The organism is Sphingomonas sp. MJ1 (PH-R8), from assembly GCF_048058635.1.
Classification (GTDB): domain Bacteria; phylum Pseudomonadota; class Alphaproteobacteria; order Sphingomonadales; family Sphingomonadaceae; genus Sphingomonas.
Window position 1 is genome coordinate 1 of record NZ_JBBEFX010000018.1, and the last position, 57,671, is coordinate 57,671.

General features: G+C 68.2%; 38 protein-coding genes (1 of these 38 running past the window's edge). 18 read left to right on the top strand and 20 right to left on the bottom strand.

What is annotated here, in order from left to right; translation table 11 throughout:
* Positions 1-250: 250 nt before the first annotated feature.
* The 12 genes from rpmE to rpsB all read right to left on the bottom strand — a co-directional run bounded on the left by rpmE (position 251) and on the right by rpsB (position 11,664).
* A complete protein-coding gene (rpmE, locus tag VPH46_RS13640) occupies positions 251-481 on the bottom strand; it encodes a 50S ribosomal protein L31 (RefSeq protein ID WP_125959682.1) in 231 nt (76 codons plus the stop codon).
* A gap of 129 nt (positions 482-610) precedes the next feature.
* Positions 611-1,063: a 3-hydroxyacyl-ACP dehydratase FabZ gene (gene fabZ / locus VPH46_RS13645; RefSeq protein ID WP_239435582.1), complete on the bottom strand. Its 453-nt coding sequence runs from the start codon at positions 1,061-1,063 to the stop codon at positions 611-613.
* Positions 1,064-1,083: 20 nt separating this feature from the next.
* Entirely contained in the window at positions 1,084-1,734 is a 651-nt protein-coding gene (locus VPH46_RS13650) for an OmpH family outer membrane protein (protein ID WP_416612030.1), read from the bottom strand.
* On the bottom strand, positions 1,734-4,451 hold the full coding sequence (gene bamA / locus VPH46_RS13655; protein ID WP_416612099.1) for an outer membrane protein assembly factor BamA: 2,718 nt from the start codon (positions 4,449-4,451) through the stop codon (positions 1,734-1,736). Before bamA ends, VPH46_RS13650 begins: the two co-directional genes overlap by 1 nt.
* Positions 4,452-4,563: 112 nt before the next feature.
* Positions 4,564-5,697, bottom strand: a complete 1,134-nt coding sequence (locus VPH46_RS13660; protein ID WP_416612032.1) for a M50 family metallopeptidase — start codon at positions 5,695-5,697, stop codon at positions 4,564-4,566.
* Positions 5,694-6,854, bottom strand: a complete 1,161-nt coding sequence (locus tag VPH46_RS13665) for a 1-deoxy-D-xylulose-5-phosphate reductoisomerase (protein WP_416612034.1) — start codon at positions 6,852-6,854, stop codon at positions 5,694-5,696. Before VPH46_RS13665 ends, VPH46_RS13660 begins: the two co-directional genes overlap by 4 nt.
* Positions 6,848-7,639 (bottom strand): phosphatidate cytidylyltransferase, encoded by a 792-nt coding sequence (locus VPH46_RS13670; protein WP_416612036.1) that lies wholly within the window; start codon positions 7,637-7,639, stop codon positions 6,848-6,850. Before VPH46_RS13670 ends, VPH46_RS13665 begins: the two co-directional genes overlap by 7 nt.
* Positions 7,636-8,379 carry an isoprenyl transferase gene (locus VPH46_RS13675; RefSeq protein ID WP_416612038.1) on the bottom strand — a complete coding sequence of 248 codons (744 nt, stop codon included), beginning with the start codon at positions 8,377-8,379 and terminating at the stop codon, positions 7,636-7,638. The genes VPH46_RS13670 and VPH46_RS13675 overlap by 4 nt, the downstream gene beginning before the upstream one ends.
* Positions 8,376-8,933, bottom strand: a complete 558-nt coding sequence (gene frr, locus VPH46_RS13680) for a ribosome recycling factor (protein ID WP_317891821.1) — start codon at positions 8,931-8,933, stop codon at positions 8,376-8,378. The genes VPH46_RS13675 and frr overlap by 4 nt, the downstream gene beginning before the upstream one ends.
* Positions 8,934-8,955: 22 nt before the next feature.
* Complete coding sequence (gene pyrH / locus VPH46_RS13685; RefSeq protein WP_132883764.1) at positions 8,956-9,684, bottom strand: UMP kinase; 729 nt, start codon at positions 9,682-9,684, stop codon at positions 8,956-8,958.
* 160 nt (positions 9,685-9,844) lie between these two features.
* Complete coding sequence (tsf, locus tag VPH46_RS13690; RefSeq protein WP_416612041.1) at positions 9,845-10,780, bottom strand: translation elongation factor Ts; 936 nt, start codon at positions 10,778-10,780, stop codon at positions 9,845-9,847.
* An 86-nt stretch (positions 10,781-10,866) separates the two neighbouring features.
* On the bottom strand, positions 10,867-11,664 hold the full coding sequence (gene rpsB / locus VPH46_RS13695) for a 30S ribosomal protein S2 (RefSeq protein ID WP_129341105.1): 798 nt from the start codon (positions 11,662-11,664) through the stop codon (positions 10,867-10,869).
* A 259-nt stretch (positions 11,665-11,923) separates the two neighbouring features.
* Between rpsB and VPH46_RS13700 the strand changes: the two genes are divergently transcribed.
* Positions 11,924-12,142 (top strand): hypothetical protein, encoded by a 219-nt coding sequence (locus VPH46_RS13700; RefSeq protein WP_125959692.1) that lies wholly within the window; start codon positions 11,924-11,926, stop codon positions 12,140-12,142.
* Here the strand turns inward: VPH46_RS13700 and VPH46_RS13705 are convergent.
* A complete protein-coding gene (locus VPH46_RS13705; RefSeq protein ID WP_132883760.1) occupies positions 12,096-12,872 on the bottom strand; it encodes a CDP-alcohol phosphatidyltransferase family protein in 777 nt (258 codons plus the stop codon). The genes VPH46_RS13700 and VPH46_RS13705 overlap by 47 nt on opposite strands.
* Positions 12,873-12,882: 10 nt before the next feature.
* On the bottom strand, positions 12,883-13,614 hold the full coding sequence (locus tag VPH46_RS13710) for a phosphatidylserine decarboxylase (protein WP_125959693.1): 732 nt from the start codon (positions 13,612-13,614) through the stop codon (positions 12,883-12,885).
* Positions 13,615-13,761: 147 nt separating this feature from the next.
* Here VPH46_RS13710 and VPH46_RS13715 point away from each other — a divergent pair, with 147 nt between their 5' ends.
* Positions 13,762-14,985, top strand: coding sequence for an NADP-dependent isocitrate dehydrogenase (locus VPH46_RS13715; protein ID WP_416612044.1), 1,224 nt, complete (start codon positions 13,762-13,764; stop codon positions 14,983-14,985).
* A gap of 135 nt (positions 14,986-15,120) precedes the next feature.
* A complete protein-coding gene (locus VPH46_RS13720) occupies positions 15,121-16,893 on the top strand; it encodes a cation:proton antiporter (protein WP_132883757.1) in 1,773 nt (590 codons plus the stop codon).
* Positions 16,894-17,098: 205 nt separating this feature from the next.
* Here VPH46_RS13720 and alaS read toward each other — a convergent pair whose 3' ends face one another.
* Entirely contained in the window at positions 17,099-19,753 is a 2,655-nt protein-coding gene (gene alaS, locus VPH46_RS13725; RefSeq protein WP_416612047.1) for an alanine--tRNA ligase, read from the bottom strand.
* A gap of 188 nt (positions 19,754-19,941) precedes the next feature.
* Between alaS and VPH46_RS13730 the strand changes: the two genes are divergently transcribed.
* Positions 19,942-21,267 (top strand): dicarboxylate/amino acid:cation symporter, encoded by a 1,326-nt coding sequence (locus VPH46_RS13730; RefSeq protein WP_416612049.1) that lies wholly within the window; start codon positions 19,942-19,944, stop codon positions 21,265-21,267.
* Positions 21,268-21,273: 6 nt separating this feature from the next.
* On the opposite strand, the gene VPH46_RS13735 is transcribed toward VPH46_RS13730, so the two are convergent.
* On the bottom strand, positions 21,274-21,915 hold the full coding sequence (locus VPH46_RS13735) for a glutathione S-transferase family protein (protein ID WP_416612051.1): 642 nt from the start codon (positions 21,913-21,915) through the stop codon (positions 21,274-21,276).
* Positions 21,916-22,055: 140 nt separating this feature from the next.
* On the opposite strand from VPH46_RS13735, the gene VPH46_RS13740 reads away from it, so the two are divergent.
* Positions 22,056-23,246, top strand: a complete 1,191-nt coding sequence (locus VPH46_RS13740) for an aromatic amino acid transaminase (RefSeq protein WP_416612053.1) — start codon at positions 22,056-22,058, stop codon at positions 23,244-23,246.
* 154 nt (positions 23,247-23,400) lie between these two features.
* Positions 23,401-24,543, top strand: coding sequence for an aminotransferase class I/II-fold pyridoxal phosphate-dependent enzyme (locus tag VPH46_RS13745; protein WP_416612055.1), 1,143 nt, complete (start codon positions 23,401-23,403; stop codon positions 24,541-24,543).
* A gap of 10 nt (positions 24,544-24,553) precedes the next feature.
* On the opposite strand, the gene VPH46_RS13750 is transcribed toward VPH46_RS13745, so the two are convergent.
* Both VPH46_RS13750 and VPH46_RS13755 read right to left on the bottom strand, forming a co-directional pair.
* Positions 24,554-25,828: a histidine-type phosphatase gene (locus tag VPH46_RS13750; protein WP_416612057.1), complete on the bottom strand. Its 1,275-nt coding sequence runs from the start codon at positions 25,826-25,828 to the stop codon at positions 24,554-24,556.
* 20 nt (positions 25,829-25,848) lie between these two features.
* A complete protein-coding gene (locus tag VPH46_RS13755; protein ID WP_416612059.1) occupies positions 25,849-28,626 on the bottom strand; it encodes a TonB-dependent receptor in 2,778 nt (925 codons plus the stop codon).
* 310 nt (positions 28,627-28,936) lie between these two features.
* Here VPH46_RS13755 and VPH46_RS13760 point away from each other — a divergent pair, with 310 nt between their 5' ends.
* The 9 genes from VPH46_RS13760 (at position 28,937) to nagE (ending at position 47,082) form a co-directional block, all read left to right on the top strand.
* The gene (locus VPH46_RS13760; RefSeq protein WP_416612061.1) at positions 28,937-31,873 is read left to right on the top strand and encodes a TonB-dependent receptor domain-containing protein; all 2,937 of its coding nucleotides are present in this window, start codon (positions 28,937-28,939) and stop codon (positions 31,871-31,873) included.
* 99 nt (positions 31,874-31,972) lie between these two features.
* Positions 31,973-35,125 carry a glycoside hydrolase family 2 TIM barrel-domain containing protein gene (locus tag VPH46_RS13765; protein WP_416612063.1) on the top strand — a complete coding sequence of 1,051 codons (3,153 nt, stop codon included), beginning with the start codon at positions 31,973-31,975 and terminating at the stop codon, positions 35,123-35,125.
* 1 nt (position 35,126) lies between these two features.
* On the top strand, positions 35,127-37,436 hold the full coding sequence (locus VPH46_RS13770) for a DPP IV N-terminal domain-containing protein (RefSeq protein ID WP_416612065.1): 2,310 nt from the start codon (positions 35,127-35,129) through the stop codon (positions 37,434-37,436).
* Positions 37,437-37,507: 71 nt separating this feature from the next.
* Positions 37,508-39,829 carry a GH92 family glycosyl hydrolase gene (locus VPH46_RS13775; protein WP_416612067.1) on the top strand — a complete coding sequence of 774 codons (2,322 nt, stop codon included), beginning with the start codon at positions 37,508-37,510 and terminating at the stop codon, positions 39,827-39,829.
* A complete protein-coding gene (locus VPH46_RS13780) occupies positions 39,829-40,572 on the top strand; it encodes a copper homeostasis protein CutC (protein WP_416612069.1) in 744 nt (247 codons plus the stop codon). Before VPH46_RS13775 ends, VPH46_RS13780 begins: the two co-directional genes overlap by 1 nt.
* A gap of 40 nt (positions 40,573-40,612) precedes the next feature.
* Positions 40,613-41,662, top strand: coding sequence for an SIS domain-containing protein (locus tag VPH46_RS13785; protein WP_416612071.1), 1,050 nt, complete (start codon positions 40,613-40,615; stop codon positions 41,660-41,662).
* Positions 41,659-42,795: an N-acetylglucosamine-6-phosphate deacetylase gene (gene nagA / locus VPH46_RS13790; RefSeq protein WP_416612073.1), complete on the top strand. Its 1,137-nt coding sequence runs from the start codon at positions 41,659-41,661 to the stop codon at positions 42,793-42,795. The genes VPH46_RS13785 and nagA overlap by 4 nt, the downstream gene beginning before the upstream one ends.
* A gap of 40 nt (positions 42,796-42,835) precedes the next feature.
* Positions 42,836-45,373 (top strand): phosphoenolpyruvate--protein phosphotransferase, encoded by a 2,538-nt coding sequence (ptsP, locus tag VPH46_RS13795; RefSeq protein ID WP_416612075.1) that lies wholly within the window; start codon positions 42,836-42,838, stop codon positions 45,371-45,373.
* The gene (gene nagE, locus VPH46_RS13800; RefSeq protein WP_416612077.1) at positions 45,370-47,082 is read left to right on the top strand and encodes an N-acetylglucosamine-specific PTS transporter subunit IIBC; all 1,713 of its coding nucleotides are present in this window, start codon (positions 45,370-45,372) and stop codon (positions 47,080-47,082) included. Before ptsP ends, nagE begins: the two co-directional genes overlap by 4 nt.
* A 234-nt stretch (positions 47,083-47,316) precedes the next feature.
* On the opposite strand, the gene galA is transcribed toward nagE, so the two are convergent.
* Positions 47,317-50,214 (bottom strand): beta-galactosidase GalA, encoded by a 2,898-nt coding sequence (gene galA, locus VPH46_RS13805; RefSeq protein WP_416612079.1) that lies wholly within the window; start codon positions 50,212-50,214, stop codon positions 47,317-47,319.
* A 60-nt stretch (positions 50,215-50,274) separates the two neighbouring features.
* Positions 50,275-51,012 carry a GntR family transcriptional regulator gene (locus VPH46_RS13810; RefSeq protein ID WP_416612081.1) on the bottom strand — a complete coding sequence of 246 codons (738 nt, stop codon included), beginning with the start codon at positions 51,010-51,012 and terminating at the stop codon, positions 50,275-50,277.
* Between the two features lie 229 nt (positions 51,013-51,241).
* On the opposite strand from VPH46_RS13810, the gene VPH46_RS13815 reads away from it, so the two are divergent.
* The 3 genes in view from VPH46_RS13815 to VPH46_RS13825 are tightly spaced (each overlapping or abutting the next) and all read left to right on the top strand, a layout consistent with a single transcriptional unit that may run on beyond the window.
* Positions 51,242-53,569, top strand: coding sequence for a beta-N-acetylhexosaminidase (locus tag VPH46_RS13815; RefSeq protein WP_416612083.1), 2,328 nt, complete (start codon positions 51,242-51,244; stop codon positions 53,567-53,569).
* On the top strand, positions 53,566-56,154 hold the full coding sequence (locus VPH46_RS13820; protein WP_416612085.1) for a beta-mannosidase: 2,589 nt from the start codon (positions 53,566-53,568) through the stop codon (positions 56,152-56,154). Before VPH46_RS13815 ends, VPH46_RS13820 begins: the two co-directional genes overlap by 4 nt.
* Positions 56,151-57,671: the 5' portion of a glycoside hydrolase family 3 C-terminal domain-containing protein gene (locus VPH46_RS13825; RefSeq protein ID WP_416612087.1), read on the top strand. It continues 1,047 nt past the right edge of the window; the window shows 1,521 of its 2,568 coding nt (coding positions 1-1,521); it begins with the start codon at positions 56,151-56,153; its stop codon lies beyond the right edge, outside the window. Before VPH46_RS13820 ends, VPH46_RS13825 begins: the two co-directional genes overlap by 4 nt.

Here is a 57,671-nt window from a genome sequence, read left to right on the forward strand (position 1 = left end):
CGATGACATCGATGAACGCTTCACCAGACGCGCCGTTGCCGCCATCGCCATCCGCCGCCATGCCGGGAAGCTCGCCTACGAGAAGAGCCGCCCGCAATAGCAAGGCGGCCTACCGGCCACGCTTACCTTCCGCTTCTAGGCGGGCAGCCAGTAGCCTCCCTCCCCCGGACACACGAACGCCCGCCGGCTCCGAGCCGACGGGCGTCGAATCTCGTGCGGCAAGCCGTCGCGGGGCGAGCCCCGCCCGGGCTTACTTCTTGCCGAGCGTAAGGCCGCCGAAGCGCTTGTTGAAGCGCGCGACCTGGCCGCCCGCGTCCAGCAGGCGCTGGTTGCCACCGGTCCATGCCGGGTGCGCCAGCGGATCGATGTCGAGCTGCATCGTGTCGCCTTCCTTGCCCCAGGTGGAGCGGGTCTCGAACACGGTCCCGTCGGTCATCTGCACCTTGATGGTGTGATAGTCGGGATGGATGTCTTTCTTCATGGTCAAGCTCCTGTGAATGGCTGGTTTCCGACCAGCCGGAACGAAGGGCGCGCCCTACACGCAAGGGCGACCCACCGCAAGCGGCAGGCCGCCCGAGAGGCGGAAAGTTAGTCGAAAGTTAGTCCAAGATCACGCCTTGGGCGGGTCGGCGATCATGGCGGTGAACTCGCATTCGGTCGCGACCTCGCCGTCCAGCAGCGCCTTGCCTGCGAACTTGCAGACGCGCGAGCGCTTCTGGACGAACTCGACTTCGAGCTTCAGCAGCACGCCCGGCTCCACCGGCTTGCGGAACTTCACGCCGTCGATCGACATGAAGTAGACGAGCTTGCCCGAGCCGGCGAGGCCGAGGCTCTCGACCGCCAGCACGCCGGCAGCCTGCGCGAGCGCCTCCACCTGGAGCACGCCCGGCATGATCGGCCGGCCGGGAAAGTGCCCCTGGAAGAATTCCTCGTTGATCGAGACGGCCTTGATCGCCGTGATGCGCTGGTCGAGCACGAGTTCTTCAACCCGGTCGACCAGCAGCATCGGATAGCGGTGCGGCAGCGCCGCCATGACCCGCTTGATATCATACGGCTGCGTCATGGCACCGTCTGCCGCCATTATCAGCGACCCCGCGGCCGGGTCGTGGTGGCGGGTGCCGCAGCCGCAGCTGCCGGTGCGGCCTGCTGCTGACCACCCGGCTGCCAACCGGCCGGCGGGGTGATCTGGACGCTGGGGACCGAGCGGTTCAGCTCGGCGATCACGTCGTTGGTGACCTGTGCCGCCGGCAGCGACTTCACGGTCGCGTCGGGAGGGAGGATCACGGACAGGCGGCGCGCCGCCATCACGCGATCGAGCGCCGGCTCGAGCTGGCGGACGATCTGCTCGTTGACGTAGGCCTGGGCGAGCTGGACCGGTTGAAGGATGCGGCCCAGTTCCTGCTGTGCGGTCTGCTCGCGCTGCTGGATGCCCTGGTACTGCGTCTGGAGCGCCTGCTGGTTCGCGTTGGGCGCACGACGAGCCGCCTCGAACGCATCGACCTGCGGCTTCAGCTCGTTCTGGATCGCGGTGCGGCGGGTGTTCGCCTGATCGATCTGCGCCTTGTAGGTCGTCTGGATCTGGGTCATCGCGGTCGTGAACGCGTTGGAGCGGCGCACCGCCTCCTGCAGGTCGACGACGCCGAGGCCCTGCACCTGTGCGAACGCAGGCGCCGCGACCGAAGTAGCGGAAACGGTGACGAGTGCGGCGAGCGCCGCCTTGGAGAAGCTACGCATCAGAATTGAGTCCCTACGTTGAAGGTAATGAGCTTGGTGTCGTCGCCCTTTTGCTTGAGCAACGCCTTGGCCACGTCAATCCGCAGCGGCCCGAACGGCGAGTTCCAGTTGACGCCGATACCAACCGACAGACGCGGCTTCCAGGTATCGCCGTAATATTCCTCAAGGAACGGCGCGACCGTGTTGACCGCCGCGACGTTCGTCTCACCGCCGACGCAGGTGCCGCCATAGGTGGCGGCATAGCCGGTCGTACAGGTGGTGAGGCGAGTCGAGGTGCTGCCGCTCGAGTTGGTGAAGCTGTTGAGGTACAGTGCCTGACCGGTATCGGTCCGGATCGGATCGACGCGGGGCAGCAGCGACGGCGAGCCGTCCTTGTTGAACATGGGGTTCCCGCTGGCGTCGGTCGCCTGCTCGAACTCGGCCGTCGGGCGCGGACGCGTCAGGCTGAACAGCGAGCCGATCTGAACGAAGACCGACGGGCGCAGGCCGAGTTCGGAAATGCCCGACCCGAGCGGCGGCTCGAGCTCGAGCTTGCCCAGGTAATAGGCCTTGCCGCCCAGCGGATCGTCGTAGCTGTTGTCGGTCGTGAGCGCCTGGGTACCCGAGGCAGCATCGCCCGTCATATAGGTACGGCGGATGCGCGGGCCCACGCCGCGGATGTCGAAGCCGCGGAACTGCGGCTCGCCGAGATAGAAGCGGTCGGTGATGCGAACCGGATCGATGCCCGGTCCCGGGCTGTCCTGCAGGGCGTGGATGTAGCCGCCCTCCAGCCCTGCCGACAGCACCCAGCCCCCGAGGTTCCAATATTTGTCACCGTCGAAGCGGCCGCGGATGTAGCGGACGTCGCCGCCCAGACCGGCGAAGTCGGCGCCGAGCACGACCCGCGAACCGCGGCTCGGACGCAGGCGGCTGTTGAGGCTGTCATAGATCAGCGAGAGGCCGATCGAGGAGGTCAGGCGGTTGCCGATCGCGTCGCAGAGATAGCGGCCCGCCTTGAGCGGATCGCACTCGCCGTTGGTGTAGTAGGTGTCCTCGTCGAGCGTGACCTTGTCCTGCTGCAGCGTGTAGCGGCCCGAGAGCTGCCAATATTCGGTGAGCGGGACACCAGCGACGAGCGTGCCGCCGGTCGAGAGCTGCGAGTAGAGGTCGTTGCGATCGCGACCGCTGCCGTAATAGTTGAACGAGTTGTAGTCGCGCCGGAACAGCGTACCACCGAGCGCAATGTTCTTGTCGAACAGATACGGCTCGGTGAAGCCAAGCTCCACCGACTTCGAGTAGCTCGAATAGCTGGCGCTGGCCGAGAGCGTCTGCCCCTTGCCGCGGAAGTTGTTCTGCCGGATCGACGCCTGCAGGATGAACTTTTCGAGGCTCGAGAAACCGGCCGAGAGCGAGAGCTCACCGGTCGAGCGCTCCTCGACGTTCGCCGCAAGGATGATGCGGTCAGGGGTCGAGCCCTGCTCCTGCTTGATCTCGAACTTGTCCTGGAAATAGCCCAGCGAGTTGATGCGGTCCTGCGAGCGCTTCACCATGAAGGCGTTGAAGGCATCGCCTTCGGCCACGCGCATCTCGCGGCGGATCACCTTGTCCTGGGTCTGCGTGTTGCCGGTGATCTCCACCCGCTCGACGTAGGTGCGGTTCGCCTCGGCGAGGAAGAAGTTGATCCCCATCGTCAGCGCTTCGCGATCGCGCTGGAATTCCGGGCGTACGTCGGTGAAGGCGTAGCCGTAGAGGCCGGCATACTGGCTGAGGCTGTCGATCGAGTCCTCGACCAGCTTGGCGTTGTACCAGTCGCCCTTCTTCATCGGCAGCGTCGCGGCGAGCTTCTCGCCGTCGAAGTCGCGGATCGCGCTGTCGACCTTCACGTCGCCGAACTTATACCGCGGCCCTTCCTCCACCACATAGGTGATGATGAAGTCGCGCTTGTCGGGCGTGAGCTCCGCCACGGCCGAGATCACGCGGAAATCGGCATAGCCCTCGGTCAGGTAGAACTGGCGCAGCTTCTGCTGGTCGGCGGCGAGCCGGTCCTGGTCATAGCTGGTGTTCGAGCTGAAGATCCGGAAGGTACGCGCCTGCTTCGTGTACATCTCCTTGCGGAGATCGGAATCCGAATATTGGTCGTTGCCGATGATGTTGATCTGGCGGACCTTGCTCTTCGGTCCCTCGTTGATCTCGAACACCACGTCGACGCGGTTCTGGTCGAGCATGACCATCTGCGGCTCGACCGAGGCGGCGAAGCGGCCCTGGCGGCGGTAGAGCTCGACGATGCGCGCCACGTCGGCACGGACGGCGGTGCGGGTGAAGATCTGCCGCGGGGCGAGCTTGATCTCTTTGACGATCTTGTCGTCCTTCAGCCGCTTGTTGCCCTCCAGCACCACGCGGTTGATGATCGGGTTCTCGCGCACGACGACCACGATGTCGCCGGTCTCGACGCCCTCGATCTGCGCGTCGGCGAGCAGATCGGACGCAAGCAGGTCGACGATCGCCTGGTCAAGGCTCTCGGTGGTGTAGGGCTGGCCTACGCGCAGCTTCGTATAGGACAGCACCGTATCCGGCTCGATGCGCTGCGAACCGCGCACGGTGAGCGACCGGATGTTGCGGACCGGAGCCGAGACGATCACCGGAGGGGTCGTCGCAGGAGCAGCCTGCTGCGCCTGCGCAGCGGGGGCGGTCGGCGTCGTCTGCGCCATCGCGACACCCGACAGCATCGTGCCTGCCATCAGCACGGTCGCGCGCACGCCGTAGTTGGAAACCTTCGTCACATCCCACCCCAGTCGGTAAGCCGTACAACACACACGGCATGCGGATCACGTCCGCCCTGCCCTAACCCGCTCACCCGATCAAGCCGGACAAACCCCGCCAAAGACCGAGCGACCCAAGATCGTTCGCCGTCACCAGAACCATCAATGCCAGGATCGCCATCACGCCGCCACGGAAAGCCCATTCCACGACCCGCGGATCGGTGGGCCGGCGGCGAACCGCCTCGATGGCGTAGAAGAGAAGATGGCCGCCATCCAGCATGGGAACTGGCAAGAGGTTGATGAACCCCAAGTTAATCGAGATCAGCGCCACCAGGAACACGAAGGCCTGGGGCCCGAGCACCAGCTGCTCGCCGGAAGCGCGCGCGATGCTGATGGGGCCGCCGAGCTCCGACACCGGCCGGCGCCCGCTGACGATCTGCCACAGCGTGTCGACCATCATGCCGACCATCTGGCCGGTCTGGCGGACGGCCACCACCGGCGCCTCCAGCACGCCTACGGGCTCGATCACGCGGCCGGCCGGGCCGATGCCGAGCTTCCCGAGCCGGAAGACGTTGCCGAAGCGGTCCCTCTCGGTCGTGGTGCCAAGCGTAACTGCGACCGTCTGTACCTGGCCCTCGCGAACCAGCTGAATGGTGCTCGCCTCGCCGGGGCGGATGCGGGTGTAGCGCGCGACGTCGTCGAAGGTGTCGACACTGCGCCCGCCCATCGACAGAATGCGGTCGCCCGGCCGGAGACCGGCGGCGGCGGCAGCGCTGTTCGGCCCGACGAGGCCGATCGTCGGCGGAGTGCGGCTCTCGCCATAGGCGAGCGCGAAGCCCGCCAGGATCAGGATCGCGATCAGGAAGTTGATGACCGGGCCTGCCGCGACAATGATCGCGCGCTGCCACAAGGGCTTGGCCTGGAACGTGCCGCTGCGCTCGGCGGCGGGCAGCGAGAGCCATTCCGCGGACGGCTGGCTGGCCGGGTTCATGTCGCCGGCAAAGCGGACATAGCCGCCGAGCGGGAGCCATCCGAACTTCCACCGAGTGCCGTGCCGGTCGGTGAAGCCGCCGATCTCACGCCCGAAGCCGACCGAGAACGCCTCCACCTTCACCCCGAACCGCCGGCCGGCGAGATAGTGGCCGAGTTCATGGACGAATACGAGCGGGCCGAGCGCCAGCAGAAAGGCGAGCACGCTCAGCAGGAAGCCCGGGCCTTCGATCAAGCGACGCAGTCCTTCACACGCTCTCCCGCCAGCCTTCGGGCCTCCCCGTCGACGGCGAGCACCGCGTCGAGCGTGGCCGGGGCCTCCGGATCATAGCGCTCCAGGGTATCGGCGACGATTGCGGCAATTTCGAGGAACCCGATCTTGCCGGCAAGGAATGCCGCGACCGCGACCTCGTTGGCAGCGTTCAGGATCGCCGGGCGAGCGCCGCCTGCCTGAAGCGCGGCGCGGGCGAGCGCGAGCGCGGGAAAGCGGACCGGGTCGGCAGGCTCGAAGTCGAGGCGGCCGATCGCGGCGAGATCGAGCGGGGCGCAGGGCGTCGCCATGCGATCGGGCCAGGCGAGCGTGTGCGCGATCGGCGTGCGCATGTCGGGCGTGCCCATCTGCGCGAGCACCGAGCCGTCGACATACTCCACCATCGAATGCACCACCGACTGACGGTGGACGATGACGTCGAGCTGTTCAGCCGAAACGGGGAAAAGGTGGAATGCCTCGATCAGCTCCAGCCCCTTGTTCATCATGGTGGCGGAATCGACCGAGATCTTGGCACCCATCGACCAGTTGGGATGGGCGACCGCCTGAGCCGGCGTGATCGCGCGCATCGCCTCCAGGCTGGTCTCGCGGAACGGACCGCCGCTGGCGGTGAGCACGATGCGGCGCACCCGCTCGGGTGCCGCGAAGTCGAAGCACTGGAAGACGGCGTTGTGCTCGGAGTCGACCGGCAGCAGCGTCGCGCCATGGGCGCGGGCGGCGGCGGTCGCGACGGCACCGGCGGAGACCAGCGCCTCCTTGTTGGCGAGCGCGACGGTCGCGCCGGTCTGGAGCGCGGCCATGACCGGGCGAAGGCCGGCAGTGCCGACGATCGCCGCCATGGTCCAGTCGGCGCCCATCGCGGCTGCCTCGGCCACGGCATCCGGGCCTGCCGCCGCCTCGGTATCGCTGCCGGCGAGGGCGTCGCGCAGCGCGTCGAGGCACTCGGGATCGGCGACCACGGCGCGGCGGGCGCGGGTGCGGATCGCGGCCTCGGCCAGCTTCTTCACGTCGCGGTTGGCGGTGAGGGCCAGCACCTCGAACTGGTCGGGGGCGCGGACGATCAGGTCCAGCGTCGAGGTGCCGATCGACCCCGTCGCACCCAGGATGGAAACGCGCTTCACCATGTGATCTTCGCAAGCTCGACCATCAGTGCGGCGGCGGGGGCGACGGGCACGAGGCCGTCGAGCCGGTCCAGCACGCCGCCGTGGCCAGGGAGGATGTTGCCCGAGTCCTTGACGCCGGCGCGACGCTTGAGTTGGCTCTCGTACAGGTCGCCCATCTGCGCCAGCACGGCGAGGAGCGGCGTCGCGAGCACCAGGTGGAGCGGGAGGCCGAGCGGCTGGAGCACCGCGCCGAAGACGCTCGCCGCGAGCACACCGCCGATGAGGCCGGCCCAAGTCTTGTTGGGGCTGATGGTGGGCGCGAGCTTCGGGCCGCCGATCGAGCGGCCGGCGAAATAGGCACCGATGTCGCAGGCCCAGACCAGCGCCATCGCCCAGAGGCTGAGCAGCACGCCGTGCGCCTGGTTGCGCAACAGCAGCAGCGCCAGGACCGGAAGCCCCACATAGACGATGCCGTGGGCGAGGCCCGGGCGGCGCGTGATGATAACCGTGAAGAAGGCGGCCCCCGCGATCAGGCCGAGCGCGAGAAAGCCGGGTCCGGCGGCGAGCGGGGCCATGATCGCGACGGGCACGAACAACGCGAACTGCGCGAGGCGCTTGTCCGCATAGGCCGCGCGGTGCAGATCCGCCCACTCCGCCATCATGAACAGCGCCGCGACGGCCACCAGCAGCCAGAAGAGGAAGCCGCCCGCGTAGAGCGCGAGGCCGGCGACACCGATCATGGCGACGCCCGCGACCGCGCGGACGCCAAGATCAGAACGCCGCGCGGGCGCCGAGGGATCGCTCACAGACCACCGAAGCGGCGGTGACGGCGACCGAACTGGGCCACTGCGTCGGCGAGCGCATCGGCGCCGAAGTCGGGCCAGAGCGTGTCCACGAACAGCAGCTCGGCATAGGCGGCCTGCCACAGCAGGAAGTTCGATAGCCGCACCTCGCCCGACGTGCGGATCAGGAGGTCGAGCGGCGGAAGATCGCGGGTGGTGAGCGCATCCTCGATCGCGGCCTCGTCGATCGCCTCGACCGCCATCTCGCCGTCGCGGACGCGGGCGGCGAGCTGGCGGGCAGCGGCGGCGATCTCCGCCTGGGCGCCATAGTTGAGCGCGATCGCGAGCTGGCAGCCGGTGTTGCGGGCCGTGCGCGCAATCGCGTCCTCGATCAGCCGAACAAGATCGGGCGAGAGACGGCGCCAGTCGCCGATGACGTGCAGCCGGACGTTCTCGCGGGCGAGCTCGTCGATCTCACTGCGCAGGAAGTGGCGCAGCAGGCCCATAAGGTCGCTGACCTCTTCCTCCGGCCGGCGCCAGTTCTCCGACGAGAAGGCGTAGAGGGTGAGCGCCTCGATCCCCAGCTCGCGCGCGGCGCGGGCGGTACGGCGCACCGCCTCGGCCCCCTGGCGGTGGCCGGCGATGCGCGGCAGCCGCCGGGCCTTCGCCCAGCGGCCGTTCCCGTCCATGATGATCGCGACGTGGCGCGGCACTGCAGCACCCGTCCCACCCGACGCCGGAACCGAAGCCGCAAGCGACCTCACTTGCCCAGGATTTCCTTTTCCTTGGCCGCGGCGGCCGCGTCGAGATCGGCGATGGTCGCGTCGGTGAGCTTCTGCACCTCGGTCTCGTGGCGCTTGCGCTCGTCCTCGGACATCAGGCCCTTCTTCTCGTCGGCCTTCAGGCTGTCCATGCCGTCGCGGCGGACATTGCGGACCGCAATGCGAGCCTTTTCAGCATATTGGCCGGCGAGCTTCGCAAGTTCCTTGCGGCGCTCCTCGGTCAGATCCGGAATCGGCAGGCGCAGCGTCTGGCCGTCCACGATCGGATTGAGGCCGAGGCCGGCGGAGCGAATCGCCTTGTCGGCAGGCCCGACGTTCGACTTGTCCCACACCTGGACGGAGAGCATGCGCGGCTCAGGCGCAGACACGGTCGCGACCTGGTTGAGCGGCATGTGCGCGCCATAGACCTCGACCGTCACCGGATCGAGCAGCGAGACGGAGGCGCGGCCGGTCCGGAGACCGCCCAGATCGCCCTTCAGCGCCTCGACCGCGCCGGCCATGCGGCGTTCGAGGTCGGCCTTGCTATATGCGGCCATGAATCAGGCTCCTGTTCTTCTTTTAAGCGTTGGTCTGGTTCTGGACGACGGTGGCGGTGCCCTGACCGCGCAGCACGGCTGCCAGATTGCCCTCGTCCCGGATGTTGAACACGACGATGGGAATGTCGTTGTCGCGGCACAGCGCGACGGCGCTCGCGTCCATCACCTTGAGGTCGTCTGCGAGCACGCGCCCGAAGCTCAGCGTGTCGTAGCGCTTGGCGGTGGGCACCTTCTTCGGATCGGCATCGTAGACGCCGTCGACGCTGGTGCCCTTGAAGAGCGCACTGCAGTTCATCTCGGCGGCACGGAGCGCGGCGGTGGTGTCGGTCGTGAAGAACGGGCTGCCGGTGCCGGCGGCGAAGATCACGACCCGCCCCTTCTCCATATGGCGGACGGCGCGACGGCGGATGTACGGCTCGCAAACCGATGCCATCGGGATCGCCGACTGGACGCGCGTCTCGACGCCGATCCGCTCCAGCGCGTTCTGCATGGCAAGTGCGTTCATCACGGTCGCGAGCATGCCCATGTAATCGGCGCTCGCGCGGTCGAATCCCTGGGCGGCACCGGCGAGGCCGCGGAAGATGTTGCCGCCGCCGACAACGAGGCAGAGTTCATGCCCCTCATCCCGAGCGGCCTTCACTTCCCGCGCAACGCGGTCGCAGGTGGCGGGATCGATACCGAACTGACCCGGCCCCATCAGGACCTCGCCCGAGAGTTTCAAGAGAATGCGATCGAAGCGAGGCAGGGTCATGACACCTTGTACGTAAGGGGTTCGGGAATGGCGCGGACCTTAGGCGGCAGCGGCTGCGATGCCAAGCGCAGATGCCGTGCAGATCCCGTGAATACGAGGACGGGCGCGACCACCCGAAGGTAGTCGCGCCCGCCCGAAGAAATCGCGAGAAAAGCGACGCTTACTTGGTGAGGCCGGCGGTTGCCGCAACCTCTGCCGCGAAGTCGCTCTCTTCCTTCTCGATGCCCTCGCCGAGCTGGAAGCGGACATAGTCCTTCAGCACGATCGAGGTGCCGGCGTCCTTGCCCGCCTTGGCGATCACGTCCTGAACCGGCGTCTTGCCGTCCATAACGAATGCCTGGGTCAGGAGCGCGTTCTCCTTCTTGAACTTCTCGATCGGGCCGTTGAGGATCTTCTCGGCCACTTCGGCGCTCTTGCCGACGATCTTCTCGGCGTTCTTCTCACGCAGAACCGCAGCTTCGCGCTCGACGACTTCCGGGTCGAGATCGTCGACCGACAGCGCCAGCGGGAAGGCCGCGGCGATGTGCATCGCCAGGTCCTTGCCGAGCTTCTGCAGCACTTCGTCCGAAGCGGTCGATTCGAGCGCGACGAGCACGCCGATCTTGCCGAGGCCGGCCGAGGTCGCGTTGTGCACGTACGGAACGATCGCGCCACTGGTCACTTCGAGGCGCTTTGCGCGGCGGAGCGACTGGTTCTCGCCGATCGTGGCGATGTTGTGGGTGAGCACGTCGCCCACGGTGGTGCCCGACGGCATCGCCGCGGCCTTGATCGCCTCGACATCGTCGCCGACCGACAGCGCGACCTGGGTCACTTCACGGACGAAGTTCTGGAACTGCTCGTTCTTGGCGACGAAGTCGGTTTCCGAGTTGACCTCGACCGCAGCACCGATGGTGCCGGCAACCGCGACGCCGACCAGGCCCTCGGCCGCGGTGCGGCTGGACTTCTTGGCGGCGGCAGCCAGGCCCTTGGTACGCAGCCAGTCGACGGCCGCTTCCATGTCGCCGCCGCTCTCGGCCAGCGCCTTCTTGCAATCCATCATGCCCGCGCCCGAACGCTCGCGCAGTTCCTTGACGGCGGCGGCGGTGATCTCTGCCATGTCCTGGTTCCTTGTATCTCAGCTAAAGCTACGGGCGGGGCGAGGCACCTGCCCCACCCCGCCCGAAATCATTCGATCCGCGCCAATCAGGCGTTGATCTGCTGCTCGCCCTCGGCAGCAACGGTCTGGTCGGCGCCCAGCGCCTCCTCGACCGGCGGCTCGTCCATCGCACCGACGTCGAAGTCGGCCTGCTGCATCTGCTGCTGGCCACCACGGGTCGCGGCGATCGCCACGGCTTCGCAGTACAGGCGGATGGCGCGGCTGGCGTCGTCGTTCGCCGGCACCGGGAAGGCGATGCCCTCCGGCGAGACGTTCGAGTCGAGGATCGCGACGACCGGGATGCCGAGCTTGTTGGCTTCCTTGATCGCCAGCTCTTCCTTGTTGGCGTCGATCACGAACATGATGTCCGGGATGCCGCCCAGGTCGCGGATGCCGCCCAGCGACAGCTCGAGCTTGTCGCGCTCACGGGTGAGCTGCAGCACTTCCTTCTTGGTGAGGCCGTGCGTGTCGCCCGACAGCTGCTCCTCGAGCGTCTTGAGGCGCTTGATCGAGTTGCTGATCGTCTTCCAGTTGGTGAGCATGCCGCCCAGCCAGCGGTGGTTGACGAAGTGCTGGCCCGACTTGCGCGCGGCGTCGGCGATCGGCTCCTGCGCCTGGCGCTTGGTGCCGACGAACAGCACCTTGCCGCCGGCGGCGACGGTCGACGACACGAACTCGAGAGCGCGCGCGAAGAGCGGCACGGTCTGCGACAGGTCGAGGATGTGAACACCGTTACGGTCGCCGAAAATATACGGCTTCATCTTCGGGTTCCAGCGGTGGGTCTGGTGACCGAAGTGCGCGCCCGATTCGAGCAGCTGCTGCATGGAGACGACAGGTGCCGCCATAGGGATAACTCCTTCCGGTTGAGCCTCTGGGAAGCAGGAATTCTGGGACCTTGAAGGCCCGGAACACCGGTATGTGCGCTTCCCATGCGGGGTTGAGGCGGCGCGCTTAGCCCAGCCGCCGCTTCAGATCAAGCGTTGACAGGTGGAACGAATGTGGAACATACCATGTTCACAACAGGATTTCGGAACCAAAGCGGCCAGCGCTTCTTGTGTCTTAAAGAAGCGTTACCGTGTTCCGGCAAGCGTTCGGAGGTTTTTCATGGCCAGTCTGTTTGCTTCACTGCTCTTCGCTCTCACCCTTGCGGTGGCGATCTCGACCATTGTCGCAACCGTGGCGCCGCAGTGGCAGCGGATCGCCCGCCTGCTGCGCCATGGCCCCGAGGTTCCGATGGAGCGCCTGCCGGCGGTGCGGCTGACCTCGCGCCGCAACCTTATCCGGCAGCGGGCGACGGCGCGGACCCTTCGCGCAGCCGCTTGACCCGACGGTAGGAGCGGATGCTGAAGGGCAGCGTGGCGAGGTAGCCGACGCAGACCACAGTGAGCGTCTGCCAGGGCGCCGAGACCAGCGCTGCCGCGACGATCACCACCACCACGATTGCCTCGAACCGGATGTTGCGCCGGAGCTTCAGCGACGACCAGCTGTAGGTCGCCAGGCTCGACACCATCAGGAAGGCGATGAACGCCACCCACGGCGCGACGATCCAGGGGGAGCGGAACACCGCCTCCCCCGACCAGAGCCAGATGTAGATGGGCAGCATGGCGAGGCCCGCACCTGCGGGTGCGGGGATGCCGGTGAGGAAGCCGGCGGACTTGTGCGGCTGCTCCACCACGTCGATCTGGGCGTTGAAGCGGGCGAGCCGGAGCGCGCAGAAGACGGCATAGACGAGCGCGCAGATCCATCCGATCCGCGGCGCGGCCACCAGCGACCAGAGATAGAGGATCAGCGCGGGCGAGACGCCGAAGGAGATGGCGTCCGACAGCGAATCGAGCTCGGCCCCGAAGCGGCTCTGCCCGTGAACCAGGCGCGCGATGCGGCCGTCGATCCCGTCCAGCACGCCCGCGACCAGGATCATGATGATCGCACGCTCCCAATCGCCCGCGATCGCAAAGCGAATGCCGGTGAGGCCGGAGCACAGGGCCAGCGCGGTGACCGCGTTGGGGGCGACGGCGCGCAGCGGAATGCCGCGCGTGGGACGAGGACGACGCATCGCGGCCGCCTTACTGCGCGACGCCGGCGGGTGCCGGCACTGCCGGGCGGCCGAGGATGGTTTCCCCCGCGATGCTGCGTTGGCCCAGAATTACCTGCGGCTCGATGCCGTCGGGCAGGAACACGTCGACGCGGCTGCCGAAGCGGATGAGGCCGACGCGCTGGCCGGCGGCGATGATGTCGCCGGGCTTCACGAAGCCGACGATGCGGCGGGCGACGAGGCCCGCGATCTGGGTGAAGCCGATGCGGCGGCCGTACATGTCCTCGACCACGATGTGCTGGCGCTCGTTCTCGTCGCTCGCCTTGTTGAGGTCGGCGTTCAGGAACTTGCCCGAGATGTAGACGACCTGGCGTACGGTGCCCGCGATGGGCGAGCGATTGATGTGGACGTCGAACACGCTCATGAAGATCGAGACGCGGACCAGCGGCTCTTCGCCCAGGCCGTTGGGGCCGCGAAGTTCGGGCGGCAGCGGTACGCGCTCGATCATCGTCACGAGACCGTCGGCCGGCGCCACGATCAGGTCGGCGCCCTGCGGCGTCACCCGGATGGGGTCGCGGAAGAAGGCGGCCACCCAGATGGTGAAGCCCACCAGCGCGAAGCCGAGCTCGTCCCAGACGAAGAAGAGGAAGATCGCCGCAACAAGGGCGGAGATCGCTACATATTTGCGCCCCTCGGGGTGAACCGAGGGCCAGCGCCATTTCACCGTCGTCGTCACGATCGGCGGTTTTTCCAAGGATGCCATGCGCGTGGGTGTACCCGCGCCCCGTTCGCCTGACAACACGCGCGCTTGGTCGACGCGCCCTTCCCCGGCCGGCTCCCCGGTTGATCGCCGCCCGGGTTGCTCCTAGGACGCACGGCAACCCATCCAGCCAACACGGAAAGCGAGATCATGGCCAAGATCAAGGTGAAGACGCCCGTCGTGGAGATCGACGGCGACGAGATGACCCGCATCATCTGGGCATGGATCCGCGAGCGGCTGATCCTCCCGTACCTCGACATCGACCTCGAATATTACGACCTGGGCATCCAGAAGCGCGACGAGACCGACGACCAGATCACGATCGATTCGGCCAAGGCGATCCAGAAGTACGGCGTCGGCGTGAAGTGCGCGACGATCACCCCGGACGAGGCGCGCGTCGAGGAATTCGGCCTCAAGAAGATGTGGCGTTCGCCCAACGGCACGATCCGCAACATCCTGGGCGGCGTGATCTTCCGCGAGCCCATCGTGATCCAGAACGTGCCGCGGCTGATCCCGGGCTGGACCCACCCGATCGTCGTCGGCCGCCACGCGTTCGGCGACCAGTACAAGGCGACCGACTTCAAGGTGCCGGGTGCCGGCAAGCTGACCATGAAGTTCGAGGGCGTCGACGGCCAGGTGATCGAGCACGAGGTGTTCGACTTCCCGGCAGCGGGCGTCGCGATGGGCATGTACAACCTGGACGAGTCGATCCGCGACTTCGCCCGCGCCAGCATGAACTACAGCCTGGGCCGCGGCTGGCCGCTGTACCTTTCGACCAAGAACACCATCCTCAAGGCCTATGACGGCCGCTTCAAGGACATCTTCGAAGAGGTGTTCGCGGCCGAGTTCGCCGACCAGTTCCAGGCTGCCGGCATCATCTACCAGCACCGCCTGATCGACGACATGGTCGCATCGGCGCTGAAGTGGAACGGCGAGTTCGTCTGGGCCTGCAAGAACTACGACGGCGACGTGCAGTCGGACCAGGTGGCGCAGGGCTTCGGCTCGCTGGGCCTGATGACCTCGGTACTGATGACGCCGGACGGCAAGACGATCGAGGCGGAAGCGGCGCACGGCACCGTCACCCGCCACTATCGCCAGCACCAGCAGGGCAAGGCGACCTCGACCAACCCGATCGCGTCGATCTTCGCGTGGACCGGCGGCCTCAAGTATCGCGGCAAGTTCGACGGCACTCCGGAGGTGACCCAGTTCGCCGAGACGCTGGAGCGCGTCTGCATCGAAACCGTCGAGAACGGTCACATGACCAAGGATCTCGCGATCCTGATCGGCCCGGACCAGCCCTGGATGACGACCGAGCAGTTCTTCGAGCAGGTTCGCGTGAACCTGGAGAGCAAGATGGGCGCGATCGGCGCCTGATCTTCGCTTCTGGCGAGCAACGGCAAAGGGCCGGCGGAGCAATCCGCCGGCCCCTTTTTGCTAAGCATGCGGTAAACCGCGCGCGCCGCGCTCCGCGGCGTTGGCAGACGGGTCGCCATCCGCAACAAAGGCGCCATGCCACTCCCGATCGATTCGACGCCGTTCAGCGACTCCCTCGTCATCCTGGGGGCCGCCGGGCTCGTGATCCCGGCGTTCGCCCGGTTCCGCGTCAACCCGGTGATCGGCTTCATCCTGGTGGGCGTGCTGGTCGGGCCTGCGGGACTGGGCGCGCTGGTAGACCGGTTTCCGTGGCTGTTCCATGTCACCATCACGGACAGGCACTCGATCGATCCCTTTGCCGAGTTCGGCATCGTGCTGCTGCTGTTCTCGATCGGGCTGGAGCTGTCGTTCCGGCGCCTGTGGGCGATGCGCAGCCAGGTGTTCGGGCTGGGCGCGTCGGAACTGCTGGTGTCGGGGGCTGCGATCGCCGGCGCGCTGTTCCTGCTCGGCCAGGGGCTCCCGGGCGCGATGGGGCTCGGGCTGGCGCTGGCGTTGTCGTCGACCGCGCTGGTGCTGCCGATGGCGGGCACGACCAGCCTGGTCGGGCGCACCGCCTTTTCGATGCTGTTGTTCGAGGATCTGGCGCTGGTGCCGATCATCTTCGCGCTCGGCGCCCTCGCACCCAATGCGCAGGATGCCGGCTGGGGCGGTCTCGCCAACACGCTGATCTGGGGAACGGTGGCGATCGCCGCGCTGTTCGTGGGCGGGCGGCTTATCCTGCCGCGGTTGTTCGCTCAGGCGGCGCGAACGAAGAGCCCGGAGCTGTTCCTGTCGGCGAGCCTGCTGGTGGTGATCGTGGCCAGCATGGTGACGACCGCCGCGGGCTTGTCGCCGATCGTCGGCGCACTGCTCGCCGGCCTGCTGATCGCCGAGACCGAATATCACACCGAGGTCGAGGTGATCACCGCGCCCTTCAAGGGGCTAGCGCTGGGCGTGTTCCTGATCACGGTCGGCATGAGCCTGGACCTGCGGTCGATCGCCGAGAATTGGCTGTCGCTGGCAGCGGCCGTGGGCGGCGTGGTGCTGGTGAAGGCGCTGATCACCGGCGCGATGCTGCGGGTCGCGCGTCTGCGCCGCGGCGTCGCCGCCGAGACCAGCCTGCTGATGGCGAGCCCGTCCGAGACGACGCTGATCGTGCTGGCGACAGCGGCACAGGCGCATCTGATCCAGCCCTCCACCGCCGCCTTCTGGCAGACGGTGACGGCGATCGGCCTGACGATCACGCCGCTGCTCGCGATGATCGGCAAACGTGCGGCGCGCAAGATCGACCTGGGGAGCGGCGTCGAGGAACCGCAGCCGAGCGCGGAGGGGCCGGGCGCGGTCATCATCGGCTTCGGTCGGGTCGGGCGCATGGTCGCGGACATGCTGCGTGCGCACGACAAGCCGTTCATCGCGGTGGAATCGAATATCGACACGGTGGCAGCGGCGCGGCGGCAGGGATACCCCGTGATCTTCGGCGACGTGGTTCGGCCGGAACTCGTCGATCGCCTGAACCTGGGACGCGCAACGGCGCTGATCCTGACGATGGACGAGCCCGTGCTGACGGTGCGGATCGCGCGGCGGGTGCGCGGGTGGGTCCCGAACCTCACCATCGTCGCGCGCGCGCGCGATGCGGCGCATGCGGCCGAACTCTATGCGGCGGGGGTGACCGAAGCGGTGCCGGAGACGCTGGAAAGCTCGCTTCAGCTATCGGAGGCGGTGCTGGTCGAGATGGGGGTGGCGATGGGACCCGTGATCGCCTCCATCCACGAGAAGCGCGACGAACTGCGTCGCGAGATCCGCGAGGGCGCCGGGCTGGAGCGCGAGCCCCGCTTGCGGCGCACGCGGCGGAGCGAGGTTGCGGGATAGCTCGGCGGTCTTTGCCGAGCGCAAGGACCCGGCGGTTTTCCGTTATCTTACAGAAACTTAGCAGCCACTCTTATTACCGTTCCGCTTCAGGAAACCGGCTAAGACGTTGAAGCGGCAACGCGCGTGGCTCTGGGCCCCGGCCTTCGCCGGGGTACGGCTTCGCCCTTAGGAATACAGGGGCGGAGATTGGTCCGCCCCTGCCCGTTCAGGCCGCAACCGGCTCCAGTGCTGCACGGACTGCGGCAACCGCTTCGGCGCCCTTGTCGCCGTCCGGACCGCCGCCCTGGGCCATGTCGGGACGGCCGCCGCCGCCTTGGCCGCCGAGCGCCGCGACCGCTGCCTTGACCAGGTCGACGGCACTGTGGGTGCCGACCAGATCGGCGGTGACGCCGACTGCGACCGAGGCGCGGCCGTCGTTTACCGCGACCAGCGCGACGACGCCGGAGCCGATGCGCTGCTTGGCCTCGTCGACGGCGCCGCGCAGCGCCTTTGCTTCAAGGCCGTCGAGCACCTGGCCGACGAAGGCGACACCGCCGACCGTCTCGGGGCCTGCCGGAGCCGCACCGGCACCCCCGCCCAGTGCGAGCGCCTTCTTGGCTTCGGCGAGTTCGCGTTCCAGGCGGCGGCGGTCCTCGACCAGGGTCGCGACGCGGCTGGGCACCTCGTCGGGGGTGGCCTTGAGCAGAGCAGCGGCTTCGCGCAGCTTTTCGTCGCGGCCGGCGAGCCACTGGCGCGCAGCCTCGCCCGTCAGCGCCTCGACACGGCGGACGCCGCTCGACACGGCGCCCTCGCCGATGATCTTGAACACGCCGATCTCGCCAAGCGCGTTGACGTGCGTGCCGCCGCACAGCTCGATCGAATAGGTGCCCTTCGCATCCTCGCCCATAGAGACGACGCGGACCTCGTCGCCGTACTTTTCGCCGAACAGCGCCATCGCGCCCATGGCGATCGCATCGTCCGGGGTCATCAGACGCGTGGTGACGGTGCCGTTGCCGCGCACCTGTGCGTTCACCTGCGCCTCGACCTCGGCGATGTCGGCGGGCGAGATCGGCGTCGGCTGCGAGAAGTCGAACCGGAGGCGCTCCGGCGCCACCAGGCTGCCCTTCTGCGCAACATGGGTGCCGAGCTGCTCGCGCAGCGCCTCGTGCAGCAGATGGGTGGCGGAGTGGTTGGCGCGGATCTGGCCACGACGTGCGGTGTCGATCGCCAGGTGCACGCTGTCGCCGACGGCGAGCGTGCCGGCGTCGATGCGCGTGCGGTGGACGTGGAGCTTGCCGAGCTGCTTGGACGTGTCGAGCACGGTGGCCGACAGGCCCTTGTCGGTGTCGATCGTGCCGCTGTCGCCGACCTGACCGCCGCTTTCCGCATAGAAGGGCGTCTGGTTGGTGACGACAAACACCTCCTCGCCGGCCTCGGCCCGGTCGACGCGAGCGCCGTCGCGGACCAGCGCGATCACTTCGCCCTGGCCTTCGGCGACCGCATAGCCGGTGAATTCGGTTGCGCCGCTTTCCTCGACGATGTCGAACCAGACCTCGTCGGAGGCCTTGGCGCCGGAGCCCTTCCAGGCGGCGCGGGCGGCGCGCTTCTGCTCGGCCATCGCAGTTTCGAAGCCGGCGCGATCGACGCCCAGACCCTGGCTGCGCAGCGCATCCTCGGTAAGGTCATAGGGGAAGCCGAAGGTGTCGTAGAGCTTGAACGCAGTCTCGCCCGCGAGCGTGGCGCCCTTCGCCATGCCGGCGGTTGCTTCGTCGAGCAGGCGCAGGCCCTTGTCGAGCGTCTGGCGGAAGCGCGTCTCCTCCTGGAGCAGCGTCGCCTCGATCAGCGGCTGCGCACGCACCAGATCGGGATAGGCGGCGCCCATCTCGGCAACCAGCGACGGCACCATGCGGTGCATCAGCGGCTGCTTGGCGCCCAGCAGGTGCGCGTGGCGCATGGCGCGGCGCATGATGCGGCGGAGCACATAGCCGCGGCCTTCGTTGGCCGGCAGCACGCCGTCGGCGACCAGGAAGCCCGAGGCGCGCAGATGGTCGGCGATGATGCGATGGCTCGCCTGCATCGGACCATCGGTGGCCGCACCGGTGAGCGCACCCGATTCGTCAATCAGCGCACGGAAGGTGTCGGTGTCGTAATTGTCGTGGACGCCCTGAAGCACCGCGGCGACGCGCTCCAGGCCCATGCCGGTGTCGATCGACGGGCGCGGCAGCTCGCCGATGATCTCGTTCCCCGCCTGCAGATACTGCATGAAGACGAGGTTCCAGATCTCGACGAAGCGATCGCCGTCCTCGTCCGGCGATCCCGGCGGGCCGCCGGCGATGTGGTCGCCATGGTCGAAGAAGATCTCCGAGCAGGGGCCGCAGGGACCGTCGTCGCCCATCGCCCAGAAATTGTCCTTGGTGGCGATGCGGATGATGCGATCGTCGGAAAGGCCGGCGATCTTCTTCCAGAGCTCTGCCGCCTGATCGTCGGTGTGGTAGACGGTGACGAGCAGCCGGTCCTTGGCGATCCCCCATTCGCGGGTGATCAGGTTCCAGGCGAGCTCGATCGCGCGATCCTTGAAATAGTCGCCGAACGAGAAGTTGCCGAGCATCTCGAAGAAGGTGTGGTGGCGCGCGGTGTAGCCGACGTTGTCGAGGTCGTTGTGCTTGCCGCCGGCACGCACGCACTTCTGCGACGAGGTCGCGGTGCTGTAGGGGCGCGTCTCCAACCCGGTGAAGACGTTCTTGAACGGCACCATGCCGGCGTTCACGAACATCAGCGTCGGGTCGTTCTGCGGCACCAGCGGCGCAGACGGGACGCGCGCATGCCCCTCCTTCTCGAAATAGTCGAGGAACGAGCGGCGAACATCGTTGGTCGAGATCATGCGCGCTGATTAGAAGCAAGCCGCGACCTTGCCAAGCGATCCGCACAGGCGCCTGTTGCGTTCTTTTGCCAAAGGTTCCTGAGGCTGTGAAAAAAGGGCGGGAGCGCCACAGCGCCGCGGACAATCGGCTTGACCCGGGCGGCGCATTCCCCTTGGTTGCCGGCCTTCTTCCCCGGGGGTTTTTCTGAATGGCCAAGCGGCTTACCGCCTATATTCTCTTCGGTCTGGTCGCGGGCCTGGTCGTCGGCTGGGTGCTGAACGCGTCCCTGGATGATGCGGGCGGCGCCGGCACCGCGCAGTTGAAGGACATCGCCGGCTATTTCTCGATCGTGACCGCATTGTTCCTGCGGCTGATCAAAATGATCATCGCGCCGCTGGTGTTCTCGACGCTGGTGGTGGGCATCACCCACATGGGCGACACCAGCGCGCTCGGGCGGGTCGGCCTGCGTGCGTTCGCATGGTTCGTGGGGGCGAGCCTGTTGTCGCTGACGGTCGGCCTGATCCTGGTGAACCTGTTGCAGCCGGGTGTCGGCCTGGGGCTGCCGATGCCGCCGGCAGATGCGTCGGCAGGGCTGGCGAAGGCGTCGTTCAACCTCAAGGACTTCATCAGCCACATCGTGCCCGCCTCGATGGTCGAGGCGATGGCGACCAACGAGATCCTCCAGATCGTCGTCTTTTCGGTGTTCGTGGGCGTCGCGATGACGGCGGTGGGCGAGAAGGCAGCCCCCCTCACCCGCGCGCTGGAGGCGCTGGTGTCGGTGATGCTGCAGATCACCGACTATGTGATGCGATTCGCACCGATCGCGGTGTTCGCAGCGGTCGCCGGTACGCTCGCCGAGCAGGGCCCGAGCGTGATCGGGCAGCTCGCCTATTTCATGGCCAGCGTCTATGCGGGCCTCGCCTCGCTGTGGCTGCTGCTGTTCGGCATCGCCTTCCTGATGATCGGCCCGCGGATCGGCCAGCTGATCCGCTACCTGCGCGAGCCGATCCTGGTCGGCTTCTCCACCGCCTCTTCGGAAGCGGCCTTCCCGCGCACGCTGGAGGCGCTCGACCGGTTCGGCGTGCCGCCGCGCATCGCCAGCTTCGTGCTGCCGCTGGGCTATTCGTTCAACCTCGACGGCTCGATGATGTACATGACGTTCGCGTCGATCTTCATCGCGCAGGCCTATGGCGTGGAGCTGTCGCTCGGCCAGCAGATCACGATGCTGCTGGTGCTGATGGTCACGTCCAAGGGCATCGCCGGCGTACCGCGCGCGAGCCTGGTGGTAATCGCGGCCACGCTGTCGATGTTCAAGATCCCGGAAGCCGGCCTGCTGCTGATCCTGGCGGTGGATCACTTCCTGGACATGGGCCGGACCGCGACCAACGTGATCGGCAATGCGATCGCGGCGACCGTTATCGCCAAGTGGGAGGGCGGCCTGGATGCGCCGGAGCCGGCGGAGATCGAGCCGCCGCAAGCGCCCTCCGGCACGCCGCGCGCCAATGCCCCGGACAGCTTCCGGCACATCGGCTGAGCCCACTCAGGCGTAGGCGTAGGGCCCGCCCTTCGCCAGCGCCGCGCCATAGGCCGGGCGCGCATGGATGCGCTCAAGCCAATCGATCGTGGCCGGGCGGGATTCGTCGAGACCCGCCCGGTTGCGCGCCGCCTCCAGCGGAAAGCTCATCATGATGTCGGCGGCGGTGAACTCGTCGCCGGCGAACCAGTCACGCCGGGAGAGCTCGGCCTCGACGAAGTCGAGGTGGACGTCGATCATCGGCTGGATGCGGCGCTGCGCCGCCCTGCCGAACACCGGCACGCGGCCGAGCACCAGCTTCACCAGCAAAGGCGGCATCAGCGACCCTTCCGCATAGTGAAGGAAATGGCGGTAGCGCAGCGCGGATTCCCGATGCGCAGGCGCGCCGAGCCGGCCGTCCGCCTTTTCCACCAGATATTCGACGATCGCTCCGGTTTCCGCGATCACCGCCGGGCTGCCGCCCGCGCCCGCCGCGTCCTGGATCACCGGCGACTTGCCGAGCGGATGGACCCGCCGCAGTTCCGGCGGGGCGAGCATCGTCGCCTTGTCCCGCTCATAGCGTTGCACGGCATAGGGGAGCCCGAGCTCCTCCAGGAGCCAGAGCACGCGCAGCGATCGGCTATTCTCGAGATGGTGAACGGTGATCATCCAGTGCCTCCTGCTGGGCTGCCCAACGCCGGGGGCTGCGGATGGCTGCAAGGCGATTGCGCCGGGGGCCGCCGCGGGGCTAACCGTCGCCGCCTGTCCGACGCGACAATCGTGACGCGTTGCTCCATCCGGAAGAGATCATGGCCTTCGAACAGCTTTCGCTCCTGCCTGCCGACCCGTTGCTGGCGCTGATCGGCGCCTACCGCGACGACCCGCGGCCGTTCAAGCTGGACCTGGGCGTGGGCGTGTTCCGCGATGCAGCGGGCGGCACGCCGATGATGCGGGCGGTGAAGAAGGCGGAGGAACGGCTGCTCGCGACACAGGACAGCAAGTCCTACCTGGGGCCGGAGGGCGATGCGGGCTTCGTCGCCGCACTCGCGCCGCTGGTGCTGGCCGATGCCGTGCCGGCCGAGCGGCTGGCGGGCATCCAGACGCCGGGGGGAACCGGCGCGCTGCGGCTGGGCGCGGAGCTGCTGGCGCGGGCCGGCGTTTCGCGCATCTGGATTGCGACGCCGAGCTGGCCGAACCACGCGCCGATCTTTGCCGCGGCGGGGCTGACGCCGGAGGCGTTCGACGCATTCGACGTGGCGAGCCAGACGCTGGACGGGACGGCGCTGCTTGCGGCGCTCGACAAGGCTGCGCCCGGCGACGCGGTGCTGCTGCACGGCTGCTGTCATAACCCGACCGGCATCGATCCCGATGCGGCGCTGTGGGCGGAGATCGCCGAGCGGGTCGAGGCGCGCGGGCTCGTGCCGCTCGTGGACCTTGCCTATCAGGGATTGGGCGATGGGTGGGACGCCGACGCGGCGGGTGCGCGGACGGTGCTGGCGCGCTGCCGCCACGGGCTGCTCGCCTATTCGTGCGACAAGAACTTCGCGCTCTATCGCGAGCGGACGGGCGCGCTGTGGACGGTGGCGCCGGACGCCGAGGCGAGCGCGATCCTTTATTCCAACCTCTTGGCGCTGGCGCGGGCCAACTGGTCGATGCCGCCCGACCATGGCGCGGCCGCCGCGCGGATCGTGCTGGAGGACGCCGCGCTTGCGGCCGAGTGGCGCGCGGAGCTGGATGCGATGCGGGAGCGGCTGGTGACGCTGCGCCAGGGTGTCAGCGTGCTCGGCACGATCGGGAGCATCGACCTGGCGCCGATCGCGGGCGGCAAGGGCATGTTCGCCACCCTGCCCCTCACCCGCAGCCAGGTGGCGTGGCTGCGCGAGCACCATGCGATCTACATGGCAGCGTCCGGGCGCATCAACATCGCGGGGTTCAGCGAGGCGAGCATCGGGCGGTTCGGGGAGGCGCTGAAGGCGCTGGTCGAGGCACAGGTCGGCTAGTCTCTTGCTCCTGCCCAGGCAGGAGCACGGAGGTGGACAGCGGGCGCCCTATTGCGAGGACGTTCCCACTGGGCCCCAGCCTTCGCCGGGGCACTGGGTGCACTGGTGCCTTGAGGGGCTGGCGCGCAGTGCGGTGTCGTGGAATGGGGCGCGGATGCGCAGCACCGTCGAACCCTTTCATGCCATCGCCATCAGCCAGCTTGCCCACCGGCTCAAGCAGGAGGGGCGGTCGATCATCCACATGGAGTTCGGCCAGCCCTCCACCGGCGCACCGAGCACCGCGATCGCGGCTGCGCACCAGGTGCTCGATAGCGATGCGATGGGCTATTGGGAGAGCCCGGCGCTGAAGGCGCGGATCGCCCGGCATTATGCCGAGCGCTATGGCGTAGCAGTTGCGCCGGAACGCATTCTGCTGACCTGCGGCGCGTCGCCGGCCCTGGTGCTGGCGCTTGCCACCGCCTTCGAGCCGGGCGACCGGGTGGCGACGGCGCGGCCGGGCTATGTCGCCTATCGCAACACGCTGCGCGCGCTGCACATGCAGCCGGTCGAGATCGACTGCGGCGAGGAAGTGCGCTTCCAGATGTCGCGCGAGGCATTGGCGGCGCTCGACCCGGCTCCCAAGGGGCTGATCCTGGCGAGCCCCGCCAATCCCACTGGCACGATCATCCCCGGCGATGAACTCGCTGGCATCGCCGAGCTGTGCCGGGCGCGCGGGATCCGCATCCTCTCGGACGAGATCTACCACGGGCTGAGCTATGGCATGGCGGCAGACACGATGCTGCGCCACGCCGAGGACGCGATCATCCTCAACAGCTTCTCGAAATACTTCAGCATGGCCGGATGGCGGCTCGGCTGGATGGTGGCGCCGGCCGACCTAGTCGAGGAAGCCCGCAAGCGGATGGGCAATTTGTTCCTGACGCCGCCGTCGCTGAGCCAGCATGCCGCCCTCGCCGCCTTCGACGCGCCCGACGAACTGGAGGGGCATGTCGAAACCTATCGCCGCAACCGCGAACTGCTGCTGGCCGCGCTGCCCGAGCTTGGCCTTGGCGAGATCGCGCCGCCGGACGGCGCCTTCTACATCTACACCTCGGTCGCGCACCTGACCGACGACAGCATCGGCTTCTGCAAGCGGATGCTGACGGACACCGGCATCGCGACCGCGCCCGGCGTCGACTTCGATCCGGTGCGCGGCCACCAATTCGTGCGCTTCAGCTTCGCGGTGGCGACGCCGCTGGTGCAGGAAGCGATCGAGCGGCTGCGCGCCTGGCTTCCGAACCAGGCGCGCGTCGCCGGCTGATCCGCTCGAATCAGCGCTCCGCCGGGCTCGCGAGCTTGGCGGCAGTGATGCGGTTGAAGGTCGCGAGCGAGCACGGCGTTTCAGCGTCGGCACAGCCCGGAATGGCGATGTAGCGACGGTCGGGCGCGTTGCGCTTGCCAAGCTGCGCAAGAGTGCGGACCTGATCCATCGTCTGCGCCTGCACGAACGCGCGGACGAAGCCGTTGCCGGCCGCGTCGCTCCAGCGTTCGAACCCGATTGCCCCGCCCGGCGCGATGTCGTCCGCCGGATAATCGGCCATCGTCCAGTGCAGGTCGTAGAAGCCGCCCAGCGCCGCCAGGTTGCTGTCATGGCCGAACAGCAGCGTCACCCGCGCATCGCCCTGGTTCAGCGCCATGCCGATCCGGCGCGCGATCGGTGCCGCGACCCGCTCCGCGACATAGGCAGGGCGGGTCTCGTAGCGGAACTTGACCGGGTGGAAGCGCAGCATCGTCTGGATGTCGCGCTTGGACGCCCGTCCCCAGCCGACGGAGCGCATCGGCATGCCCTCCAGATACTGGAGCAGGATCGTCTGGCCGGCGGTGGAGGCAAAGCCGAGCGCGCCGTCGAGGTCGGGCTTATCGCCCTGCTCCGCCACCAGCCGGGTCTCACGGTGGCTCGTGCAGACCGGCTGGTGCTTCGCGGCAGTCGCCGCGCACGCGTCGCCCGGGCAGCAGCCGATGACGCGCTCCAGCACGGCGAAGGCATCGGCGTTGCGTGCGACTTCCGCAGCGATGCCGCCCGGCGGCAGCAGCGCCTGGGCGGAGGCCAATGCCCTTTGCCCGTCGATCTCCATGCTGCCGTCGAGCGGATGGAAGACGGCGTCGTCATCCTCGTTGACGGGATGGTCGAGCGGAACCGCGCAGCCAGGCTGGAGCGTTTCCAGGAACGCCTTGCCGGTCTTGATCGCGCGAGAAGCGGAACTGGCCCAGGCGACGACCGTGCCCGGGGCAGCACAGCCGGATGCGGGCAGCAGGCCCTGCTGCGCGAACAGCGCGCGGTCATAGGCGCCGAGGCGACGGATCGCCTCTGCGCCGTGCGGGGTGAGGTCGCCCGCGGCCGTCGACCAGGCCGGCCATGGATCGCGGGTGGTGCCGACCGGCGTTGCGGGGAACTTGGTGGAAGGGCGCACGCCGTGCCGCATCAGCAGCACGACGCGATTGAGCTTGAGCGCGCCCGCAGGCGGTGCGTCCGGCGCGGGTTGGGCGACGGCGGACTGCGCGAGCGCGAGGATCGCGAGCGCAGCGCCTGCCAGATACTGGTTCATTTCCGGTGCCTTCCTGCCGCTCACATCGTGATCTTGAAGCCGAACTTGCCCGTCCAGCCATATTCCTCGTGCTGGGCGATGCGGCGACTGCCGGCATCGGTGCCCGAATAGTAGCGATCGAACGGCTCGGTGCCGATGTTGACGAAGTCGGCGGTGAGCTGGACGCCCGGCGCGACCCGGAGCTTGGCGCCGACGTCGAACAGCAGGCGATGATCGACATAGATGTCGCCGTCGCCATCGGCGGTGACCTCGTCGAGGTAGCGGCCGCGATAGGTGCCGCTGGCCCGCAGCTGGAGCGGACCCTTGTCATAGCCGACGAAGGCGTTCCAGATGTGCTTGGAGCTGCCCGGCAGCGTCAGCTCGCGACCGTAGAGCGTCGCGCTGGTATCGACATAGGTATAGTTGCCGCCGACCAGCAGCCCGTCGAGCGGCGACGGCAGGAAGTTCAGCGCGGCCTGGAGGTTGAGCTCGACGCCCGAGACCTTCGCGGTGTCGCCGTTCAAGGGGACGGTCGCCTCGTCGATCACGACGCCGCCGAAGTCGTAGTCGTCGATCCGCGACTGGAAGATGAAGTCCGACACCCGCTTGTGGAACACCGCGACCTCGGCGAGCGCGTTGTCGGCGAAATAATATTCGGCCGATGCGTCGAAGTTCCAGGAGCGATAGGGCTTGAGCTCTGGGTTTCCGAATTCGCCCTCGCCGTCCGTGGCATTGTAGGAGAAGCGCGGCGCGAGATCGGAGACGTTGGGGCGCACCAGGCTGCGGGTGACCGCCGCCCGCAGCACCAGCTTCGTGGTGGGCTCGAAGCGCAGGTTCAGGCTGGGCATCCAGTTGGTGTAGCTGCGGTCGAAGGTGACGGGCGTGGCCTCCACCGTGTCCGTATCGATCGCATAGCCGCGCATCTTGTTCTCGGTGTGCTCCATGCGGACGCCACCGACCGCCCGGAGCGCACCGCTGTCGTAGCGGAGCTGGCCGTAACCGGCGTAGATGTCCTCATCGACGGCATAGCTTGCCGACAGGCTGGAGAGGATGCTGTCGTCGTCGTTCCGGACCAGGCGATCCCGGTTCGCCTGGAACCAGCCGCGCACGGCCAGCGGATCGACGGCGGGGTTCATGTCGACCAGCCCCTTGCTGCCGATCGAGCGCGAAAGGCCGGAGAGCGCCGGGAAGTCGCCGTCGGTCAGCTCGTCATAGCTGTTGAAGTCGAGGTCGTACTGCTTGGTGCGGAAACGGCCCTTGAAGCCTGCCTTCACCTGCAGCGTGCCGGAGGCGAGCGGGATGTCGCGGGCGACATCCAGACGCGCGGCCCATTCGTCGTCGGTGCTGAGGCCATCCGTCGTCTCGATGGCGCTCATGGGATCGCTTCCGTCCGTGAAGCGGCCCTGGTCGCTCACGCTATATTCGGGCGTCTGCGTGTCGAGGCCGGACAGCGTCACGCCGAGTTGGCTGGCGCCTGCCTGGAAGCGGCGATCGAAGATCGTGTCCTGGCGGTTGGGCTCGCTCTCCTCGGAATAGGAATAGCTGCCCGAGTAGTCGATCGTCCAAAGACCCGCCTCGGTCTTGCCGCCAACCGTGCCGGAATAGACGTTCTGGATCTCGGTGCGGTCCTTCATCTCGCGGCGGACGCGGATGCGGTTGTCCGAGCCTGCACCGGAGAGGAAGCTGGCGCTGCCCGCGTCGCCGCTGACCGGCTCACCTCCGAAGGTGAAGCGCAGGCGGCTGCGCAGCTCGTCGTCGCGGAAGGAGCTGACGATGCCGCGCGCGTAGAGGGTGGTGCTGGCGGCCGGGCGCCAGTCGAGCGAGAGGGACCCCGCCATGCGCGTGCGCGTCACGTCATAGGCGCGATAGTCGACCTCTTCCGGATAGGCGACGCCGGCATCGCTGCGCGTCCAGTCGGACGCCTCGACGCCGTCGGTACCGAAGCGGCGACGATAGTAGGACGCGCCGCCGGAGATGCCGAAGTCCGGGGTGATGCGCTTGGAGAAGTCCACCGACCCCTTGGGCGAGGCGCGGTCGCGCAGATCGTTGTAGGACTCTTCGAAGCTGAAGCTCAGCAGGTCCTTCTTGCGATCGAAGGCGCTGGTGGTCTTGACCTCGATCGAGCCGCCGATGGTGTCGGCGTCCATGTCCGGGGTGAGCGTCTTCTTGACCTCGATCGAGCCGACCAGTTCCGAGGGGATGGTGTCGAGCGCCAGCGCGCGGTTCTCGGCCTCGGGAGACGGGATGCGGGCGCCGTTGATGGAGACGTTGTTGAGCTCGGGCGCAAGGCCGCGGACGACCACGAAGCGGCCCTCGCCCTGATCGTCCTGCACCGAGATGCCGGGGACGCGGCGCAGCGCCTCTGCCACGTTCTGGTCCGGGTTCTGGCCGATCGCGTCGCGCGACAGCACGCTTTCGACGCCATCGGCGGAGCGCTTCTGCGACAGGGCGCTGGCCTGGTTGGCGGCGAGGCCGACGACCAGGATGCTGCCGGCGTCGTCCGCAGCCGCACCGGCGGGTGCGAGGGCGAAATCGGCGACCAGATCGCTGGCGTCCACCACGGTCACGTGACGGGTTTCGTCGGCCGCGCCGATGTAGCGCGCGACGATGGTGTATTCGCCGGGCGCTACGTCCACGAAACGGAAGCGGCCGTCGCGGTTCGCCTCGACGACGCGATTGAGCTCGACGATGCGGAGTTCGGCGCCGCTCAGGCTGCGGGTGCCGCTGGCGTCGACGACGGTTCCGGTTACCTCGCGCGCGGCGGCCGGAACGGCGACGCCAAGCGCCAGAGTGGATGCAAGCAGAGCCGTGCGCAGCATGGCGCGGGCAGTTCGAGCGTTTCGCACGCGATAGTCCCCCAGGAAGCGGCCGGCGCAGACGTCGCGGCGGCCGCGGGCTCCCTAGGGACGTCGAAAGACAGTCCCGTGGCACGTCGATGACACCGAAATGACAGCCGAGGGCTCTCGGCGACGCGGACCGTCAGGCCGCCATGCCCCGAAACCGTAACGTCGAAGCAACACTCCGACACCATCCATGCAGGGGAATGTCAGAATCGTATAACGTATTTGACATTTCGTATTCGATTAGTGTTCTCTCTGCCCGAGGGATTTTTCAAAGGGGAGAAACACGATGCGCCACCGCGATTTCCGGCGATATGCGTCGACGATCGCCGTTGCGGCCGCACTTACCGCCGGCGGCCAGGCAGCGGCACAAAGCACCGGACCGACGATCGAGGACGTAGCCCCTCCCTCCGCGGCGGAGTCGGACAGCGGCTCCATCACCGTCACCGGCACGCGCATCCAGCGCCCCGATCTGACCAGCAACAGCCCGCTCACCGTGGTGGGGGCGCAGGAAATCCGGCTTCAGGGCGCGACCAATGTCGAGAACGTCCTGAACCGCCTGCCCCAGGTGACCGCGGACGCGAACGAGAACGTCTCCAACGGTTCGGACGGCACGGCGCGCGTCAACCTCCGCAACCTCGGCAGCAACCGCAACCTTGTGCTGGTTGACGGTCAGCGTCTGCTGCCGGTGCAGGCGACCGACCTCAACCTCATCCCCTCGCTGCTGGTGGAGCGCGTCGACGTGGTCACGGGCGGCGCTTCGGCCGTCTATGGCTCCGACGCAATCTCGGGCGTGGTCAACTTCATCCTGAAGCGGGACCTGAACGGCGTCCGCGCGGACGTGCAGTACGGCTTCGCCTTCCACGACAACAACAACGATGCCGCCCGCCAGATCGTGCAGGACGCCGGCTACGACCGCGCGAACCGCAACGTGCTGGACGGCCAGCGCCTGGACGTGAACCTGGCGGCGGGCAAGGACTTCGCCGACGGCCGCGGCAACATCACCGCCTATTTCGGCTATCGCAACGTCAAGCCGATCCTGCAGTCCGACCGCGACGTCTCCGCCTGCGCGTTCGACCCGAACGCGGACTCCACCGGTCTGGTGTGCGGCGGATCGTCGAACAACCAGTACGGCCTGTTCAACCCGCTGTCGGGTCCGGGCTTCGGCACCACCTATGTCAACACTAAGGACGGCCGGAAGACCTGGGACACCTATGGTCCGGCGTATCGCTACAACACCGCGCCGCTGAACTACTTCCAGCGCTCGGACGAGCGCTACACCGCCGGCGGCTTCGCGCATTTCGAGATCAGCCCGGCGGCCGAAATCTACGCCAGCGGCATGTTCATGGACGACCGCAGCTATTCGCAGGTGGCGCCCTCCGCGCTGTGGCAGGGTGATACCTACACCATCAACTGCGACAACCCGCTGATGAGTGCCCAGCAGGGGCAGATCCTGTGCGGTTCGGCCTATGGCTCCGCCGAGACGCAGGACCTCTTCATCGGCTATCGCCCGGTCGCCGGTCTCGCGCGTCCGCGTCGCGACGACCTGCGCCACACCGACTATCGCATCACCGGCGGCCTGCGCGGGCAGATCGCCGAGGGCATCCGCTATGACGTGAACGCGCTCTATTCCCGCGTGCTGTTCCGGGAGAACTACCAGAACGACATTGACGCCCGCCGTGCGAACCGCGGGCTGCAGGTGGTGGACGTCAACGGCACCCCCACCTGCACCTCGGTCATCGACGGGACGGACCCGAACTGCGTGCCGCTGGACGTGTTCGGCTATGGCGCGATCTCGCAGGAGGCGTTCGACTATATCTATGTCCCGACCTACACCCGCGGTCTGGACACCGAGCAGGTCTACAGCGGCAACGTCAGCGCCGACCTGACCAGCTATGGCATCACCAGCCCATGGGCGAGCCAGGGCATCGGCGTGGTGATCGGCGTCGAGCATCGCCGCGAGACCCTGAAGTTCGAGGCCGACGAGGTCGCCCAGTCCAAGGGGACCACGGAGTCGCAGGGCAAGTTCAACGTCAGCGAAATCTATGGCGAAATCGAAGTGCCGGTCCTTCAGGACCTGCCGTTCGCCAAGTCGCTCACGGTCAACGCGGGCTATCGCCTTTCGGACTATAGCAGCCAGTCCAAGAAGATCTCGACCTACAAGTTCGAGGTCGAATATGCGCCGGTCTCCGACATCCGCTTCCGTGGCAGCTACAACCGCGCGATCCGGGCGCCGAACATCAGCGAACTCTACGCGGGCCAGCAGGTCGGCAACGTCTCCGCGCAGGATCCCTGCTCGGGCACGAAGCCCGACGCGACGCTGGAGCAGTGCCTCGCCAGCGGCGTGACGCCGGAGCAGTACGGCAAGATCCTGGAGTGCCCGTCCGAGACGTGCAGCGCGCTCGGCGGCGGCAACCCGAACCTGAAGCCGGAAAAGGGCGACACCTTCACCGTCGGTACGGTGCTGACGCCGCGCTTCCTGCCGCGCTTCTCGCTGTCGGTGGACTATTTCAACATCAAGGTGAAGGACTACATCAGCTCGGTCCCGACCTCGCTCGCGATCAGCCAGTGCTTCTCGACCGGGGACCCGTATTTCTGCGGCCTCTTCCATCGCGACCCGCGCACCGGCGTCCTGTTCGGCCGCGAGGGCTATGTCGTCTCCACGAACCTCAACACGGGGTCGCTCAAGACCTCCGGCATCGACGTGGTGGGCAGCTACAGCGTGCCGACCGAGAGCGCCGGTACGTTCAACCTGGACCTCACCGGTACCTGGCTGAACGAGCTGGTCAACGAGCCGCTCCCGGGCCTCGGCTCCTATGACTGCAAGGGCCTGTTCGGGCCGACCTGCGGCCAGCCTTCCCCGGAATGGCGCCACCAGGCCCGCCTGACCTGGACCGATGCCGAGAAGATCGGCACCCTGTCGCTCAACTGGCGCTACATCGGCTCCACGAAGCTCAGCACAAACACCGACGATCCGTTCCTGACGAGCGGCGGCTATTCGGAGTTGAACCGCCGCATCAAGGCGTACAGCTACTTCGACCTGGCCGGCACGGTGAAGGTCGAGGAAGGCGTGGTCTTCCGCGCCGGCATCAACAACCTGCTCGACAAGGATCCGCCCGCGCTGGCGCAGGGCAACCTGTATTCCTTCGGCAACGGCAACACCTATCCGGGTGTGTATGATGTCGCAGGGCGGACGCTGTTCATGGGGATCAGCGCCAACTTCTAAGACAGGGCGGCAGGCTCGGCCTGCCGCACCGACCGACGGCAGAGGCGCTCCGCAGCGGATCGCCTCTGCGCGCATGACGTGCATTGCAAAGGAACGATCGTGACCCCAGCCCGCCGCCGCACCGCGCTTCTTGCAACGCTGGCGGTGGCCGGCCTGGCGGCGGTTCCTGCCCATGCCGGACCCGCTGCGGCCGCCGACACTGCGCGCCCGGAGTGGGAGCAGCCCGAGGTCTTCCAGGTTGGCAAGGAAGCGGCGCACGCGACCTTCCGCGGCTACTCCACGCGGGCGGAAGCACTCGCGGACAAGCCCGAGCAGTCGCGCTACCACCGGTCGCTCGACGGCGAGTGGCAGTTCGCCTTTTCGCCCAATCCCGAGGCGCGGCCCAAGGATTTCTACCGCCCCGACTATGACGTGTCTGGGTGGAAGACGGTGAAGGTGCCCGGCATCCTCCAGGCGCTGGGCTATGGCCAGCCGCTTTTCAGCGGAGCGGGCTATCCGTTCGGGGCGAACCAGCCGTGGGTGCGGCACGACATGAACGAGGTCGGCTCCTACCGGCGCGAGTTCGAGGTCGGCGCCGACTGGGCGGATCGCGACGTGTTCCTGACGATCGGGGCGGCGGGTGCGGCCTATTACGTGTGGGTCAACGGCGAGCGCGTCGGCTACAGCGAGGATTCCAAGCTTCCATCCGAGTTCGACGTGACCCCGCACCTGCGGCAGGGATGCAACGTCGTCGCGATCGAGCTCTATCGCTATGCCGATGGCAGCTATCTCGAAGACCAGGACTTCTGGCGGCTGAGCGGCATCGAGCGCAGCGTCACGCTGTATGCGGCGCCCAAGACCCGCATCCGCGACTTCGAGGCGCGTGCGGGTCTCACCAACACCTATCGCGACGGGTCGCTCGACCTGTCCGTGGAGGTTGCTGGCAAGAAGGTACCGGCGCGGGTGCGGGCAACGGTGCTCGACGGCGAAATCGCGCTGCTGACGCGCGAAGCTTCCGTCGCAGGCGCCAATCGCACGGCGCGGGTGCAGGCCACCCTGCCCGGCATCCGCACCTGGTCGGCGGAGCGGCCGGACCTCTATACGCTGGTGGTGGAGCTGCTCGACGCCAGGGGCGAGGTGATCGAGGCGACGCGGCAGCGCATCGGATTTCGCACGATCGAGATCGTCGACAACGAGGTGCGGGTGAACGGCAAGCGGGTGATGATCCGCGGCGTCAACCGCCACGAGCATGATCCCCACAGCTTCCGCGTGCTGTCCGAGGAGAGCATGCGCAAGGACATCGAGTTGATGAAGCGCGCCAACGTCAACGCGGTGCGCAACTCACACTATCCCAACGATCCGCGCTGGTATGCGCTCACCGACGAGTACGGCCTCTACGTGATGGACGAGGCCAATATCGAGAGCCACACCTATATGGCGATGGGCAATTCCAGCCCGGATCGCTCCAAGCACCAGCTGGGCTTCAAGCCGGAATGGGCGGCCGCGCACCTCGACCGGGTGCAGCGCATGATCGAGCGCGACAAGAACCACCCCTCGGTCGTCTTCTGGTCGCTCGGCAACGAAGCGGGTATCGGGCCGAATTTCGAGGCGGCGGGACGCTGGGCCAAGCGGCGCGACCCGAGCCGGCTGCTCAACTATCTCGGCTGGGGCACGCTGATCTGGCGGCACGACCCCAACGCCTATGTCGACGTCTATGCGCCGATGTACGACGACATCGAGAAGATGGTCGACTATGCGACCTCGCCCGAATTCACCCAGCCGATGATCCAGTGCGAGTACGGGCATGCGATGGGGAACAGCCTGGGCAATCTGCAGGACTATTGGGACGTGATCCGCGCGCACAAGAAGCTGCAGGGCGGTTTCCTGTGGGACTGGGTGGACCAGTCGATGCTGCGCAAGGACAAGAACGGGCGCGACTATTGGGCGCAGGGTTTCGACTATGGCCCCAGCCCGATCGGCGACGACAGCACGATCGGCGACGGCGTGATCCAGGCGGACCGCACGCCGGACCCGGAGTATTTCGAGGTGGCGAAGGTGTATGCGCCCATCGCGTTCGAGGCGGTGGACGCCCGCGCCGGCCGCTTCACGCTGGTGAACCGGCACGACCACATCGGATTGGAGGGATTCCGGTTCGATTGGGAGTTGCTGGAGAATGGCGTTGCCGTCGCCCGCGGTGACGCGACGGCGCGGGCGACCCCGGCCGGTGCGCGTACGCCGATGAATATCGCGCTGCCGCCACGGACCAAGGCAGACGCCGAATATCGGGTGGTGCTGCGTGCCCATGCCAAAGCCGGCACGGTGCCGATGGTGCCGGAAGGCACGGTGATGGCGTGGGAGCAGTTCGCGCTGGAAGGCCCGGCGAGCCCCCTGCCCGCCTTTGCCGGTACGGGTGTGAAGCCGGTGGCGCGCGCGGGCACGCTGCAGCTGGCGGCAGCCGGAGCAGTGCTGGAGGTGGACGCCAAGACCGGATTGCTCGAGCGCTATGCGGCGAACGGGCGGGAGTTGCTGACCGGCGGCGCGCCGAACTTCTGGCGGGCGCCGACGGACAACGACATCGGCACCGGCATCCCCAAGACGCATGCGATGTGGAAACTGTTCTCCGAAAAGCGGACGCTGACCTCCGCCCGGATCGACGGCGACGCGATCGCAGTCAGCTACAACATCGGTGCGGGCGCGGTGCGGTTCGAGACGCGCTATCGCATGGCCAGGGACGGCGCGGTGCGGGTGGAGGCGCGCTTCGTGCCGCTGCGCGACGACCTGCCCGATCCGCTGCGCATCGGCCTCGCCTTTGCGACGCCGCCGGCGCTCGACCAGGTGCAATGGTATGGGCGCGGGCCGCAGGAGACCTATTCCGACCGGAAGACCGGCGGGCTGATCGCAGTGCACGCCGGCACGCTCGCCGAACAATATCACGACTATATCCGTCCGCAGGAGACCGGCGCCAAGCAGGACGTGCGCTGGGTGGCGTTGTCGGGCAAGGCCGGCGGCGTGCGGGTGACCGGCGCGCAGCCGCTTTCGGTAAATGCCCTCGCCTTTCCCTATTCCGACCTGGAGATGAAGCCGGTCGGCGAGGCGCACAGCTCGGACATTCGTGTGCATGGCAACGGCACGCTGTTGATCGACGCGGTGCAGACGGGCGTCGGCGGCGACACCGGCTGGAACCTCGATGGCCGGCCGCATGTGAAATACCGCATCCCGCTGGAGCCGCGCAGCTTCGCGTTCGAGATCCGGCCCGAAGCTTCCAGGAACTGACATGACCCTTTCCGAGCTGCTCGCCGGCGCTGCCCTTGCCGCGCTCGTTTCGCTGCCTGTGCCGGCGCTGGCAGGCGCACCCGATCGAGCGGCGTTCGAGCGGTCGATCGACCTGCGCGGAGGCTGGATGACGCTGACGCGCGACGTGGCGGGCGAAGCCTCCTGGAGCGAGGACGGGCGCCATTTCGCCTATCGCAAGACGGTGGAGGGCGGCTTCGCGTTCGTGACGGTGGACGCGCAGACGCTTGCCAAGACGCCGTCGTTCGATGCGGTGCGGCTCGCCGCCACGCTCGGGCAGGCGATGGGCAGCAAGGTCGATCCGCTGCGGCTGCCGTTCGAGAGCTTCGCCTTTGGCGAGGGCGCGACGATCCGCTTCGCCATCGGCTATGAGCCGTGGCAGTGCGACCTTTCCACGTATCGCTGTGAAAAGCAGGAATCGCAGGATCGCAGCCGCCCCCGCGGCTTTGGCGTGGTGCGCGACGTGAGCGTGCCTGCCGACAATCACCCGCGGCGCTCGCCGGACGGGCGGTATGAGGCACTGGTGGTGGACGGTAACGTCGTGGTGCGCGGCGCCGACGGCAGCAATGCGGTGGCGCTCAGCACGGACGGGACGCCGGGCGACTTCTACGATCCCGAGACGATCCGCTGGTCACCGGACTCGCGGCGGCTCGTCGCCTACCGGGTGCGGCCGGGATACCAGCGGCAGGTCACGCGCGTGGCCGCGGCGCCGCCGGACTCGCTCCAGCCGCAGGTGCGGACACAGCTGTACCCCAAGCCCGGCGACGCGGTGGATCAGGAGCGGCCGGTGCTGTTCGACGTCGCGGCGCGACGGCGGATAGAGGTGGCGGACACGCTGTTCCCGAACCCCTATCAGCTTTCCGACGTCGAATGGCGCAAGGACGGGCGTAGCTTTGCGTTCGAGTATCTGCGGCGGGGCCACCAGCAGGCGCGCGTGATCTCGGTCGACGCAGAAACCGGCGCGGTGCATGCGGCGGTGACGGAAGATACGAAGACCTTCTTCTACTGGGACCGGCGGTTCAGTCATGACGTGGGCGGGCTCGGCCGCGAGATCCTGTGGACCTCCGAGCGCGACGGCTGGAACCATCTCTACCTGATCGATGGCCGCACCGGGCGGGTGAAGAACCAGGTCACCCGCGGCAACTGGGTCATGCGCGAAGTCGTGAAGGTCGACGACGCAAAGCGTCAGATCTGGTTCGCGGCCAGCGGCATGCACCCGGGCAAGGACCCGTACTACAAGCACTATTTCCGCGTGGACTTCGACGGCCGCAACCTGGTGGCGCTGACCACCGCCGACGCCACGCACGAGGTGCGCTTTTCCCCCGACATGACGCGCTACGTCGACACCTATTCTCGCGTCGACCTGCCCAACGTCTCCGAACTGCACGACGCCCGCGACGGGCGGCTGATCGCGACGCTGGAGCGCGGCGACATCAGCCGCCTCACGGCCGCCGGCTTCCGCCCGCCCGAGCCGTTCGTCGCCAAGGGCCGCGGCGGCAAGACCGACATCTGGGGTCTTGTCGTGCGCCCGCGGAACTATGATCCGGCCAAGCGCTACCCGGTGATCGAGAACATCTATGCCGGGCCGCACGACAGCTTCGTGCCCAAGGCGTTCTGGCCGTTCGGCTATCACTCCGGCGGCGACAAGGTGATCGGCATGCAGGCGCAGGCGGACCTTGGCTTCATCGTCGTGCAGATCGACGGCATGGGCACCGCCAACCGGTCCAAGGCGTTCCATGACGTCGCGTGGAAGAACCTGGCGGACTCCGGGTTTTCGGATCGAATTCTGTGGCACAAGGCACTGGCCGCGAAGGACCCGTCCTATGACATCAGCCGCGTCGGCATCTATGGCGCCTCGGCTGGGGGCCAGAGCACGCTCAACGCGCTGCTGTTCCACCCTGACTTCTACAAGGCGGGGGTCGCCTATGCAGGCTGCTACGACAACCGCATGGACAAGATCAGCTGGAACGAACAGTGGCTCGGCTGGCCGGTGGACGAGAGCTACGCGGCAGCCTCCGGCGTCGATCATGCCGGCAAGCTCCAGGGCGAGTTGCTGATGATCGTCGGCGAGCAGGACAGCAATGTCGATCCCGCCTCGACGATGCAGGTCGCCGACGCGCTGATCCGCGCGGGCAAGGACTTCGAGCTGCTGGTGGTGCCGAACGAGGAGCATAGCGTCGGCCGGTCGACGGGACCGATCGACTATGTCCAGAGGCGGCAGTTCGACTTCTTCGTGCGGAAGCTGCGCCAAGAGCAGACGCCGAACTGGAACGCGAGCCGTCGCGCCGAGTAATTCGGCAAACGAATTGTGGAATCTTCGTCGCGGGCTCTTCCGTCCAGCTTCGCGCTGGTTACACTCGCGTCATGAACAGGCTCCGCACCCGCTTCGCCTCTGTTGCCGCGCTTGCGCTGGCAATGCCCATGCTGCTCGCCAACGGCTATGACGACGTCGATCCCCGGATCGGCACGGGGGGCGAAGGCCACACCTTCCCCGGCGCGGTGGCGCCGTTCGGGATGGTGCAGTTGAGCCCGGACACCGACACGGGTTGCGAGATCCGCGAGTGCTACGGCCATGCCGCCGGCTATCGCTACGACGATCCGACGATCCAGGGCTTCTCGCACACGCATTTTTCGGGCGCCGGCCATTCGGACCTGGGCGACTTCCTGGTGATGCCGGCCGCAGGCGATACGGTGCCGCTGGAGCCGGGCGATCCGAAACAGCCGGGCTCGGGCTATCGCTCGCGGTTCAGCCACGCGGACGAGGTAGCGCAGCCCGGCTATTATGCGGTGACGCTGACCGATCCCGGCGTGCGGGCGGAGATGACGGCGGGGACGCGCGTGGGCGTCCATCGCTATACCTTTGGCGCGGACAAGGCGGCGCACCTGCTGCTCGACCTGCGCAGCTCCCTCTACAATTACCCGGGCAAGATCCTTTGGTCGTCGCTGCGGATGCGGCCGGACGGCACAGTGACGGGCTCCCGCACGACGCGCGGCTGGGCGGCCGGGCGCCAGCTCTATTTCGCGATGCGCTTCTCGGCACCGGTGAAGAGCCATGCCTTCGTCAGCACCGAGAAGGACGTGAAGTACAAGGGCTTCCAGGCACCGGGCCGCGGCAGCGATGCCGTGGCCGAGCGGAGCGGCCAGGCGCTGGTCGGGCGGCTCGACTTCGGCAACCTCGACGCGCCGCTGGAGGTGAAGGTTGCGATCTCCTCGGTGGACGAGGCGGGTGCGATCGCCAACCTCGACAGCGAGAGCGGCGGGTTCGATGCGGTGCGCAGTGCCACGCGTGGCGCCTGGGAAAAGGCGCTGTCCGCGGTCGAGATCGAGGCCCCTGCCCCGATGCGGCGCAACCTCTACACCGCACTCTACCACACGCTGATCGCTCCTTCGGTCGCGGGTGACGTCGACGGGCGCTATCGCGGGCCGGACAATGCCGTGCACCGGGCGGAGGGCTTTACCTTTCGCTCGACCTTTTCGCTGTGGGACACGTTCCGGGCCGAGCATCCCCTGCTGACGCTGGTCGCGCCGGAGCAGGCCAACAGCGACATGGTCCGCTCGCTGATCGCCAGCCAGAAGGCGAGCCCCGACGGAATCCTGCCGGTGTGGCAGTTCCACGGGCGCGAGACCTGGACAATGATCGGCTATCACGCAGTGCCGGTGATTGCTGACGCGTACATGAAGGGCATCGGCGCGTTCGATGCGAACGAGGCGCTGGACGCGATGGTCGCGAGCGCGACCTATGCGCCCTATGGCGGGCTGGGCGACTATCAGAAGCTCGGCTATGTCGCGATCGACCGGGAGCCGGAGGCAGCGTCCAAGACGGTCGAATATGCATACGACGACTGGACCATCGCGCGCATGGCCGAGAAGCTGGGCCGCACGGACGTGGCCAAGCGCTTCTATGCGCGCGCCGGCAACTGGCGGAACAGCTTCGACCCGAAGACCGGCTTCGTCCGCGCGCGCAAGAGCGACGGCGCGTTCCGAACGCCGTTCGATCCGACTGCGATCAACTATGGGTCCGACTATACCGAGGGCAACGCCTGGCAATACAGCTGGTTTGTGCCGCAGGACCAGGCGGCGCTGTTCCGCGCGCTGGGCGGCGATGCCAAGACCGTCGCCAAGCTCGATGCGATGTTCGAGTATGACAATTCCAAGCTCGACTACAGCCACGCCGAGGACATCGCCGGGCTGATCGGCCAGTACATCCACGGCAACGAGCCGAGCCACCACGTCGCCTATCTCTACGCCCATGCCGGTCAGCCGTGGCGGACGCAGGCACGACTGAAGCAGATCGTCGATAGCCAGTACAAGCCGACGCCGGATGGCCTGTCGGGCAACGACGACCTGGGGCAGATGTCCGCGTGGCTGATGTTCACCGGCCTCGGCTTCTATCCCGTGACGCCCGGCAGCCTGGAGTATGTGATCGGGCGGCCATTCGTGGACCGCGCCGCGCTCAACCTGCCGAACGGCAAGCGCTTCACCGTCGTCACGGAGGGGCTGAGCGATGCCAACCTCTACGTCGGCAAGGTGCTGCTGAACGGCAAGCCGCTGCCGCGTACCTATCTGCGCCACGACGAGATCATGGCCGGCGGCGAGCTGCGCTTCGTGATGCAGGCGACGCCGAACCGCAGCTGGGGCAAGGCGGCAAGCGCCCGGCCCTACTCGATGAGCACGGCGAAGCGCTGATGGGCATGCTGGAGGTCTGCATCGACGAGCCCGCGGGCATCGAGGCCGCCGTCGCGGGCGGAGCCGATCGGATCGAGCTGTGCGCGGCGTTGTCGGTCGGGGGGCTGACCCCGCCCGCCTCGCTGGTGCGGCTGGCGGCGGAGGCACTCATCCCGGTGCACCTGCTGGCCCGCCCGCGCGACGGCGACTTCTGCTACACCGCGGCGGAAGCGGCGCTGATCGCGGAGGACATCAGTCTTGCCGCGCAGGCGGGCCTTGCAGGCGTGGTGATCGGGGCAAGCGCACCGGACCGGCGGCTCGACATCCCCTTGCTCGTCGAGCTGGTGGCGCACGCACGCGCGGCCGGCGATGCACGCGGCCAGCGGCTTTCGCTGACGCTGCATCGCGCCTTTGACCTATGCCCGGACCTTCCCGCCGCCCTGGAAGCAGCGGTGGAACTCGGGTTCGATCGGATCCTCACCTCGGGCGGGGAGCCGCGCGCCGTCGACGCGTTGCCGATGCTGGCCGAACTCCATCGCCAGGCGGACGGGCGCATCGGAATCCTGCCGGGCAGCGGGATCGATGCCGCGTGCGCGCCGGCGATTCTGGCAACGGGGGTCCGCGAGCTCCACGCCTCCTGCCGCAGCCCGGGCAAGGATGCCGGGGAGATCGAGCGCCGTTTCGGGTTCCAGACGGGGCCACGGCTGCGGACCGACCCGGAGCGGGTGCGCCGCCTCAAGGAGATTGTCTCTCCGCTACGATAGGACCTTGAACAGTACCAATCTGTAACTTATCGTCCGCGGCATGGAACAAGGGGCAACGATGGTGGACGCGCGCGCCACCCTGATGGCAAGCGAAGCGCGCGAAGCCGCGGATGCGGTCCGCCGCCTGCTGGCCGACAATGCATCGACATTGACGGCGCTGGGCGAGACCTTGCGCGCGAACCCGCCCAAGGTGGTGGTGACGTGCGCGCGCGGATCGTCCGACCACGCCGCCACCTATGGCAAGTATCTGATCGAGACGCTGGTGGGGGTGCCCGTATCCTCGGCAGCGCCATCGGTGGCGAGCATCTTCACCGCGCCGGTCGCGCCGGGCGATTTCCTGTGCATCGCGATCTCACAGAGCGGGCGCAGCCCCGACCTGCTGGAGACGGTGCGGGCGCAGAAGGCGGCGGGCGCGCATGTGGTGGCGCTGGTCAACGACGAAGGCTCCCCGCTTGCAGGCCTGGCCGACACGCTGATCGGCCTCAAGGCCGGACCCGAGACGTCGGTTGCGGCGACCAAATCCTATATCGCCTCGCTCGCAGGGCTCGCCGCGATCGTCGCGGCCTGGAGCCAGGACGCGGCGCTGGGCGCGGCGCTGGCGGCGCTGCCCGCCGGGCTGGAGCAGGCGCGCGACCTCAACTGGAGTGCGGCCAAGGACGCGCTGGTGGACGCGCGGAACCTGTTCGTGATCGGCCGCGGCTACAGCCTGGGCATCGCCCAGGAAGCGGCGCTCAAGTTCAAGGAAACCTGCGGCCTTCATGCCGAGGCGTTCAGCGCCGCGGAGGTGCGGCACGGGCCCATGGCGATCGTCGGCAAGGACTTCCCGGTGCTGGGCTTCGCCACCTCGGACGCCGCGGGCGACAGCGTGCGTGAGGCGGCCGTCGAGTTCGCCGGCCGGGACGCGCGCGTCTGCCTGGCCGATGCCCAGGCCGGAGAAGCGGCAACGCTTCCCGCGATCGCAGGCCATCCCGCGGTGGAGCCGATCCTGATGGTGCAGAGTTTCTACCTGATGACGAACGCGCTGGCGGTGGCCCGCGGCTTCGACCCGGATCGCCCGCAGCACCTGCGCAAGGTTACGGAAACGCGATGAGCACGATCCGCTTCGCCAACGGCCATGTCGTGACGGCAGCCGGCACCCTGGAGGGCGCGACCTTCAACCTGGAAGCAGGCCGGATCGTCGGGATCGACTCCGAGGCGCCCGCGGCGGAGCGCGAGATCGACCTGGCCGGCGGCTGGGTCGTGCCGGGTTTCATCGACGTGCAGGTGAACGGCGGCGGCGGTGTGCTGTTCAACGACGCGCCGACCGTCGAAGGTATCGATGCGATCGGCCGCGGCCATGCGCCGTTCGGCACCACAGGCTTCCTGCCGACGCTGATCAGCGACGTGCCCGAGGCGATCGCCCGCGCCTTGGACGCAACCGAGGAAGCGATCGCGGCCGGCGTCCCTGGGTGCGTGGGCGTCCACATCGAAGGCCCGATCATCAACGCCGCCCGCAAGGGCATCCACGACCCGGAAAAGTTCCGGCGGCTGGACGACGCGCTGATCGAACTGCTCACCCGCCCCCGCCTTGGCAAGGTGCTGCTGACGCTGGCACCAGAGATGGTGTCGCACGAGGACATCCGCCGCCTGGCCGCAGCGGGCGTGATCCTGAGCGTCGGCCATAGCGACGCCGACCACGACACGGTCGCCGCGGCATTCGCCGCCGGCATGACGGGTGTCACCCACCTCTACAATGCGATGTCGCCGCTTAAGCACCGCGAGCCCGGCGTCGTCGGTGCGGCGCTGGACGATCAGAACGTCTATTGCGGCATCATCGCGGACGGCTTCCACGTCCATGATGCGGCCCTGCGCATCGCCATGCGCGCGCACCCGCGCGACCGTTTCCTGCTGGTGACCGATGCGATGTCGTGCGTCGGCGCGAACGTCGACAGCTTCGTGCTGCACGGCCAGACCATCCGAGTCGAGAACGGCTGCTGTTTGGGCGCGGACGGGACGCTGGCCGGCTCGGCGCTGGACATGGCCGGGGCGTTCCGCCACGTCGTGGACCGTGTCGGGGTGACCCCGGAGGAAGCCGCGGTCATGTCCGCCACCGCCCCTGCGGCGTTCCTGGGCCTCTCGCACGATCGCGGCGCGCTCGCGCCCGGCCTGCGCGCGGACTGGGTCTGCCTCACCCACGACCTGCAGCCGGCAGGCACCTGGATCGCCGGCGCACCCATCGCCTGACCCCTTGGAGGACGCCCTGAGCACGACCACGCCGACCGAGATGATCGACGAACAGGCCGGGGGCTCCATCGTCCTTCACGCGCCGATGCAGGGCTGGCGCTGCGCGCTGGCGGAAATACCGGACCCCGTATTTGCGCAAGGCATGCTGGGTGCGGGTGTGGGAATCGATCCCACCGGCGACACGGTGCACGCTCCCTGCGACGGGACCATCCGCGCCTTGCAGCCGACCGGCCATGCCGTGACCATCGCGGCGGCCGAGGGCGCCGAGGTGCTGATACATGTCGGCGTCGATACGGTCGCCCTTGAGGGCCGCGGCTTCACGCCGCTGGTCGCCGCCGGGGACCGCGTGCGCCGGGGCGACCCGCTGATCCGCTTCGACCTCGACCTGCTGGTCCAGGGAGCACCATCGGTGATCACGCCGGTGCTGCTGCTCGACAGCGATCGATTCGCCGTGTCCCCGCTGGGTGAGGCAGAGGGGCCGGTCGCGGTCGGGGATCCGATCTTCGCAATCGTACCGCAGCAAGCCTCCGCAGCAGAAGCGCCGGCCGCCTATGAGGGTGAGGTCGTGGCGCGCGAACTGCAGCTGCCGCTGGCGCATGGCATCCATGCACGGCCGGCAGCCCGCATTCGCGAGACGGCGGTCCGCTTCTCCGCGGAACTCTCGGTGGTCAAGGGCGAGCGTAGCGCCAATGCGCGCAGCCCCGTCGCGCTGCTGACGCTCGGCGCACGACTGGGCGACCTCATCCGGATCGAAGCGCACGGCGCCGATGCGGAAGCGGCGGTGGACGCGATCGCGACCCTGATCGCGAGCGGAATGGGCGAGGCTGCGGACCCGCAGCAGGCACCTGCGGCGCCGCCGCAGCCGGCAGTGGCTCCTGCCCCGGCGTCGGTCATCTCCAGCGACGGCAGGCTGGCGGGCGTGACGGCTTCGCCGGGCCTTGCGATCGGCCACGCCCGCACGCTCCACCTCGCCGAGATCGAGATCGATCCCGCGGGCGTCGGCGCCGAGGAGGAGCAGGCACGGCTCGACCAGGCGCTGCGCACGCTCGGACGGCGGCTGGAGGGCGAGACAGCCACCGCCTCCGGCGCGCGGCGGTCTATCCTGGCCGCGCACCGCGCCATGCTGGAGGACGAGGGCCTCCGCGAGGCCGCAGCCGCTGCGATCGCGGCGGGCGCCAGCGCCGGCCAGGCATGGCGCACGGCGATCCGGCCGCAGGCGGAAGCGCTGCGCGCCACGGGCGATGCCCATCTGGCGGAGCGCGCGGACGACATGCGCGACCTGGAGCGGCGGATCGTTTCGCTGCTGATGGGCGTCGAGGACGCGCCGATCGCCTTCCCGCCCGAGACGATCCTGCTGGCCGAGGATCTGCTGCCGTCCCAGCTGATGGCGCTCGACCCGGCAAATGTCGTCGGCTTCTGCGTCGAGAAGGGCGGCCCGACCTCCCACGTCGCTATCCTGGCAGCGAGCATGGGATTGCCTGCGCTGGTCGCCATGGGCCCGGCGCTGCACGAGATCGCCGAGGGATCGATGCTGATCCTGGACGGCGATGCGGCCTCGCTCCAGATCGAGCCGGACGCCGCCACGCTGGCGAAGGCGAACGCGCTCGTCGCCGAGCGGCACGCGCGGCGCCTGGAGGCGCAGGCCAATGCCGCCGCACCCTGCCACATGGCGGGCGGTGAGCGCATCGAGGTGTTCGCCAACCTTGGCTCGCGCGCCGATGCCGAAGTGGCGGTCGCGAATGGTGCCGAGGGCTGCGGCCTGCTGCGGACCGAATTCCTGTTCCTGGAGCGCGAGACCGCGCCCTCGCTCGCCGAGCAGACGGCGGAATACCAAGCGATCGCCGACGCGCTGGGTGGCCGCTCGCTGATCGTGCGGCTGCTCGACATCGGCGGCGACAAGCCTGCGCCCTATCTGCCCATCGCGGCGGAGGAGAACCCCGCGCTCGGCCTGCGCGGCATCCGCGTCGGCTTTGCCCATCCGCAACTGCTGGAAGATCAGATCCGCGCGATCCTGCGCGTGCAGCCGATCGGCCAGTGCCGGATCATGGTGCCGATGATCGCGTCGATCGACGAGCTGCGCCGGGTGCGCGAGGTGGTCGACCGGGTGCGCGCCGAACTGGGCATCGCCGACCCGGTCAGCGTCGGCGTGATGATCGAGACTCCGGCCGCCGCGGTCACCGCCGACCTGCTCGCGCGGGAGGCGGATTTCCTGTCAGTCGGCACCAACGACCTCACGCAATATGCGCTGGCGATGGACCGCGGGAACCCGGCGGTCGCAGGCGCGATCGACGGCCTGCACCCGGCCGTGCTGCGCATGATCGCCGAGACCTGCCGCGGCGCGGCACGCCACGATCGCTGGACGGGCGTATGCGGCGGCCTCGCCTCCGACCTGCTTGCCGTGCCGATCCTGGTCGGGTTGGGCGTCACCGAACTGTCCGCCACCGCGGCGCTGGTGCCCGAGATCAAGGCGCTGGTTGCCAGCCTCTCCATGGACGCCTGCCGCGCCCATGCCGCCGCCGCGATCCAGTGCGGATCGGCGGCCGAAGTCCGCATCCTCGCCCGGGAGTTCCGCGCATGAAGTCGATCCTGGAAGCGCTGCAGCCGCTCGGCCGCGCGCTGATGCTGCCGATCGCGGTGCTGCCGGTGGCGGGGCTGCTGCTCCGCCTGGGCCAGCCCGACCTGCTCGACATCGCGTTCCTGAGCGCGGCTGGCGATGCGCTGTTCTCGCACCTCGGCCTGCTGTTCGCGATCGGCGTCGCCACCGGCTATGCCCGCGACGGCAATGGCGCGGCGTGCCTTGCTGGCATCGTCTGCTTCCTGGTGGCGACCGAGGCGGCCAAGGTGCTACTGATCGTGCCGGGCGACGCGACCCAGGGCATGGACGCGGCCACCGCCGAGATCGCGAGCGCGGCCTGGAAGGCGAAGGCGATCGCGCGGCTCGACGTGCCGATCGGGATTCTTTCCGGCCTCGTCGGCGGGATCTTCTACAATCGCTTCTCGGGCATCAAGCTGCCCGAGTATCTCGCCTTCTTCGGCGGGCGGCGGTTCGTGCCGATCGTGAGCGGAGTCGCGGGACTGGTGCTGGCGGTGATCGTCGGAACGAGCTTCCAGGCGCTGAGCAGCGGCATCGACACCATGGGCCATGGCATCGCCAATGCCGGCGGCGTGGGCCTGTTCCTCTTCGGCCTGTTCAACCGGCTGCTGCTGGTGACCGGGCTGCACCACATCCTGAACAACGTCTTCTGGTTCGTGCTGGGCGATTTCGAGGGCGCAAACGGCGACCTCCGGCGCTTCTTTGCCGGCGACCCCACCGCGGGCAGCTTCATGGCCGGCTTTTTCCCGGTCATGATGTTCGGCCTGCCGGCGGCCTGCCTCGCCATGTACCGCACGGCGCTGCCCGAGCGGCGCAAGGCGGTGGGCGGCATGTTGTTCAGCCTGGCGCTCACCTCGATGCTGACGGGCGTGACCGAGCCGATCGAGTTCAGCTTCATGTTCCTGGCACCCGTGCTCTATGCAGTGCACGCGGTTCTGACCGGCCTGTCGATGGCGCTGATGGACGTGCTGGGCGTGAAGCTGGGCTTCGGCTTTTCGGCGGGGTTCTTCGACTATGCGCTGAACTACGGCAAATCGACCCGGCCGCTGATGCTGATCCCGGTCGGCCTGGTCTACTTCGCGCTCTACTACGGCATCTTCAGCTTCGTCATCCGCCGCTTCGATCTGAAGACACCGGGCCGGGAGCCGGAGGTGCCGGGTGCCGCAGCCGTTGCGCCGGTCGCCGCGGACGGGCGGGGCGCGGCGTTCGCGCAGGCGCTGGGCGGTGCCGCCAATCTCCGCGAGGTGGGCGCCTGCACCACGCGGCTGCGGCTGATCGTCGTGGACCAGGCGAAGGTGGACGAGCCTACGCTGAAGGCGCTGGGCGCGCGGGGCGTGATCCGGCCCTCGGATAAGGCGGTGCAGGTGGTGCTGGGGCCGATCGCCGACGTGGTCGCGGTCGAGATCCGCGACGCGCTGGCGATGCCGATCGCGCTTGCACCCACCGAGGCGGCAGTCGCCGAGGCCGGCGACGCGCGGCTCGCGCCGGCGCTGGTCGCCGCGCTGGGCGGCGCGGAGAACGTCTGCGCGGTCAGCGTGCACGGCAACCGCATTCGGGTGGAACTGGCCGAGAGCGGCGGCGCGGAGCAGGCGGCGCTGGCGGCGCTCGGCGTGCGCGCGGTCGCGCTGCCGGCCGAAGGCATCGCGCACCTGGTGATTGCACCGGGCAAGCTGGACGTGCTGCTCGCGCGCTGAGGTTCGCCGAACCGTCTAAGGGGCGCCGCCGCGATTGCGGGACCGCCCTTTTTGTAGCCGTCGAAGATCGGGTGCCGGTCCGCCTCCGTGCTCCTGCGAAGGCAGGAGCCCAGGGTCTTCAGACGCACCAGCTGTAAGTGCGCTTGTGCGCGTCCTGCGTAGATCGCTTAGGCCATCCCAACTGGGCCCCGGCCTGCGCCGGGGCACACGGGGAGGGAAGCGCGCGATGGTCGCTTAGCGGGTGGTGACCGTCACCTGGCCCAGGATGCCCGAGGGGCTGTTGGCGGGGGCGGAGACCAGCAGCGCGACGCGGCGCGGGCCAGTGCCGGCGGGGATGTCCGCCGCCAGCGGGCCGGGCGCGGCACTTGCCTTGGCCGCGAGCTTCTGGCCGTCGAGCCAGAGCTCGGCGGTGCCGCCGATGCTGTCGAAGCGGATCGTGCCGCCCTCTGCCGCCACCCGCTTCCACGGGCGGAAGGCGGCGCGATAGACGCGCCAGCCGGCGCTCGCCTCGGGTCGCGTGGGCGTGCCGCTGCGGACGAAGGCCCAGCTGTTGTTGTCCCCGTCCGGCGGTGCGATCGAGGGGTCGGGCCGCTCGGCCATGGCGGGCGAGCGACGCCACTCGCCGATCGTCATGGTCGGCGGGGTGACCGGCACCTGGGGCGGCGCCTGGGTTGCGAGACGGCTGATCGTCAGGCGCGCCGGCTTGAGCCCGTCCGCGGTGGCGCGAAGGGTGATGCTGCCCTTGCCCGGCGCTGCCCGCACGATCAGCTGCGCGAGGCCGTTGAACAGCGAGCGGCGGTCGCCCTGCTCCGGCTCGTGGCTGTTCGGATCGCCGTTGCCGACACCGATGATCTCGGCACCCTCCACGGTGAACTGCGCCATTTGGTTGACAGTCGGCACGTGGCGGCCACGCGCATCGACGGCATCGACGGTGATCGGCTGCACATCCTCGCCATCCCCCGCCATGACTGTGCGCGCGGGCGTGAGCCGCAGGGCGACGGGTGCGCCGGCGGTCTCGTGGACGGCGGTCGCCACCACCTTGCCGCCGCGCATCGCCAGCGCCTCGATGCGGCCGGGCTGGTACGGCACCTGCCATTCGTTGCCCATGATGCGGTCCACCTTCTGCACGCCCAGGTCGCGGCCGTTCAGGCGCAAGAGCACCGTCTCGGCGTTGCTGCTGACGAAGACGGGGATCGTCTGGCCTTCCCTGCCCGGCCAGGTCCAGTGGGGCGCGATGCCGACCACGGCCTCGTCGTCGATCCAGTGGGCGCGGTGGATGTCGAAAGCGGTCTTGGGGAAGCCGCACAGGTCGAGGATGCCGAAGAAGCTGGCAATGGTCGGCCAGTCATAGGGCGTCGGCTCGCCATGATAGTCGAATCCGGTCCAGACGAACCCGCCTGCCACGAACGGACGCTTGGCGATCTCCCGCCAGGTATCGCGATGGGTGCCGCCCCAGCTCGCAGCCTCCTTGTCATAGGAGGTGATGACATGGCCGGCGGGAATGCTCTCATAGGCGCCGCGCGTCTCGAACGCGCTGGTGTCTTCGGAGCTGGTGATGGGCTTGGTGGGGTTCAGCTGGTGAAAGCGGTCATAGTCCGCCTGGTAGTAGTTGAAGCCCATCACATCGACGACGGTCGAGACGTTGACCGGATCGTAGAAGGAGCCGTTCATCGCGGCGGTGACGGGGCGGGCGCCGTCGAGGCGATGGACGGTCGCGGCCATGCGGCGCACCATCTCCACGCCGGCCTCGGTGCCCTGCATCGGTTCCTCGTTGAAGACCGACCACAGGATCACGCTGGGGTGGTTGCGATCACGCCGCACCAGCCATTCGAGCTGCTCCATATAGTCCGGCGCAGGGTTGAAGTGGCGGTTCTCGTCCATGACGAGGAAGCCCATGCGGTCGCACAGGTCGAGCAGCTCGGCATTAGGGGCATTGTGGGTGCAGCGGATGGCGTTGCAGCCCATCGCCTTCAGCCGTTCGAGGCGCCAGGCGATCAGCGCATCCGGCACGGCCACGCCGACGCCGGCATGGTCCTGGTGCAAGCAGACGCCCTTCAGCTTGACCGGCTGGTCGTTGAGGAAGAAGCCGCGGTCGGCATCAAAGCGGATGGTGCGAAAGCCCACCGGCGTGCGGCGCTCGTCCACCGGAGCGCCGTTGCGCAGCACGCGGGTGACGACGGTGTAGAGCGTCGGCGTCTCGACCGACCAGAGCCGGGGGTTGCCGGCGTCGAGCTTCAGCGTCGCTTCGGCCTGCTGGAGCACCGGCACGCTTGCGTCGGCGCGCCCGCTGGCGACGGTCTTTCCATCAGGGTCGAGCAGCAGCGCTTCGACGGTGACAGTCGCCGGATCGCGGCCCGTGTTCGCGAGCGTCGCCGTGACGGGCACGTGCCAGCGACCGTCTTCCCCTTTGCGCGGATCGCAGTGGACGCCGTCGGTGACGATCGCGACCGGTGCGCGGCGCACCAGCCAGGCGTGGCGATAGAGACCCGCACCCTCGTACCACCAGCCTTCCATTGCATTCGCATCGACGCGGATCGCGATGACGTTGGTCTCGTCGCCAAAGCGGGCGAAGGGCGTCAGGTCGATGTGGACGCTGTTGTAGCCCGACCAGTTGTGCGCGACCGTGCTGCCGTTGACCCAGATGGTGGCGTTGGTGGCGATGCCGTCGAAGTGCAGCTCGATGGTCTTCCCGCGGTCGGCCGGGTCGAGCTGGAGCGTGCGGCGGTACCAGGCGATACCGCGCGGGCGGTAGCCCTGCGACACGTTGGCGGTCTCCAGGAACGGCTGGGCAGCCGCCCAGTCGTGCGGCAGCCGCACCGCCTTCCAATCGGAATCGTCGAAGGCCATGGCGGCGGCGCCGAGCGCGTTGCCGGCCTTCACGCTCAGGTAGGTGGCGTTGTGGGTGTCCGGCATCGGCGGGACCACATCGCCCTCGTGGAAGCGCCAGCCGCGTTCGAGCAAGGTCCGCGAGGGATCCTGCACCAGCAGCGGCTGCGGCAGCGTGCGGGCGGGCTGCGGCATCGGAAAACCGTCGTGGCCGGCATCCCGGCGCGCGGCCATGGCGAGCGGCGGGTTGGCGGCGACCAGGGCGCCAAGCCCCGCGCCCCCCGCCAGGAGCTGGCGTCGGTGCATGCAGAATCCTCCGGATGGCGGCGGCCGGAGCCGCGCGCGTTTACGAAAGGCGGGCGACCGTCAGAGGTCGTTCAGTTCCGCCACGAAGTCATAGGCATCCCCGCGATAGTAGGAGCGGGTAAACTCGGCCGCGCGACCGTCGCGCAGGAAGCCGTGGCGCTCGATCAGCAGCCCGGGCGCGCCGGCATCGACCTCCAGCATCCGCGCCTGCTCCGCGCCGAAGGGAACGGCCCGCAATCGCTGAAGCGCGCGCACGGGCCGGTTACCGGCGGCGTCCAGTGCCGCGTAGAGGGAGTCGCCCACCGCCTCCACCGAGGGCAGGCAATATCCCGCGATGGTGGAATATTCCAACGCCATCGGCACCTCGTCTGCAAATCGCAGGCGGTTGAAGCGCAGCACCGGCGCACCGGGCGAAAGACCGAGCGCCAGCGCCTCTTCGGGATTGACGATGCCGGCGGCACGCGAGATCCAGCTGCTGCTGGCGGTGCGGCCGCGCGCGGCCATGTCCTCCGAGAAGGAGGAGAGCTTGGAGAAGCTCTTTTCGACGCGGCCGGCGACGAAGGTGCCGGCGCCGCGCCGGCGCGTGAGCAGCCCTTCTTCGACCAGCCCCTCGATCGCCTTGCGGACGGTGATGCGGGACACGCTGTATTCGGTCGCGAGGTCGCGCTCCGGCGGGATTGCATCGCCCTGGGCGAGCAGTTGCTTGCTGATGCCGTCCCGGATCAATTGTTGAAGTTGCAGGTACAGCGGCGACGGATTGTCGTCCCGAAACCGTCCCACCTGATCCGAAAAGGCCATTCTTACACTCCCCCCAGCGGCACCCGTTCGCGCCGCGCCGGCGAAGAGCTATCGTAAGCGGAAGCGGGGAGCAACCGGCCCGGTCCTGCAATGGTATTGCCGGCACGGGTCCCTCCCATCGACGGCATTCAGCCGTGCTGGAACAGCACTGTTGCGCCGTAGGACTTATATTGGTTACACAGTTACAAGACCAGGGCGCGGAACGTCCGATCTAACGGGGGAGAATCCAATGGCAGCAGGTTTCGCTCGATCCGGGCGGCAGGTGCTCACCGTACTTCTGCTTCTCGGCACGACCACGCCGGCCCTGGCGGGTCCGCTGCCGCTGGTACCCCTGCCGGCTTCGGTCGTTCCCGACAGCGCCAGCTTCACCGTTCGCGACGGCGCTGCGATCGCGACGCCTTCCGGCGACACCGCCGCCGAGGCCGCGGCGCGGATGCTGATCGCCCATGTCCGCACCGAACGCGGCCTGGCACTTTCGCAGACGAGCGGCGAGGCCCCGATTGCGCTGGTGCGCGAGCCGGCGATCGCCGGAGAAGAGGCGTACCGACTGACGGTGAGTGCCAGCGGCATCCGCATCGCCGCGTCGGGTGACCGCGGCCTTCTCTATGGCGCGATGACGCTTGCGCAGTTGCTGAGCCCCGATCGCGCGTTCGGCAAGCCGGTGAAGGTCGATGCCGTCACGATCGAGGATGCGCCCCGCTTTGCCTGGCGCGGCTTGATGATCGACACCACGCGGCACTTCATCACGCTGGAGGCCATCCGCACGATCGTCGACCAGATGGCGTCGGTGAAGCTCAACACCCTGCACCTCCACCTGACCGACGACCAGGGATGGCGCTTCGAGGTGAAGCGCTATCCCAAGCTGACCGAGGTCGGCGCCTGGCGCACCCCGCCTTCTTCCGGCGAGGCGCCGGGGGCGAAGGTCGGCGGCTTCTATACCCAGGACGAGTTAAAGCAGCTGGTCGCCTATGCGGCGGAGCGCGGCATCACCATCGTGCCGGAGATCGACCTGCCGGGGCATGCGCAGGCGCTGGTCGCGGCCTATCCCGAGCTCGGCGTGCTGGGCGACCGGCCCGAGGTGTCGCCGGACTGGGGCATCAACCCCTATCTGCTGAACCCCGGACCCAAGGGCGTCGAGTTCGTGAAGAACGTGCTGGACGAGTTGATGGCCGTCTTCCCGGGCACCTACATCCATCTGGGCGGCGACGAGGCGGTCAAGGACCAGTGGGAGCGTTCGCCCGAGGTGCAGGCGCAGATCAAGGCGCTGGGGCTGAAGAGCGAGAACCAGTTGCAGAGCTGGCTGATCGAGCAGTTCGGCACCTATCTGGCGAGCAAGGGCCGGCGGCTGATCGGTTGGGACGAGATCCTGGAAGGCGGCGTGCCGGCCTCGGCCTCCGTGATGTCGTGGCGCGGCGAGAAGGGCGCGATCCAGGCGGCGAACCTCGGCCATGACGTGGTGCTGTCGCCGGCGCCCACCCTCTATCTCGACAGCCTGCAGAGCGACCGGGGCGACGAGCCGCCGGGCCGCATCATCATCCAGTCGCTCGAAAGCGTGTACCGCTACGATCCGATGCCGGCCGGGATCGCCGCCGACAAGGCCAAGCATGTGCTCGGCGCCCAGGCCAATGCCTGGAGCGAGTATCTGGTGACGCCCTATCAGGTGCAGCACGCGCTGTTTCCGCGCGCGGCGGCGCTGGCCGAGATCAACTGGTCCCCCAAGGAGAAGCGCGACTTCGGCGGCTTCCTCGAGCGCGTCGGACCGCAGATCGAGCGCTGGAAGCGTTCGGGCCTGGAGGTGGCGGACAGCGCCTTCGCCGTCGACTTCAAGGTGCAGGGCAGCCGCGGCGAGGCGCTGCGGGCCAACAAGGCGGTGGTCGCGCTTAGCACTCAGGCGCCGCATGGAAGGATCCGCTACACGCTGGACGGCAAGGCGCCGACCGCACGGTCGAAGGTCTATAAGGCACCGTTGAGCCTGACGCCGGGCGTGACCATCCGCGCCGCGGCCTTCGACGCCGCCGGGAACGCGACGGCGACGGCGCGCAGCTTCGACACCAGCCGCGCGGCCCTGCTCACGCGGACATCCTCCGAACTGACCGGATGCCCGAGCGGGGCGCTGTGGCTGCGACTGCCGCTCACCGCCGATGCGACGGCCAATGGCCCGGCCTACAACGTCAACGTCTTCGACACGTGCAGCGTCTATCCGGCGGCGCCGGTCGGTGCCGCGAGCGGCTTCACGATCGAAGTCGCGCGGCTGCCGCGCAACTTCGGCCTGGCGCATGACACGGGCAAGGTCCGCCGCCACTACAACGTCACCCCGCACGGCGAGCTGATCGTGACGGCGGGCTGCCCGGTGAGCGACGACGAAAAGACGGCCAAGCCGATGCCGCTCGGCACCTTCCCGCTGCCCGACCCCGCGACATCGCCCGCGCGCTTCCGCGTCACGGGCACGCTTCCCAAGCTGGAGGGCGATCGCGACCTCTGCTTCCAGTTCACCTCCCCGATTTCCGATCCCCTTTATGCCGTCGAACGGGCGACGCTGACGGAGACCCCACGATGAAGCGTTGGTTCGCCCTGCCCCTGTTGTTCGCCGCACTGCCGGCCTGGGGCGCGCCGCGTACCAGCGTCTCCCTTGACGGCGAGTGGCAGGTCCGTATCGATCCAACAGATGCGACCGCCGCTGGCCAGCATCCTCGGGAGGCCAAGTGGTTCCGCGCGCAGGTGCCCGGCAGCGTCCAGCAGGACCTGATCGCCGCCAAGCGCGTGCCGGACCCGTTCCAGGGCTTGAACGAGGACAAGATCCAGTGGGCGGGGCTCACCAACTGGCAGTTCCGCCGGGTCATCGACGTGACGCCGGAGATGCTCCAGCGGGATCACCTGGACCTGGTGTTCGACGGGCTCGATACCTTCGCGACGGTGTCGGTGAACGGACAGCAGCTGCTCGCGACGGCCAACGCGCATCGGCAGTGGCGGGTGGATGCCAAGCCGGCGCTCAAGGTCGGGCGCAACGAACTACTGGTGTCGATCGCCTCCCCGGTGCGCACGCTTCAGCCGATGGTGCTCAAGGAAGCCAATCCGCTTCCGGGCGAATATGACTCCGCCTATGGCGACGAGCCCAAGGGCAAGCAGAGCTCACCCTACATCCGCAAGCCCAAGTACCATTATAGCTGGGACTGGGGCCCCCGGATCATCAACATCGGCGTGTGGCGCCCGGTGCGGCTGGAAGCCTGGGACGATGTGCGCATCGAGACGATCCAGGTCGACCAGGAAGCGATCAACGATGCCGAAGCGCAGCTGACGGCGCGCTATACGCTGGTGGCGGATACCGCCGGCAGCGTGACGCTGCGCACCAATGTGGTCGGTCCGGACGGGCAGACCCAGGGCGTCGAGCGGACGGTGCAGGTCGCGGCCGGCGAGAACCGCATCACCGTGCCGCTGACCATCGCCAGTCCCCAGCGCTGGCAGCCGGTCGGTTATGGCGCGCAGCCGCTCTATCGCGTGCAGGCGGCGCTGGTCGAAGGCGGCGCTGAGACCGACCGGACGGAGCGGCGGATTGGCCTGCGCACGGTGGAGCTGCTGACCAAGGACGGCGGCTTCGGCTTCCAGGTCAATGGCATCCCGATCTTTGCCAAAGGCGCGAACGTGATCCCGTTCGACAACTTCCCGAGCCGGGTGCCGGCCGCACAGATGCGGCACATCCTGCAGGGCGCAGTCGACGCCAACATGAACATGCTCCGCATCTGGGGCGGCGGCTATTACCTCGACGACGCCTTCTACGCGATGGCGGACGAGATGGGCATCATGATCTGGCAGGACTTCATGTTCGGCGGTGCCGTGACGCCGCCGGATGCGGAGTTCCGCGAGAACGTGCGGGTGGAGGCCGAGCAGCAGGTCGCGCGGCTCCAGGCGCACCCCTCCGTCGTCGCTTGGTCGGGCGGCAACGAGGTGCTGTCGGGTTGGGAGAACTGGTCCGACCGCAAGGCGTTCAAGAAGCGCATCGGTGCCGACGAGCAGGAGCGGATCGGCGCGGGCATGGCCGTGCTGTTCAACCAGGTGCTGCGCGATGCGGTACTTACCCGCTCGCCGGGCACGCCCTATTGGCCGGGATCGCCCTCGACCAACTATGAAGGTCCGGTTGATACCGATGCGGCGGGCGACCGCCACTTCTGGGACGTGTGGTCGGGCTCCAAGCCGGTCGAGAACTATCTCGACAGCTGCACGCGCTTCATGTCCGAATACGGCTTCCAGGCGATGCCGGACATGGCGACGATCCGCGAGTTCGCCGGCAACGGCCCGCTCGCGCTCGACAGCCCGGTGCTGAAGGGCCACCAGAAGTTCCTGGCCGGCGAAGGCAATGAGCGGCTGAAGATGTACCTCGACCAGCGGTTGCGCCCGGCCAAGGACTTCGCCGACACGGTGTACCTGACCCAGGTCAACCAGGCGCAGGCGATCGACATGGCCGCGCGCCACCACCGCGCCTGCCGCCCGACCAACATGGGTTCGCTCTACTGGCAGATGAACGACACCTGGCCTTCGATCTCCTGGGCCAGCATCGATTATCATGGCCGGTGGAAGCTGCTGAACTATGCCGCGCGTCGCTTCTTTGCCCCGCAGGCGATCGTGGCGGAGAACCGCGGCGGCAAGACGCGGATCGCGCTGGTGTCCGACGCAGTGCAGCCGATCGCGGCCGAATGGCGGGTGCGCAGCTTCGACATGGCCGGCCGGCCGCTGGGCGACAAGGGCGGCACGACCACCCTCGCCCCGCTGTCGGCGACGGACATCGCGAGCCTGGCCGACGCCGAGCTGTTCGGCAGCGCCGCGCCCAACGCCAGCTATGCGGTCGCCGAACTGGTGGTCGACGGCAAGACCGCGTCACGCCGAGTCTTCGAGCGAATGCTGCCCAAGGACATGATCTATCCGGCGCCGGGCCTCTCCGCCCGCTGGGAAGGCAAGCGCGTGACGATCACCGCCAAGAACCTTGCCCGCGCGGTGATGCTCGATTTCGGCGCGGTGGCCGCGCAGCCGAGCGACGACGGCTTCGACCTCCTGCCGGGCGAGAGCGTGACCATCGAGGTCGCGTCCGACGCGGCCGCCCGCGCGCTTGCGCGCGCCCTTACCCTCCGGACCCTGAGCACCCAGCCATGATCTTCCTTCCCCTGCTTCTCGCCGGCGTCGAGGCGCCTGCCGATCCGGTCGTGGCGACGGTGTCGCAGATGTCGATCGAGGAAAAGGCAGCGCAGCTTCAGAGCAGCGCACCGGCCGATCCGAAGGCGGACCTGCCCGCCTATGACTGGTGGAACGAAGGCCTCCATGGGCTGGCGCGCAACGGCGTCGCGACCGTGTTCCCGCAGGCGATCGGCATGGCCGCAACCTGGGACGTGAAGCTGCTGCACGACATCGGTGACGTGGTGGCGACAGAGGCGCGGGCGAGCTTCAACCGTAAGCCCGTCGACGCCGACCGCCGCATCTATGAAGGGCTGACGATCTGGTCTCCCAACATCAACATCTTCCGCGATCCCCGCTGGGGCCGTGGCCAGGAGACTTACGGCGAGGACCCGCACCTGACGGGCAAGCTCGGCGTCGCCTTCATCCAGGGATTGCAGGGTCCGGACGCCGCGCACCCCAAGGTGATCGGCACGCCGAAGCACTTCGCGGTGCACAGCGGGCCGGAGGCCGGGCGCGACAGCTTCGACGTGGACGTGAGCCCGCAGGACCTGGAGTCCACCTATCTGCCGGCATTCCGCATGGCGATCACCGAGGGCAAGGCGCAGTCGCTGATGTGCGCCTATAACTCGATTTCGGGGACGCCGGCCTGTGCGCTCCCGTCGCTGATGAACGAGCGGCTGCGCAACGACTGGGGCTTCCGCGGCTTCACCGTCACCGATTGCGACGCGGCGGCGAATATCCACCTCTTCCACCACTATCGCCTGGACGCGGCATCGGCCTCGGCAGCGGCGATCAAGGGCGGTACCGACCTGAACTGCGGCACGACCTTCTCCGCACTGCCGGAGGCGGTTGCCAAGGGCCTGGTGACCCAGGCGGAAGTCGACACCGCGTTGATCCGCTCCCTGGAAGCTCGGCGCGCACTCGGCATCGCGTTCGGCGCCGGAAGTCCCTGGTCGAAGATCAAGCCGTCCGCGCTGGGCGCGCTGGCGCATGGCAAGCTGGCGCTGGAAGCGGCGCGCAAGGCAATCGTGCTGCTGAAGAACGATGCCGATCGCCTGCCGTTGAAGCCGGGCAGCCGCATTGCGGTGGTGGGCACCAATGCCGACGACCTCGGCGTGCTGCAGGGGAATTATCATGGCACGGCAGGTCAGCCCGTCACCCCGCTCGATGGCATCCGCGAGCAGTTCGGGGCGGGCAATGTCCGCTATGCGCAGGGCTCGGTGCTGGCCGATGGTGCGCCCGTGGTGGTGCCGGAGACGGCGCTGCGTGCCGACGGCAAGCCGGGCCTCCGCGGCGAGTACTTTGCGAGCCGCACGGTGACCGGGACGCCGGTGGCGGTACGGCAGGATCGCCGCATCGACCTCGACTACAACCGTGCGGCGCCCCTGCCCCAGCTTTCGCCGGAGGGGTTTGCGGTGCGCTGGACCGGACAGCTGGTGCCGCCGGGTCCCGGCAAGTACCGGCTCGCGATCGACGCGCCGGCTTGCTGGAAATAC

Coding starts and splice junctions, on each gene's coding strand:
- rpmE (WP_125959682.1), bottom strand. CDS start 481: ATGAAGAAAGACATCCATCCCGACTATCACACCATCAAGGTGCAGATG.
- fabZ (WP_239435582.1), bottom strand. CDS start 1,063: ATGACGCAGCCGTATGATATCAAGCGGGTCATGGCGGCGCTGCCGCAC.
- VPH46_RS13650 (WP_416612030.1), bottom strand. CDS start 1,734: ATGCGTAGCTTCTCCAAGGCGGCGCTCGCCGCACTCGTCACCGTTTCC.
- bamA (WP_416612099.1), bottom strand. CDS start 4,451: ATGGCAGGCACGATGCTGTCGGGTGTCGCGATGGCGCAGACGACGCCG.
- VPH46_RS13665 (WP_416612034.1), bottom strand. CDS start 6,854: ATGGTGAAGCGCGTTTCCATCCTGGGTGCGACGGGGTCGATCGGCACC.
- frr (WP_317891821.1), bottom strand. CDS start 8,933: ATGGCCGCATATAGCAAGGCCGACCTCGAACGCCGCATGGCCGGCGCG.
- pyrH (WP_132883764.1), bottom strand. CDS start 9,684: ATGACCCTGCCTCGCTTCGATCGCATTCTCTTGAAACTCTCGGGCGAG.
- tsf (WP_416612041.1), bottom strand. CDS start 10,780: ATGGCAGAGATCACCGCCGCCGCCGTCAAGGAACTGCGCGAGCGTTCG.
- rpsB (WP_129341105.1), bottom strand. CDS start 11,664: ATGGCGGCACCTGTCGTCTCCATGCAGCAGCTGCTCGAATCGGGCGCG.
- VPH46_RS13700 (WP_125959692.1), top strand. CDS start 11,924: ATGGCCAGTCTGTTTGCTTCACTGCTCTTCGCTCTCACCCTTGCGGTG.
- VPH46_RS13705 (WP_132883760.1), bottom strand. CDS start 12,872: ATGCGTCGTCCTCGTCCCACGCGCGGCATTCCGCTGCGCGCCGTCGCC.
- VPH46_RS13710 (WP_125959693.1), bottom strand. CDS start 13,614: ATGGCATCCTTGGAAAAACCGCCGATCGTGACGACGACGGTGAAATGG.
- VPH46_RS13715 (WP_416612044.1), top strand. CDS start 13,762: ATGGCCAAGATCAAGGTGAAGACGCCCGTCGTGGAGATCGACGGCGAC.
- VPH46_RS13720 (WP_132883757.1), top strand. CDS start 15,121: ATGCCACTCCCGATCGATTCGACGCCGTTCAGCGACTCCCTCGTCATC.
- alaS (WP_416612047.1), bottom strand. CDS start 19,753: ATGATCTCGACCAACGATGTTCGCCGCTCGTTCCTCGACTATTTCGAG.
- VPH46_RS13730 (WP_416612049.1), top strand. CDS start 19,942: ATGGCCAAGCGGCTTACCGCCTATATTCTCTTCGGTCTGGTCGCGGGC.
- VPH46_RS13735 (WP_416612051.1), bottom strand. CDS start 21,915: ATGATCACCGTTCACCATCTCGAGAATAGCCGATCGCTGCGCGTGCTC.
- VPH46_RS13740 (WP_416612053.1), top strand. CDS start 22,056: ATGGCCTTCGAACAGCTTTCGCTCCTGCCTGCCGACCCGTTGCTGGCG.
- VPH46_RS13745 (WP_416612055.1), top strand. CDS start 23,401: ATGCGCAGCACCGTCGAACCCTTTCATGCCATCGCCATCAGCCAGCTT.
- VPH46_RS13750 (WP_416612057.1), bottom strand. CDS start 25,828: ATGAACCAGTATCTGGCAGGCGCTGCGCTCGCGATCCTCGCGCTCGCG.
- VPH46_RS13755 (WP_416612059.1), bottom strand. CDS start 28,626: ATGCTGCGCACGGCTCTGCTTGCATCCACTCTGGCGCTTGGCGTCGCC.
- VPH46_RS13760 (WP_416612061.1), top strand. CDS start 28,937: ATGCGCCACCGCGATTTCCGGCGATATGCGTCGACGATCGCCGTTGCG.
- VPH46_RS13770 (WP_416612065.1), top strand. CDS start 35,127: ATGACCCTTTCCGAGCTGCTCGCCGGCGCTGCCCTTGCCGCGCTCGTT.
- VPH46_RS13775 (WP_416612067.1), top strand. CDS start 37,508: ATGAACAGGCTCCGCACCCGCTTCGCCTCTGTTGCCGCGCTTGCGCTG.
- VPH46_RS13780 (WP_416612069.1), top strand. CDS start 39,829: ATGGGCATGCTGGAGGTCTGCATCGACGAGCCCGCGGGCATCGAGGCC.
- VPH46_RS13785 (WP_416612071.1), top strand. CDS start 40,613: ATGGAACAAGGGGCAACGATGGTGGACGCGCGCGCCACCCTGATGGCA.
- nagA (WP_416612073.1), top strand. CDS start 41,659: ATGAGCACGATCCGCTTCGCCAACGGCCATGTCGTGACGGCAGCCGGC.
- ptsP (WP_416612075.1), top strand. CDS start 42,836: ATGATCGACGAACAGGCCGGGGGCTCCATCGTCCTTCACGCGCCGATG.
- nagE (WP_416612077.1), top strand. CDS start 45,370: ATGAAGTCGATCCTGGAAGCGCTGCAGCCGCTCGGCCGCGCGCTGATG.
- galA (WP_416612079.1), bottom strand. CDS start 50,214: ATGCACCGACGCCAGCTCCTGGCGGGGGGCGCGGGGCTTGGCGCCCTG.
- VPH46_RS13810 (WP_416612081.1), bottom strand. CDS start 51,012: ATGGCCTTTTCGGATCAGGTGGGACGGTTTCGGGACGACAATCCGTCG.
- VPH46_RS13815 (WP_416612083.1), top strand. CDS start 51,242: ATGGCAGCAGGTTTCGCTCGATCCGGGCGGCAGGTGCTCACCGTACTT.
- VPH46_RS13820 (WP_416612085.1), top strand. CDS start 53,566: ATGAAGCGTTGGTTCGCCCTGCCCCTGTTGTTCGCCGCACTGCCGGCC.